Below are 57,671 nucleotides of genomic sequence, written 5' to 3' on the forward strand. Positions count from 1 at the left end.
CATATCCAGCCCGATGACGAGACCGAGCTGATCGAGGCCGACGGCTGCTACGTGATGCCGGGAGGGATCGACGTCCACACCCACTTCAACATCGATGTGGGCATGGCTCGCAGTTGCGATGACTTCTTCAGCGGTACCCGTGCCGCCGCCTGTGGTGGCACCACCACCATCATCGATCACATGGGATTTGGCCCGGCGGGGTGCAACCTGCATCACCAGCTGGCCCGCTATCACGATTATGCCGCCGATCAGGCGGTGATCGACTACGGTTTTCACGGCGTCATCCAGCATGTGGATGACGACATTCTCCACGAGATGGCCGCCATGGTGCAGGAGGAGGGGATCAGCAGCTTCAAGCTCTATCTCACCTACCGCTACAAGCTGGGAGACAGCGATGTGCTGCGCGCCCTGGCCCGCCTCAAGGAGGTGGGGGCGCTTGCCACCGTTCACCCCGAGAACGATGCCGCCATTGCGGCGCGCCGGGCTGTCTTGCTGGCTGCCGGCCACTGTGAGCCCTGGTATCACCCGCAAAGCCGCCCGCTGGAGTGTGAAGCCGAGGCGGTGGCCCGGATGATCAATCTGGCGGGGCTTGCTGGCAATGCGCCCCTTTATATCGTTCACCTCTCCAATGGCCTGGGGCTTGAATATCTCAAGCTGGCGCGCCGTCAGGGCCAGCCGGTCTGGGTGGAGACTTGCCCGCAATATCTGCTGCTCGATGATTCCTGCTACTACAAGGAGAACGGGGTCGACTACCTGCTAAGCCCGCCGCTGCGTGGGCGTTGCGAGCAGGACAAGCTGTGGGTCGGGTTGGCGGCCGGGGATATCGATACGGTGGCCACCGATCACTGCAACTTCTCCCACGCCCAGCGCATGACCCTCTCGGGAGGGGATTTCAGCCTCTGCCCCAACGGCCTGCCCGGGGCAGAGAACCGCATGCTGCTGCTGTTTGCCCACGGGGTACTGGGCGGGCGCATCACGCCGTCGCGCTTTGTGGCCTTAACCAGCGCCAACCCGGCGCGCCTGTTTGGCCTCTGGCCACGCAAGGGCAATCTGCAACCGGGGGCCGACGCCGATCTGGTAGTGATGGATCCCTGCGGTGAAACCCTGATTTCCCATCAACAGCTACATGACAACGGTGACTACAGCCCCTACGAGGGGATGCGCTGCCAGGGCCGGATCAGGCTGACCCTGAGCCGCGGCGAGATAGTGGCCCGCGACGGCGAGTTTCTGGGGCGGCGCGGCCATGGCCGTTTTCTGGCCCGCGCCCCCTTTGCCCCCGAGCTCAATTCGCTCCTGTATCCGGCGCCACACTAGCATTTTGAGAACACCGCCTAGGGGCGCCTGCCCGTGGGGCGAGAGCCCCACATGTTGGCAGAACAGTTTTTTATAGAGAGATAGATGAACACAAAGGGAGCCGACCGCGCGCCGGCTTCTCCCATCACTGGAGAGCACAAGATGAAACAGCGAATCGTATTGGCCCTTGGCGGCAACGCGCTTGGCAACAACCTGCCCGAACAGATGCAGGCGGTGCAGGGCACGGCGCGCACCATCGCCGACCTGATTGCGAAGGGGCATGAAGTAGTGGTGACCCACGGCAACGGCCCGCAGGTGGGGATGATCCAGCAGGCGTTCGAGGTGGCGGCCCGCCACGACGAAAAGGCGCCCCATCTACCCATGTCAGTCTGCGTGGCCCTGAGCCAGGGGTACATCGGCTATGACCTGCAAAACGCCTTGCGCGAGGCGCTGCTCGAGCGCGGTATCCACAAACCGGTTGCTACCCTGGTGACGCAAGTTGAGGTGGATAAAAACGACCCCGCCTTCCTCGACCCCAGCAAACCCATTGGCGGTTTTTTCAGCAAGGAGGAGGCCGAGGCGCTGATGGCCAGGGGGGAACGTCTTAAAGAGGATGCCGGTCGCGGCTATCGCCGGGTGGTGGCGTCCCCCAAACCCGTCGACATCATCGAGAAGGAGACGGTCTCGGCCATGCTGGCAGCGGGGCAGGTGGTGATCACGGTCGGTGGTGGTGGCATCCCGGTACTGCGCGAGGGGAATCATTTGCGCGGTGCCAGCGCGGTGATCGACAAGGATTGGGCCAGTGCCAGGCTGGCGGAGCTGATTGATGCCGACATGCTGATCATCCTCACTGCGGTGGAAAAAGTCGCCATCAACTTCGGCAAGCCCGACGTGCAGTGGCTCGACACCCTGAGCGTGGCGGATGCCCGGGGCTTTATCGAGCAGGGGCAGTTTGCGAAGGGCTCCATGCTGCCCAAGGTGGAGGCGGCGCTTTCGTTTGCGAGTTCCATGCCGGGGCGCAAATCCCTCATCACCCTGCTGGAGAAGGCGGCCGAGGGGATCGCCGGCAAGACCGGCACTCTGATAAGTCAGTAGGCTCGATCTTGTCAGCACAAACAGGGGGCCATCGGCCCCCTTTCTGTTGGCTGGCGCAAGGGATTGGCAGACGGGAAGAATAAGCCGACAAGTTGTGATCCGCGATGGGCAGGGTGATGGGAGAGGCGTAAGATGGCTCCCCCAAAATAGGTCTGATTGGCGATAGAAGAGGCAGCAAGACAAGCAATGAGTAGCAAGATCAACATGGCGGCGCTGGGGGGGTTGGTTCTGCTCACTGCCATCTGGAGTTACAGCTGGATCGTGATGAAGCAGGTGATGCTCTACGCGGGGGCCTTCGAGTTCACCGCCCTGCGCTGCCTGTGCGGCTCTTTGGTGTTGCTGCTGGTGCAATGCCTGCGTGGCCGCAAATACCTTAAACCCACTCCGTTTCGCTACACCCTGGCCATCGGGTTGTTCCAGACCTGCGGCATGGTGGGGCTGGCCCAGTGGGCCCTGATCAGCGGCGGGGCGGGCAAGGTGGCGATCCTGAGCTACACCATGCCGTTCTGGGTGGTGATCTTCGCGGCGCTCTTTTTGGGGGAGCGGATGCGCCGACTCCACTACGTGGCGGTCGGGGTGGCCGCCTGCGGTCTGCTGCTGGTGATCGAGCCCTGGCAACTGCACCTGGATTCCATGAAGAGCGCGCTGCTCGGGATCGCTTCCGGCATCTGCTGGGGGATCAGCGCCATTATCGCCAAACGGATGTATGCCCGTCATCCCACAGTGGATCTCATGTCCCTCACCACCTGGCAGATGATCTACGCCACCCTGGTGATGGCGCTGGTGGCAGCCTTGGTGCCGGAGCGACCCATCGACTGGCAGCCCTATGTGTTTGGCGCGCTCGCCTACAGTGCTATCTTTGCCACGGCGCTGGCCTGGAGTCTCTGGCTGTTTGTGCTGAAAAAACTGCCGGCGGGGATTGCCGGGCTCAGCACCCTGGCGGTGCCGGTGAGCGGCGTGCTGCTCTCCTGGTGGCTGCTCGGTGAAAACCCGGGGCCGGTGGAGGGGAGCGGCATCGCCCTTATCGTGCTGGCGCTTGTCGTCATCAGCCGCAAGGGCAAGCGCTCCGTGGTGTCGGTGGCGGGGGAGACCCGGGTCAAGCACTCCTGAGACGGGCACTCACTTGTATGGGAATATGGCCCTTGGGCGTGCCCCGTTACCGGTTTCAAGCTGTGCTCAAAGGGGGCTGTAAAACAAGGAGCAAAGGCGGAGAAAAGTGTGGCAATATGGGGCCTGCTACACCTGCATGGTAATGCAGGTATCTGATAGATAATGATTATCTCGCTTTTTTGCCGACAAGGATGGATCGCTATGATGACGTTGATATGGCTGGCCGTGGGCCTGGTGTGTCTGGTGGTGGGGGCGGAGTCCCTGGTGCGGGGAGCCTCACGCCTTGCCACCATGATGGGGATCTCTCCTCTGGTGGTCGGGCTCACCATAGTGGCCTTCGGCACCAGTGCCCCCGAGCTGGCGGTGAGCATCCAGTCCGGGCTGGAGGGGCAGGCAGGTATTGCGGTGGGCAATGTGGTCGGCAGCAATATCTTCAACGTCCTGTTTATCCTCGGTATCTCTGCGCTGATCGTGCCGCTGGTGGTCTCCCAGCAGCTGGTGCGCCTCGATGTGCCCCTGATGATCGCCATTTCCGTGCTGGTGCTGATCCTGGGTTGGGATGGCCGCATCTCTGCGCTGGAAGGGGGTCTGCTGTTTGCCGGTATCATCGCCTACACCCTGTTTCTCTTTATCCAGAGCCGACGCGAAAGCAAGGCGGTGCAGGCGGAATACGAACAGGAGTTTGGCACCCGCGAGCCCGGCACGGCGGGCAGCTGGTTGCGCAACCTGCTCTTTATCGCGGCGGGGTTGGGCCTGCTCATTCTCGGATCCCGCTTGCTGGTTGGCAGTGCGGTCGAAATTGCCCACTACTTCGGCGTCAGCGATCTCATCATCGGCCTGACCATAGTGGCTGCCGGCACCTCCTTGCCCGAGGTGGTCACCTCCATCGTCGCCGCCCTGCGTGGGGAGCGGGATATCGCGGTGGGCAACGTGGTGGGCAGCAACATCTTCAATATTCTCTGCGTACTGGGGCTCACCTCCATCGTGACCCCCGGCGGGCTTGAGGTTTCTGACGCAGCGCTGACGTTTGACATCCCCGTGATGATCGCCGTGGCGCTCGCCTGCCTGCCCATCTTCTTTACCGGTTACACCATCGCCCGCTGGGAGGGAGCCCTGTTTCTGGCCTACTACATCGCCTACACCGTCTGGCTGGTGCTGCACGCCACAGCCAGCCCGATGCAGGGCTCCTTTATGGAGGCCATGATCGGTTTTGTGCTGCCCCTGACCGCCGTGACCCTGGCAGTGCTGGCCGCTCGCGCCTGGCGGACGGGTCGCGCCGGAGCATGATGATTCATCGCCGTTCGATAGACTGCATCAATAACAAGGCCCCGTCAGGGGCCTTGTGCTAACTATCGGTATCAGGTAACCGAGGGTTATCAGCGCTGGGCCAGGTGCATCATGGCTTCCAGCACGGCGCCGCCAATAGCGCGGGCCTTGTCCGACACCGTAGTGGCATCGGCCCGCTCGCCCCTGGGGTCGATATCCCCGATCTTGAAGCCTGCCGGTACCTCGATGCCGTCACTCAGCAGCCCCCGCACCATGCCTGACAGCGGCGCGATTATGGGGGCGTCCCCTACGTGGGCGATCACGTCCCCCTCCTGCACCAGATCGCCGAGCTTGATCAGGCTCTTCATTACCCCGGGGGCGGGGGCACGCACCACCCGGCGGGCGGAGTGCCCCTCGATGACCCCGGGAATGCCGGTATTGGGCTGGGCGGGGCCCTGATAGATGACCCGGCCCAGATGGTGGCCGCGGTTGGTCTCGATCACCGCATCGCAGTCGCGCCCCGCCTCAAAGCCCGGGCCGAGGGCCACCGTGATGGGGGCCATCTCCCTGTGGGTGCCGAGATTTTGCTTGGCGAGGATGGCATCTACCAGATAGCGGGGCTTGAGTTCGGCGAGAGTCGCGCAGTCTGGGTCCACCAGCAGGGGGATGATCTCCTGCTCCAGCAGCGCAAAGGCCTGCTCGACACTCTCGGCCCGCTTGGCGCGCACTCCCTCGACGCAGGTCTCGCCGTCAAACATCGCCTGGGCGAAGGCGACGGTGCGGCGGATCACCGTGGGTTTGTCGAGATCCAGCATCACCATCTTGAAGCCTGCATTGTGCAGGCGCAGCGCCACCCCGGTGGCGATATCGCCTGAGCCGCGCATCACTACCAGCCGATCCTGTTTGAGGCGCACATCGTCCTGCATCAGGCCACCCGCCTTGCCGTTTTTCACCTGCAACAGCTCGGCGAGGATGCTGATGGCGATCTCCTCCGGGGTCTCGGCCCCTATGTTGTAGCCGATGGGAGCGTGCAGCTGCTGCAGCTGCTCCTGACTCACCCCTTGCTGGCGCAGGGCCTGGGTAAAGGTCTGCACCTTGCGCTTGCTGGCGAGCAGCCCCAGGTAGGCGAGGGGACGGGTGATGAGCCGATCCAGCGCCTCCTTGTCCTGATGGTTGGTGGCGATAATGACGAAGTTGGCGGGCTCGATGGCCAGCGCCTCGATGACGGCGCTGATGGTGTCGGCCTGCTGAAGATGAGTGCCGGCGGGGAAGAGTTCGGGATTGAGGCTCCCTTCAAAACAGTCGCCGACATGGATATCAAAGCCCAAGGGGGCTGCGGCATGGGCCAGCGCCCGGTTGACGTGACCGGCGCCGATGAGTACCAGCCGGGGACGCAGGCCGTAGACATCGATATAGACCGACATGGCGCCGCCGCAATCCGAGCCCACCGCATGTTCGCCGTTGCGGGCCATCCGACCGTGGAAGATGCGCGGCTTGCGCTCGGCAATGGCGGCGATCGCCTCCTCGATCACCCGTCGCTCTATCATGCCACCGCCGATGGTGCCGTGGATCCGGCCATCTCCCTCAATCAGCATCTGGGCCTGATGGCGCGGGGTGGAGCCGCGGCTCTCGATGATCCTGGCCATGGCGAACGGGGTGTTGGCTTGTTCCAGCCGGGCGGCGTGTGCAAACAGATTCATAAGGTACCTCTTGTTATCCTTAACCAAATCGGGACCTGGTGGCTAAACCGGCTCCCCGGGTATGAGCGCGATGGTGTGGCGGATGGCTTGCGGTTCGCGCACCGCCCCCTGCCAGATGGCGTGAAGTTCGGGGTGACGGGCCAACAGGTTTATCAATGGCGGCTGCCATGACGCCTCATTTTGATAATCACCGTTGATAAACCAGATCCGTCGCGCCCTTGCAGGGGTGCCCTTGAACACCCCGTCGGGGTGGGAGAGCAGCCTATCGAACAGCGGCCAATCCAGCGGTTCACCTGGCGCAATCCCGCATAAAGCCTGAAGCTCGGCCCAACGGTGGATCTGCGCCGGGTCGGCCTTTGCCCCCACCATGGCGCCGCCCACTAGGGCTATCACCCAATCACTGCTTCCTGGAATGCAAGGTTCGTGCAAAGCCGGCACTTTCAATAACTTGTGATGGGCACCGTCCGCCTCGACCAGGATGATGTCGAAGCGCTGCTGCCCCTTGATGAGATCCAGCTGCTGGGGCGTGGGGCCTGCTACCTTGCCGCTGGCCTGCTCGATATGGCTGAACAGGGCGACCAGGGCCGGGCCATCGGGCAGTTGCTGGCAACGGGTCAGCTGGCGGACCGGATCCGCTTCGATGATCAATTCCCGATAGTGGGACGGAGAGGGCAGAAACATCCGGGTGGTGGTGGTGATCAGCACCTTCTTGCCCTGTTGATGGAAATAGTCGGCCAGCCAGAACAGGGTGCTGGTTTTACCGCCTGCCCCGCACAGACTAATTAATGTGGTATGGCTATCACTATTTTTTATGAGCTGGCCTAATAATGAAGAAATATCCGGAAAGGGGATTGATACAGGAGCAGGTAATGACATGGTGATGTCCGAATTAAATAAAGAAGGAAGCGAGAAACAGTCTGCCAATAGAAAAGAATCGTGCGACTGCGTAATGACTGCGGCGGGATTGTCCTCCCGAATGGGTAGCTGGAAAATGATGCTACCTTACGGTTCGGGGACAATACTTGATGCAAGTCTCAAAAATGCCCTGGCTTGTTGTGAGCGGGTCATTCTGGTGGTGGGATATCGCGGCGACGAGCTGGTGGCCCGTTATGGCGGGCGGCGCGATATTCAGATCGTGAATAATCCCGACTATGAACAGGGGCTGGGCAGTTCCATCCGCTGCGCCCTGGCGGCGAGTGAGGCGGACTACCTCTTTATCAGCCACGGAGATCTCCCCTGCATTCCTCCCTCCGTGTTCCAGACGCTCTGGCAGGCGCGGGGAGAATATGCGCTTTTTCCGACCTGGCAGGGGGAGGCGGGTCACCCGGTATTGTTGCCAAAATCCCTTGCCAGGGCGCTGGCGGCGGCCCCGGCGCAAGGTTCGGTGCGGCGCTGGCTGCAGCTGCACCATCATCGTCTGGTGCCGGTCGACAGCCCCGCCATCCTGTTCGATGTGGATACGCCAGACCGTTATCAGGCTCTGCTGGCGCAGGCGCCGACAGCAGGTGCTGAGATGCCCGCATCCACTCTTTAAGCAAGCCAGCCTGACAAGGTAGCCGCAGCTCATCTCTTGCTTTTCCTTTATTCCGGCAGCATCCGTGCATCTATATATGGCGGCCGACAGGGGCGCCATTATCGTGATAAAGGCGATAATTTTGGCCGTATCAAAGTGATATGGACACCTGCCTGATTTGATAGCCCTCATTTTTTATCACGGTATGCCTGAATATATTTTCGGGTGAGTGATAACCACTCTCATTTAATATGGCGGGCCAATTGCCTGTCACTTTCATTAATTGGAGCTGCCTCACGCTTTTATCGCAAAAAAATCATTTGCAGCCGCGCTGGCCTGATAGTTGCTCTTCTCCTTTACAAGGGGCGATCCCGCAGGAAAACCCCAGTTATTCACCATGTCAATGAGCAGAGCCGCTGCAAGGAGATCATCATGGGCGATATTATGCGACCCGTTCCCTTCAAGAACCTTCTGACCCGAATTTTTGCGGAATATAAAGAGAGCCAGTCCATCTTCGGCATTCCCGCCGCGCAATTCTATCGCAAGCAGGACGAGCGCAAGATCAAGGTATTCGGTGAAACCTGCGAGACCCCCATCGGCCCGGCGGCCGGCCCCCATACCCAACTGGCCCAGAACATCGTCACCTCCTGGCTGACCGGCGGGCGCTTTATCGAGCTCAAGACGGTGCAGATCCTGGACCGTCTCGAACTGGCAAAGCCCTGCATCGATGCCGAGGACGAGTGCTTCAACACCGAGTGGTCCACCGAGTTCACCCTGACCAAGGCATTTGACGAGTACCTGAAGGCCTGGTTCGCCCTCTATCTGCTGGAGGAGATCTTCGATCCGCGCCTCGACGGGGAAGCCAAGTCCTTTATCTTCAACATGAGCGTGGGCTACAACCTTGATGGCATCAAACAGCCCCCCATGCAGCAGTTTATCCACGGCCTGATGGATGCAAGCCAACGCCCGGCATTTGCCGAGTATCAGCAGAAGCTGCGCGAGTTCGTGGCCGACGAGCAGTTTATCGCCGCACTGGGGCTGGAGGCGCGCCGGGATCGCCTGCAGCAGCTGGCGGACTGCATTCCGGCCACCCTGGTGCACGGGGTGACCCTCTCCACCATGCACGGCTGTCCACCCAACGAAATCGAGGCCATCTGCCGCTACATGCTGGAAGAGAAGGGGCTCAACACCTTCGTCAAACTCAACCCGACCCTGCTGGGCTACCCGCGGGTGCGCGAGATCCTCGATGGCTGCGGCTTTGATTACATTGGTCTTAGCGAAGAGTCGTTTGAATACGATCTCAAGCTGGATCAGGCCAAGGGGATGCTGACCCGTCTGATGGCGCTGGGGGCCGAGAAGGGGCTCACCTTCGGGGTGAAACTCACCAACACCCTCGGAACTATCAACCGCAAGGGGGCGCTGCCGGGGGATGAGATGTACATGTCCGGCCGCGCGCTGTTCCCGCTCTCCATCAACGTGGCCGCCGTATTGTCGCGCGCCTTCGATGGCAAGTTGCCCATCTCCTACTCGGGCGGTGCCAGCAAGTTCAATATCTGCGAGATCTTCGAAACCGGCATCCGCCCCATCACCATGGCCACCGATCTGCTCAAACCGGGTGGCTACCTGCGCCAGCTGGAGTGTCTCAAGGAGATAGATGCGTCCGACAGCTGGGCCATGACCCGGGTGGATGTCGCCAAGCTGGAGGCCCTGGCCGCCAAGGCCCTCACCATGGATTACACCCAGAAAGAGTGGAAGTCCGAGGATCGCATCGAGGTAGGTGGCGGCCTGCCCCTGACCGATTGTTACGTGGCGCCCTGCGTCACCGCCTGCGCCGTGCATCAGGATATCCCCGAGTACATTCGCCTGATGGGCGAGGGGGAGTATGTGGCGGCCCTTGAGCTGATTTACCAGCGCAACGCCCTGCCGGCAATCACCGGCCATATCTGCGATCACCAGTGTCAGTACAACTGCACCCGTCTGGACTACGACAGCCCCCTCAATATTCGCGAGCTGAAAAAAGTGGCCCTCGAGCGCGGCTGGGAAGGGTACAAGGCGCGCTGGCACAAGCCGGCCGGTAGCGGTGACAAGCACCCGGTCGCGGTAATTGGCGCAGGCCCGGCGGGTCTGTCCGCCGGTTACTTCCTGGCCCGGGCCGGTCATCCGGTCACCATCTTCGAGCGCGAGGACGACGCCGGCGGCGTAGTCAAACACATCATTCCCGAGTTCCGCATTCCGGCCGAACTTATCCAGCACGACATCGACTTTGTCGCCGCCCACGGGGTCAAGTTCGAGTTTGGTTGCGACCCGGCGCTCACCGTCGACAAGCTGCAGGAGCAGGGCTTTACCTATGTCTTCGTCGGGATCGGGGCCGACAAGAACGGCGGCATGCGTCTGGAAGGGGATCACGAGCGCATCTACAAATCCTTCCACTTCCTGCGCAGCTTCAATCAGGGCAAGCCGCTGCCGCTGGGCCGCCATGTGGCGGTGATCGGCGCCGGCAACACTGCCATGGACTGTGCCCGCGCCGCCCTCAAGGTGCCGGGAGTGAGCGATGTGACCGTCATCTACCGCCGCAGCGAAAAAGAGATGCCCGCCTATCGCGAGGAGTATCTGGAAGCGGTGGAGGATGGGGTGCGTTTTTGCTTCCTCACCAATCCGGAGCGCTTTGATAAAGATGGCAAGCTTACCGTGCGAATGATGTCCCTCGGGGATCCTGACGAGCAGGGGCGCCGTCGCCCTGTGCCCACCGAACAGACCGAGGTGATGCAGATGGATGCCTTGATCACCGCCATCGGCGAGCAGCCCGATTGCGAGGTGTTGCAGCGCATGGGCATTCCCCTTGGCAGCGATGGCTGGCCCGAGGTGGATGCCCGGAGTGGCGAGACCCGCCGTCGCAACGTCTTCCTCATCGGCGACGTGCAAAGCGGCTCCTCTTCCATCGTGGCTGCCATCGGTGGTGCCCGCCGCGCCGCGGATCTGGTATTGGCCCGCGAGCACATTGCTGGCAAGCCGTGCGATGTGACCAGCCAGCCGTCTGACAAGGAGGAGATCTACCGCCGCAAGGGCAATATCGCCGTCACCCTGGTGGACAAGGGAGAGCGGGATGCCTTCGTGGCCCAGGAGGCGCACCGTTGCCTCGAGTGCAACTACCTGTGCAGCAAGTGCGTGGATGTCTGCCCCAACCGGGCCAACGTCGCCATCGCGGTGCCGGGCTTCAAAGACGCGTTTCAGACCCTGCATCTGGATGCCTACTGCAACGAGTGCGGCAACTGTGCCCAGTTCTGCCCCTGGCAGGGCAAGCCCTATCAGGACAAGGTCACCATCTTCAGCCTGCCCGAGGACTTCGACAACAGCCGCAACCCCGGTTTCTATCTGGCCGAGGGCCATGACGGGGGCGGTGAGCTGCGGGTACGCCAGGGCGGCGAGACCTATCGCCTGACCATAGATGCCCAGAGCCGGATCCCAAATGTGCCCGAGGCCCTTGGTGACATGTGCCGCATCATCAGCCATGTCCATGCCCATCACCACTACCTGCTGGGGGCCGTCGCGGCCTGAGCGAATAACGAATAAGCGAAGGAGCAAACCATGTTTATTCTGAAAAACGTCACCGCCGTCCAGCTGGAGCCGACCCGGGTGTTGGAGGGGGTGGATATCGCCATCGAAGGTTCCCTTATCAAGGCGGTAGGCCCTAATCTGCGGGCCCTCTACCCGGAGGCCAACTATCGGGAGATGGGGGGCAAGCTGGTGATGCCGGGCATTGTCTGTGCCCACAACCACTTCTACTCCGGCCTGTCGCGGGGGATCATGGCCAACATCGCCCCCTGTCCGGACTTTATCTCCACCCTGAAAAACCTCTGGTGGCGGCTCGATCGGGCACTCGATGAAGAGTCCCTCTACTACAGCGGTCTCATCTGCTCGCTGGAAGCGATCAAGAATGGCTGCAGCGCGGTGATCGACCACCACGCTTCGCCCAACTTCATCAAGGGCTCCCTGAACGTGCTGCGCAAAGGGTTTATGGAGGCGGGGCTGCGCGGCATGACCTGCTTCGAGACCACGGATCGCAACGGCGGCCTCGCCGAGCTGCAGGCCGGGGTGGAGGAGAACATCCTGTTTGCGCAGGCCATTGATGCCGCCAAGGCCAAGGGGAGCGAACCCTATCTGGTTGAAGCGCACATCGGCGCCCACGCTCCCTTCACCGTGCCCGACGAGGGGCTGGCCATGCTGCGCGAAGCGCTGCAGGCCACCGGTCGCGGGCTGCATATCCATGTGGCGGAAGACAGATACGACATGGCCCACGGCCACCACCACCATGGCAAGGAGCCCATCGCCCGGCTGGACGAGTTTGGCCTTGTCGACAGCAAGACCCTGATCGCCCACGGCATCTACCTGAGCCCGGCCGACATCGAGCTGCTCAACAGCCGCGATGCCTTCCTGGTGCACAACGCCCGCTCCAACATGAACAACCACGTGGGCTACAACCTGCACCTGCCACAGTTTCGCAACCTGGCGCTCGGCACCGACGGCATCGGCTCCGACATGCTCGAAGAGCTCAAGTTTGCCTACTTCAAGCACAAGGATGCCGGCGGCGCGCTCTGGCCAGACAGCTTTGCCCGCTTCCTCTGGAACGGCAACCGCCTGCTGGAGCGCAACTTCGGCGCCAAATTTGGCCGCCTGGAGCCAGGTTACAAAGCCGACCTCACCATTTGCGACTACGCCGCACCGACCCCGCTGGCGCCGCGCAACCTGGGCGGCCATCTCGCCTTCGGCATGGGCTCATCTTCGGTCAACAGCGTGATGGTGGAGGGGCGCATGGTCTATCAGGATCGCGAGTTCGCCTTTGACGTCGAGCCCCTTTATGAGCAGGCCAGCAAGGTGGCGAGCCGCCTGTGGCAACGAATGGACGCGCTGGCCTGAGGCCGCCCTCCGCACGTTTGGACTGGATTGCCCGCCCTGTGGATTCTCCCGGCGGCGGGCAGCAAGAGTAAGGACGACACATGATTGAGCAATTCTTCCGACCCGAGCAACTGGGTCAGGCTTTGGAACTCAAGGCCCGCTTTGGCAACGACGCCGTCTACATGGGGGGCGGCAGCAAGCTCAACGCCGCGCCGACCCGCACCGACAAGAAGGTCGCCATCTCGCTGGCCAAGCTCGGACTTGGCCAGATTGAGCAGCAGCACGGCCAGCTTCACATCGGCGCCACCGTCACCCTGCAAGCCCTGAAAGATGACCCCCGTACCCCGGCCGCCCTGTGCGAGGCGCTGGGGTTTGTCTACTCCCGCCATCTGCGCAATCAGGCCACCCTCGGCGGTGAGCTTGCCTGCCAGCAGCAGGACTCCCCGCTGCTGCCGGTGCTGCTGGTGCTCGAAGCCGTGGTGGTGCTGGAGAACAACCAGCTGCAACCCATCGATGCCTATCTGGCGGGCCAGCGCAAGGAGCTGGTGTTGGGGGTGGTGCTGCCGGAGCCCGACCTGCGCTGTGCGACCCGTCGCATCAGTCGTAATGCTGATGGCCTGGCCGTGATGACGGCGGCTGTGGCCCTGGATGCCCTTGGCGAGATGCGGGTCGCCCTGGCCGGCGTGACGCCTCAGCCGATGCGCCTGCGTGATGTGGAGCGGCGCGATCTGCACGATGCGGCGCTGGAGGCGGCGGTGAGCGAACTGGTCACTCCGCGCGCGGATCTCGGCGGCAGCGTGGCCTACAAGCGCTATATCAGCGGCGTGGTGGTGGCGGATCTGCTGGTGGAGTGCCAGCAGCAGGAGGGTCAGGCATGATGGAACTCAACTTCACCCTGAACGGTGCCCTGCGCACCGTCATTTGCCCCGCCGGCGAGAATGCCCAGCGGGTGCTGTTCAACCAGTGCCGGATGCATTCGGTGCGCAACAGTGACGACGGCTTCGGCTTTGCCGGCTCCGACGCCATCCTCTTCAATGGCAAGGTGGTCAACGCCTCCCTGCTGATCGCCGCGCAACTGGAAGGGGCCGAGGTGCGCACCGCCGAGTCGCTGGGCAGCTGGAACCAGCTCAGCCTGGTGCAGCAGGCCATGGTGGATGTGGGGGTCGTGCAATCCGGTTACAACGATCCGGCCGCCTCCCTGATCGTGACCGACCTGCTTGATCGCCACCCGAACCCCACCCGTGATCAAATCGACGATGCGCTCTCTGGGCTGTTTCACCGTGACGGCGGCTACCAGCAGTTCTACCAGGCCATCGAGCTCGCCTGCTCGCGGATGAAGGATCCCGATTATCTCTGCCAGATCGCCCCCGAGTTTCGGGGCGACTTGCGCCACATCGGAAAGAGCTGCCCGAAGGTGGACGCCGCCAAGATGGTGCAGGCCAAGCCCTGCTACGTGGAGGATAGGGTCACCGAGGATGCGCTGGTGATCAAGATGCTGCGAAGCCCCCATCCCCATGCCCTCATCACCCGACTCGACGTGAGCCGCGCCGAAGCCATGCCGGGGGTGGTGCACGTCATCACCTACCGCAACTGCCCGGATGTCTACTACACCCCGGGTGGCCAGAGCGCCCCCGAGCCGTCACCGCTCGATCGCCGCATGTTTGGTCGCAAGCTGCGCCACGTGGGGGACAGGGTGGCCGCCGTGGTGGCCGAGAGCGAAGCCATTGCGCTGGCGGCCCTCAAACTCATTGAGGTCGAGTATCAGGTGCTGCCGGCAGTCATGAACATAGACGAGGCGATGGCCCCCAATGCGCCGTTGGTGCACGACGAGCCCATCGTCTACATGGCCGGCGCCCCGGCGGATCTGGAGGCCCAGAACGCCAACGCCGTCTATCGCGATGACGAGCACATGATCATCAATTTCCCCATCGGGGCTCGCCCCCATGAGAACCTGGCCGCCAGCGTCCATGGCCAGATTGGCGATGTGGCCAAGGGCTTTGCCGAGGCGGATGTGGTGCTGGAGCGCACCTATGAATCCACCCAGGCCCAACAGTGCCCGACCGAGCCGCACATCTGCTTCACCTACATGGATGGGGAGCGCCTCATCATTCACGCCTCCACCCAGGTGCCCTGGCACGTGCGCCGTCAGGTGGCGCGCATCGTTGGCATGAAGCAGCATCAGGTGCACGTCATCAAGGAGCGGGTAGGGGGCGGCTTTGGCTCCAAGCAGGACATCCTGCTGGAGGAGGTGTGTGCCTGGGCCACGAAAGTGACTGGCCGTCCGGTCACCTTCCGTTACACCCGTGAAGAGGAGTTCATCAGCAACACCTCCCGCCACGTAGCCAAGGTGACGGTGAAGATAGGGGCCAAAAAAGATGGCACCCTCACCGCCATCGACATGGATTTTCGCGCCAACACCGGCCCTTACGGCAACCACTCATTGACGGTGCCAAGCAACGGCCCGGCGCTCTCCCTGCCGCTCTATCCGTGCGACAACGTGCGTTTCACTGTCAACACCTACTACAGCAACATCTGCCCGACCGGGGCCTATCAGGGCTACGGCGCGCCCAAGGGCAACTTCGCCCTGACCATGGCCATCGCCGAGCTGGCGGAGCAACTGGGCATCGATCAGCTCGACATGGTGGAGCACAACCGGGTGCACGAAGGAGACATCCTCAAGGTGCTGGGGGCCATCGGCGAGGGCAAGATGCCCACCTCGGTGCCCCATGCAGCCAGCTGTGCCCTCGAGCCCATCCTGAAACAGGGGCGCGAGCTCATCGCCTGGGACAGCCCCAAATCCGCGGATGGGGATTGGCGCATCGGCCGTGGCGTCGCCATCATCATGCAAAAATCGGGGATCCCTGACATCGATCAGGCCAACTGCATGGTCAAGCTGGAGTCTGACGGTACCTTTATCGTCCACTCCGGTGGCGCCGATATCGGCACCGGCCTCGATACCGTGGTGGCCAAGCTGACCGCCGAGGTGCTGGGTTGCCCGCTTGGCGATGTGCATGTGATTTCCGGCGACACCGACCACGCCCTTTTCGACAAGGGGGCCTATGCCTCATCCGGCACCTGCTTCTCCGGCAACGCGGCCAAGAAGGCGGCCGAGAACCTCAGGGAGAAGATCCTGTTCCATGGCGCCGCCATGCTGGGCGAACCGGTGACGGATGTCGAGCTGGTATACCCCGGGGTGGTGCGCGGCAAGCTGGGAGAGGTCTCCCTTGGCCAGATCGCCCACAAGGCCGAGACCGGCACCGGCTTTGGCATCCTGGTGGGTACCGCCAGCTACATCACCTCGGAGCTGGCCTTCCCTTACGGGGCCAACTTTGCCGAGGTGGCGGTCAACGTGCGCACCGGCGAGATCCGCCTCGACAAGTTCTACGCCCTGCTCGACTGCGGCACCCCCATCAACCCCGAGCTGGCCCTCGGCCAGATCTACGGCGCCACCATGCGGGCCATCGGCCACTCCTTGACCGAGGAGATCTGCTACGACGGCAAGGGGATCCCGCTCACCCGGGATCTCAAGAGCTATGGCGCGCCCAAGATTGGCGACATCCCGCGCGACTTCAGGGCCTTCCTGGTACCGAGTGACGACAAGGTCGGTCCTTACGGCGCCAAGTCCATCTCGGAGATCGGGGTCAACGGCGCCGCGCCCGCCATCGCCACCGCCATTCACGACGCCTGCGGGATCTGGCTGCGCAAATGGCACTTCACGCCGGAGCAGATCCTGCGTGAGCTCGGCAAGCTGGAGCAACAAACGGTGGCATGACAAGAGAAAAGGTGAGGGGCGGGCGCAGGCTCGCCCCGACACCTGACAGCGGAATGAGTACTCCGCCCATATTCTGTGTGATGGGACAATCAAGATGTCTAAAACAACACGCAAGCACTCGGACCTGATTTACGAGCTGGAAGACCAGCCCCCCTTTTCGCAAACCCTGATGGGCGCAGTGACCCATCTGCTGGCCATTTTTGTGCCCATGGTGACCCCGGCTCTCATCGTCGGCGGGGCCCTCGGCCTCTCCACCGAGACCACCGCCTATCTGGTCTCCATGGCGATGATCGCCTCCGGCATCGGCACCTGGTTGCAGGTGAACCGCTACGGCCCCATCGGCTCGGGCCTGCTCTCCATCCAGTCGGTCAACTTCTCCTTCGTTACCGTGATGATTGCGCTCGGCAGCGCCATGAAAAAAGATGGCCTGCACGAGGAGCTGATCGTCTCGACCCTGCTCGGGGTCTCCTTTGTCGGCGCCTTCCTGGTGATGGGCTCCTCCTTCGTACTGCCTTACCTCAAGCGGGTGATCACCCCGACCGTGAGCGGGGTGGTGGTGTTGATGATTGGCCTTAGCCTCATCAAGGTGGGGATCATCGACTTTGGCGGCGGCTTCTCCGCCATGAGTAGCGGTACCTTCGGCAAGTACGAAAACATCGGCCTGGGGCTATTGGTGCTCTGCGTCATCGTCGCCTTCAACTGCAGCAAGAGTCCGCTGCTTCGCATGAGTGGCATCGCCATCGGTTTGCTGGTGGGCTATGTGGTGGCCCTGATGCTTGGCATGGTGGATTTCTCCCCGTTAAATGATCTGCCCCTGGTCACCATTCCGGTGCCGTTCAAATACGGCTTTACCTTTGATGCCCACGCCTTCCTCTTGGCGGGTACCATTTATCTGTTGAGCGTGCTGGAGGCTGTGGGGGACATCACCGCCACCGCCATGGTCTCGCGCCAGGAGATCCGCGGCCCCGAGTTTCAAAAACGGCTTTCCGGCGGCGTATTGGCGGACGGCCTGGTGTCGGTGATCGCCTCGGCCCTCGGCTCCCTGCCGCTCACCACCTTTGCCCAGAACAACGGCGTCATCCAGATGACCGGGGTGGCCTCGCGCCACGTGGGCAAGTTTATCGCCGTCATCCTGGTGCTGCTGGGACTCTTCCCCGTGGTGGGGCGCTTCTTTACCACCATACCGTCCCCGGTGATGGGGGGCGCCATGACCATCATGTTCTCCATGATCGCCATCGCCGGTGGCCGCATCATCATCAGCCACGGCTTCGATCGCCGCGAGACCCTGATCGTCGCCACCTCGCTGGGGCTGGGGCTCGGCGTCTCCTACGACCCTAACGTCTTCAAGGTGTTGCCCGCCGGCATCTACATGCTGGTGGAGAACCCCATCTGCGCCGGCGGCATCACCGCCATCATCCTGAATCTGGTGCTGCCCCCGAGCCGCAAGCGCAAGGTGCTCAAGGGCGCCGAGGGGGTGGAAGTGATCCAACTCAGCGACAAGCCGGACAGCGCCTTTCAGACCGCCCCCGCCAGCCGCGAAGCAGTACCCCGGGTAGAGGAAGCAGGGGGGAGTGAACCCGGGACAGAGCGGGTCTGAATCTCATTACAGAACGATAAAAACAGGGACAAGGTTATGAACTACGACAACTCAGTCAAAGCCATCCGTGGCAGCTTTTTTGACATCACCCGGGTGGTGGATCACCCCGAGGAGATAGAGGCTCACGCCCGCCTCGTCGAGGATGGGCTCCTGATCATCCGCAACGGCTGCATCGACTGGTTCGGTCAGTGGGAGGAGGGCAAGGGGCGAATCCCGACCGAGGTGCGGGTGCGTGATTATCGCGGCAAGCTCATCGTGCCGGGCTTTGTCGACACCCACATTCATTATCCCCAGAGCGAGATGGTGGGGGCCTATGGCGAGCAGCTGCTGGAGTGGCTCAACCAGCACACCTTCCCGGCCGAGCGGCGCTACAACGATCGCGAGTATGCCCGCGAGATGTCCACCTTCTTTATCAAGCAGCTGCTGCGAAACGGCACCACCACGGCGCTGGTGTTCGGCACCGTTCACCCCGAGTCGGTGGATGCCCTGTTCGAGGCGGCCAGTCGCATCAATATGCGGATGATCGCGGGCAAGGTGATGATGGATCGCAACGCGCCAGATTATCTGCTGGATACTGCGCAGAGCAGTTATGAGCAGAGCAAGGCGCTTATCGAGCGCTGGCATGGCAACGGCCGCCTGCTTTATGCCATCACACCACGATTTGCCCCCACCTCGACACCCGAGCAGCTGGCGATGGCAAAACGACTGCGTGAGGAGTACCCCACCACCTATCTGCACACCCACCTGTGCGAAAACAAGGAGGAGATCGCCTGGGTGAAATCCCTCTTTCCCGAGCATCAGGGTTACCTCGACGTCTATCACCAGCACGGTCTCACCGGCCATAACTGCGTGTTTGCCCACTGCATCCACCTGGAAGAGCAGGAGTGGGATTGCCTCAAGGAGAGCGACTCCACCATCGCGTTTTGCCCCACTTCGAACCTGTATCTTGGTAGCGGCCTCTTCAAGCTGCACAAGGCGTGGCACAAGCAGGTGAAGGTGGGGATAGGCACCGACATCGGTGCCGGCACCACCTTCAACATGCTGCAGACGCTGAACGAGGCCTACAAGGTGATGCAACTGCAAAGCGAGCGCCTCTCGGCCTATCAGGCCTTCTATCTCGCCACCCTGGGGGGCGCCCATTCGCTGGGGCTGGACGAGAAGATCGGCAGCTTCGCGGTGGGCAAGGAGGCGGACTTCGTGGTGCTCGACCCGGTCGCCACTCCGTTGCAGCAGCTGCGTTACGACAACTCCACCACCCTGCGGGACAAGCTCTTTGTGCTGTTGACCCTGGGGGATGACAGATCCATCTACCGCACCTATGTGGATGGCCAGCTGGTGCACGAGCGAGGGTAGGGAAGGCAACGGGGCGGCGTGAAGTTGCCCCCAGAGAACACGAAGGCTGGCAAACCCGCAAGGGGCGCCGGCATCGCAAACACCGGGGCCAGCCCCCGGGACACAAGGGGAAATGGCCCGGTTTTGTTGACCAGCAAGGCAAACGTTTGAATCTGCCTGTTATCTGGTCTTGGCGCTGCGACAGGCCCGCAGGAGAGACCCGCAGTGAGTACCGCCATTTCGTCACGACACGCATGTTGTTACGACACATTCAGGTGTTTTCGAAAGGAGTTGGGTATGACCCAGGCAAACAGCAGGATACGCAGTGTGCAAGAGCAGGCCGGGCAGGACGTTGGCGAGGCCGGATCAGGACAAACACCCATGGGGGCGCTCGATCGCTTCTTCATGATCAGCGAGCGGGGCAGCAACGTGCGCCAGGAGGTGCTGGCCGGGCTCACCACCTTCCTTGCCATGGTCTATTCGGTGATCGTGGTGCCCAGCATGCTCGGCAAGGCGGGCTTTCCCCCCGGCGCCGTCTTTGTGGCTACCTGTCTGGTGGCGGGCTTTGGTTCGCTTTTGATGGGGCTTTGGGCCAAGCTGCCCATGGCCATCGGCTGCGCCATCTCGCTCACCGCCTTTACCGCCTTCAGCCTGGTGCTGGGGCAGCAGATCTCCATCCCGGTGGCGCTCGGCGCCGTCTTTTTGATGGGGGTACTCTTTACCGCCATCTCGGTGACCGGAGTGCGCAGCTGGATCCTGGATAACCTGCCGATGGGGATCGCCCACGGCACCGGCATCGGCATCGGCCTCTTCCTCTTGCTGATTGCCGCCAACGGGGTGGGGCTGGTGATCAAGAACCCGCTGGAAGGCTTGCCGGTGGCGCTCGGGGCCTTTACCTCCATGCCGGTCATCATGTCTCTCATCGGCCTTGCGGTGATCTTCGGCCTTGAAAAACTGCGGGTACCGGGCGGGATCCTGCTGGTGATCATCGCCATCTCCATCTTCGGTCTCATCTTCGATCCGGCGGTGACCTATCAGGGGCTGTTCGCCATGCCGAGCCTGGCGGATGCGCAGGGCAACTCCCTTATCTTCAGCCTCGACATCATGGGGGCCCTCTCGCCCCTGGTGCTGCCCAGCGTGCTGGCGCTGGTGATGACGGCGGTGTTCGACGCCACCGGCACCATACGGGCGGTGGCGGGCCAGGCCAATTTGCTGGACAAGGATGGCCACATCATCAACAGCGGCAAGGCGCTCAGTGCCGACTCGGTCAGCAGCATCTTCTCCGGCCTGGTGGGGGCGGCGCCGGCCGCCGTCTATATCGAGTCGGCGGCGGGCACGGCAGCGGGCGGCAAGACGGGGCTCACCGCCACCGTGGTGGGGTGCCTCTTCCTGCTGATGCTGTTCCTCTCGCCGCTCTCCTACCTGGTGCCGGCCTATGCCACCGCGCCGGCCCTGATGTACGTGGGGCTCCTGATGCTGAGCAATGTCACCAAGCTTGATTTCAGTGACTCCGTCGGGGCCATGTCCGGCCTGGTGTGCGCCGTCTTCATCGTGCTCACCTGCAATATCGTCACCGGCATCATGCTGGGCTTCAGCGCCCTGGTGATCGGGCGCGTCTGCTCCAACGAGTGGCGCAAGCTCAACCCGGGGACCGTCATCATCGCCCTGGCCCTGGTGATTTTCTACGCTGGGGGGTGGGCCATCTAGGGATGCCTACCCGTTTCGGGGCCGCCGTCAGGCGGCCCCGTTTTTTTGTGGGGAGAGGGGAATGTTTGGCAACAGTGGTTGGCTTCTCTTGCCGGTGTGGCAAGAGAGCGGGCGCCTCTTTTTGCTATGTGAAAAGAGAGTCAGAGCCCCTTTGGCTGCAAAGATCTGGTCGCTACCATTTTGATAAAGCCGGCTACCAGATTGATACGCCCGCTCTTTCTGCTCTCCTTGTTTGCCACCCCGCTTGCCTGCCAACAACCGCGTCGGGGGCGAGAAATTCAGGCAGATGGGATCCCCTTCACACTTCTTGCCATCCTCCCGCTCCCATGGGGAAACGGGCGCATATCTTGCTGTTTTTCATCTGGTTCTGGAATTTTCCCATCTGAAAAAGGACTGGATCATGTCCATAGGATTACCCCTCAAGCGGGTGGATGCCGAGGCCAAGGTGACCGGCAGCGCCCGCTACACCGATGACAACATCATGCTCGGCATGCGCCACGCCAAGTACGTGCGAAGCAATATCGCCCACGGCAAGGTGCTCGCCATCGACGCCAGCGAAGCGCTGGCCCTGCACGGGGTCGAAGCCGTGTTCACCCACGAGGATGTGCCCGCCACCTGCTATCGCACCGCCGGTCACGCCTGGTCTCTCGATGAGGCCAAGCGGGATGTCAAAGACCGACGCCTGCTCACCGACCATGTGCGCCACTTCGGCGATGGCGTCGCCATCGTGGTGGCCCGCGATCCCCTGGTCGCCGAGAAGGCTGCCGCCCTGGTCAAGGTGACCTACGAGCCGCTGCCGGTGATGACGGATGCCCGGAGCGCCCTGGCTGACGATGCCCATCCCATCCACCCCGGCGGCAACCTGCTGCGGCAAAGCCAAATTCGCGCGGGTGAGCCGGAGCTGGCCATCGCCGCCGCTGACGTTCAGTTCAAGGGCCACTATCAGACCCCTGTGGTGCAGCACTGCCATCTGGAGACGGTGACCTGTTACGCCTACATGGATCAGCCGGATCATATCGTGGTGGTCTCCAGCACCCAGATCCCCCAGATAGTGCGCAGCCGGGTGGCCAAGTCCCTCGGTTTGCCCTGGTCTAGCGTGCGGGTCATCAAGCCCTACATGGGGGGCGGTTTTGGCAACAAGCAGGATGTGCTGGAAGAGCCGATGGCGGCGTTTCTGAGCTACAAGCTCGGCGGCGTGCCGGTCAAGGTGACCTTGAGCCGGGAAGAGTGTTTCTTTGCCTCGCGCACCCGCCACGGCTTTGCCATCGACGGCACCCTGGGCATCAGCCGGGATGGTACCCTCAAGGGGTATCAGCTGGACGTGCTCTCCAACACCGGCGGCTATGCCTCCCACGGCCACTCCATCGCCAGCGCCGGCGCCAACAAGATCAGCTACCTCTATCCACGCAGCGCCTTTGGCTACGATGCCAAAACCTTCTACAGCAACCTGCCCACCGCCGGTGCCATGCGCGGTTACGGCGCGCCGCAGGTGGTGTTTGCCCTCGAGTGCATGCTGGATGATGCTTGCGCAGAGCTTGGGCTCGACCCGCTCGCCGTGCGTATCGCCAACGTGGCCCGCGAGGGGGACGTCAATCAGGTCAACCAGAAGACCATCTACAGCGCAGGGCTCCCCGAGTGCCTGCGTCGGGGGGGCGAGCAGTTCGAATGGGCGCGCCTGCGGGCCGAGTGTCTGGCGCAGGATCCGGCGAGCCGGGTACGGCGCGGGGTGGGGGTGGCCTGCTTCAGCTACGGTTCCAACACCTATCCGGTGGGGGTGGAGATCGCCGGCGCCCGCATGCTGCTCAACCAGGATGGCACCGTCAATCTGCAGATCGGCGCCACCGAGATAGGGCAGGGGTCGGACACCGTCTTTGCCCAGATGGCGGCCCAGACGTTGGGCATTCCGTTTGAGCAGATCCGGGTCATCTCGACCCAGGATACCGACATCACCGCCTATGACCCGGGCTCGTTCGCCTCGCGCCAGAGCTATGTGGCGGCCCCCGCCATCCATCAGGCGGCGCTCCAGCTGCGGGCGCGCATCCTCTCGCTGGCGGCCCAGCTCTGCCATCAGGATGTGGGCTCGCTTACCCTGGTGGATGGTTATGTGGTGCTGGCCGGTGCACCGGACAAGGTGCTCATTAGCGTGGCCGAGGTGTCGGTCAATGCCTATTACCACCTCACCATCGGCGGCCAGATCACTTCGGAAGTCTCCCACAAGACCACCACCAACCCGCCGAGCTTTGGCTGCACCTTCGTCGATCTCAGTGTCGATATCGATCTCTGCAAGGTGACCATCAACCGTATTCTCAACCTGCACGATGCGGGCAAGATCCTCAATCCGCAGCTGGCCGAAGGGCAGGTGCACGGCGGGATGGGGATGGGGATCGGCTGGTCCCTGTTTGAGGAGATGATCATCGATGCCAGGACTGGCGCGGTGCGCAACCCCAACCTGCTGGACTACAAGTTCCCCACCATGCTGGACTTGCCGAAGCTTGAGTGCGACTTCGTGCAGACCCATGAGCCCCAGTCGGTCTATGGCCACAAATCCCTGGGCGAGCCGCCCATCATCTCCCCCGGCCCGGCCATTCGCAACGCCATCAGGATGGCGACCGGCGTCGCCATCAACGAGCTGCCCATCACCCCCAAGACCCTGTTTCGGGAGTTTGTCGCGGCGGGTTTGATCACCGAGGGCACAAGGGAGGAGCAACCCCATGTTTGATATTGCCCGTTACTATAAGGCTCGCAGTGTGGCCGAGGCCGTCGCCCTGCGTCAGGCCGATCCCGAGGCGCGTCTGCTGGCCGGTGGCACCGATGTGATGATCCAGCTTCATCACCTCAACCCAGCCTATCGCCATATCGTCGATATTCACGACTTGCCCGAGCTCAAAGGGGTGTGCGAGTTGGCCGACGGATCGATCCGGATCGGCTCTGGCACCACCTTTACCGAGCTGATTGAAAACGAACTGGTGCAGCGCCGCCTGCCGATGCTGGCCGAGGCCGCCGCCACCATCGCCGGCCCGCAGATCCGCAACGTTGCCACCTATGGCGGCAACATCTGCAACGGCGCCACCAGCGCCGACTCGGCGGCGCCCACCGTGGCGCTGGAAGCCGAGCTGGAGATTGCCGGCCCGGGCGGCACGCGCCGCATCCCCATCGCCGGTTTTCACACCGGCCCCGGCAAGGTGGCGCTGCAACCGGCGGACATCCTGGTGGCATTTCACTTTGCCCCTGACTCGCACCCCCATGCGGGATCCCACTACTTCAAGTATGCCATGCGGGGTGCCATGGATATCGCCACCATCGGCTGCGCAGCCTACTGCCAGATTGAGGATGGCCACTTCAAACGTCTGCGGCTGGCCTACGGGGTTGCGGCACCGACGCCGGTGCGCACGCCCCACGCGGAAGCGGCGGCCGAGGGGCAACCCCTGACCCGGGCAACGCTCGCGGCCATCGCCGAGGCGGTGGTAGCCGACGTGGCGCCGCGCTCCTCCTGGCGGGCGGAGAAAGAGTTCCGCCTGCACCTTATCAAAACCCTGGCGCAGCGGGTGGTCACCTGCGCCGTCGAACGGGCCGGAGGCCAGATCCTATGATGCAACCGCAAAGCTGTCCCGCCGTGGAGATCCAGTGCGAGATCAACGGCAAACCCTACTCCTACGCGGTCTCGCCCAGTGTGTCGCTGCTTCACTTCCTGCGCGGGCTGGGGCTTATCAGCGTGAAAGAGGGGTGCAGCGTCGGCGAGTGCGGCGCCTGTACCGTGCGGGTCGATGGCGTGGCCCTCGACAGTTGCCTCTATCTGGCGGTATGGGCCGATGGCAAGTCCATCCGCACCGTGGAGGGGGAACGTAAAGGGAGCGAGCTCTCCGATGTGCAGCAGGCCTTTATCGACGAGGGGGCGGTGCAGTGCGGCTTTTGCACCCCGGGATTGGTCATGGCGAGCGCCGCCCTGCTCGACAAGACCAAGCGTCGCCCACTGACCGAGGCGGAGATCCGCCGCGGGCTGTCGGGGAATCTGTGCCGTTGCACCGGCTATCAGAACGTGGTGCGGGCGGTGAAAAAGTGCTGCAGGAGTGAATGACCAGGCGCTGTACCTGCAAGCCGGATAGCAAAAGGCCCGCTTTTATCAGGCGGGCCTTTTTATGGGGGATGGCAGGGGGATCACCCTTTTTGCTGGTCGATCACCAGTTTGCCATCCTTGACCGGGATGGTGGCCCCCGGCGCCTTGTCCATCCGGATCACCCCTTCCTGCCCCGCAAGGCGGTAGGTGACGTCATAGCCCAGAGTGCGGGTGCTGCTCTCCTGCACGGTTTTGCAGCGCTGCTCCGTGGTGGTGTAGGTATCCCCCGCCTGCATGTTGCCCTGCACCTGGTTGCCGGTATAGCCACCCGCGACTGCACCGGCGGCGGTTGCCACCTTCTTGCCGCTGCCGCCACCAAACTGGTGGCCGAGCACACCGCCCAGCGCCGCCCCCACCACTGTGCCCAGCACCTTGTGTTCATCCTGCACCGGTTTGCGGTGGGTGACGGTGACGTTGCGACACTCCTGACGGGGCGTCTTGATGGTTTCGGTCACCGGCTTGCTGGCGATCACCTCGGCGAAGGTGGGCTCGGGGGTGAAGAAACCACCGCTGGCCGCAGCCGACAACGCCAGTGCCGATGTAATACCGATCCCGATCCCCGCCATCATGGACTTGTTCATCTTCTCTTCTCCTGCAATCTCAATCTGGGTGCTTGGCTAGCCTGTATTCATCTTGTCAATAGCGCCCTGGTCGGACAAGGCGAACCGGGGCTGGCTGCGACAGCCGCTGACAAGGTCAAAAAAACGCCACTTCAAAAAGTGTCTGGCTTTGGCGACAACGGCGAAAAAAACGCCGCGAAATGGCGATGTTGAGGGAACAAGAGGGGACATGGGCCTATTGTGAGTCGCATTTTGCAATCATCTGGCATGTTGATGGTCTCGATCAAGGCCCGCTGGGGGTTCGAAAGCCTAGGGCGCGGGGATTGGGGGCAAGGTGTCAATCCGGCAAGGCTTTTGCAACGTGTGGCAAGAAGCGCATAGGCGTCAGGGGAGATGGATGGCGCGTTGACGCAGAGCCACAGCCAATCCGGGACCTGATACTGAAAGAGTGAGAAGGGGGACTTATGTCACTGTTACCCAGCTGGATCACCCCGGCCATCCAGGCCAATGTCATCACAATGCAGCAAGCCGAACGATTGCTCGCCTCCCTCTATCGGCCGCTGACGGCAGACGGGGAAGAGCTGCCTGCCGACCTCGCCGACATCAGCCTCAAACTCTACTGTTTTCGCCAGCAGGGGCGGGTGCGTCACTAACGCCGGCATAAAAAACACGCCGCCCTGCGGCGGCGTGTCACGGCATTGGCCGATCAGGCCAGCATCACCTGGAGCACCAGCATCAGGGCGCCAAAGCCCAGCACGAAGCCCACCATGGGCAGCACGAACTTGACCCACTTGTTGAACTGGATGCCGAGCATCTGCAGGGTGACCAGCACCAGGCCGGTGGGGGCCAGGAACAGCATGGCATATTGTCCCCAGTTGTAGGCCGACACCACTATGTAGCGCGGGATCATCACGGTATCCGCCAGCGGCGCCATGATGGGCATGGAGAGCACCGCGAGCCCCGAGGAGGAGGGCACCACCAGTCCCAGCAAGGTGAAGACCAGCATCTGGCTCACCGCGAACACGGCGCCGTGCATGCCGGAGACCAGATCGGAGGCATAGGCCAGTATGGTGTCCGAGATCATCCCCTGATCCAGCACCAGGTTGACCCCCCGCGCCAGCCCTATGATGAGGGAGACGGCCACCAGCTCGGAGGCTCCCTGGGTGAAGGCTTCGACCGCCTCTTTCTCCTTCAGCCCCGAGATGAAAATGATGATGATGGCGATGGTGAGGAAGGAGGCGGCCATCTGCGGGAACCACCAGCCGGCCATGGAGACGCCCCACACCATCAGCGGGAAGGCGAGGATGAACAGGGTCAGGATGATCTTGCGGCGCAGGGTGAAGGGCACGCTCTCATCCATGGAGCCCTCTTTCAGGAAGCGGGCCCGGAAGCTGTCTCTGTCCTCATAGGTGTAGGAGAAGGCCGGATTGGCCTTGAGCTTCTTGCAGTACCAGTAGAGATAGGCGATCACCACCAGGGTGCCCACCAGGCAGCCGACCGCACGGAAGATGAGCCCCTCGGTGAAGGGAATGCCGGCGGCATTGGAGGCGATCACCACGGAGAAGGGGTTGATGGTGGAGAAGGTGGTGCCCATGGAGGCAGCGAGGAAGATGGCTCCTACGCAGACGATGGAGTCATACCCGAGCGCCAGGAAAATGGGCACCAGGATGGGATAGAAGGCAACCGCCTCCTCTTCCAGCCCGCAGGTGGTACCCCCCAGCGCCATCACCAGACAGACCAGGGCCACGAACAGGAACTCGTTGCCTCGTGTCTTGCGCGACAGTGCCACCAGGCCCGCACTGAAGGCTCCCGTCTTGTTGATGACGCCGATAAGCCCGCCAAGTACCAGGATGAAGACGATGATGTCGGCCCCCTCTATGGTGCCCTTGACCATGCTGACCGCTACGTCACCAAGCCCCTTGGGGGCCTGCTCCAGTCGCTCATAGGTGCCGGGAATGGCGATGGGCTTGCGAATAGTGCCGTTGATGAACTGGGCAACGTCGATATTGATATTCAATTTTTCAAGCTCGGCCTGGGTGGCGGGCACCCGACTGGTTTCCCCCTGCGGTGTGTTGACCATCAAGGTAGCGCTGGCGGGATTATAGGAGAGCTTGGCATAGGCCCCCGCCGGAATAATCCAGGTGAGGGCAATAGCCAGCAACATGATCAGAAACAGAATGGTAAACGCAGTGGGGAATTGTCTCCGGGTCTTGGTATTCGGCTCGGCACACATAAAATGCTCCTCGATAAAGCAGGTTAAGGTTCGGCGGAATATCGGGTCGATAGGGTTCCTTCGTCATGACAGAGAAGTGCGCAGTTTGACTGCCAGCTGCGCACTCGTTGGCGAGAAATCTGGCCTGATATTGAACATCCGGTGGATTGTTTCAGGATGTAACCATAACGTGCTGGAAAAAGGATGAACATGGTACTCACTCGGCTTTATGGGCTGGTTCACAGAATATATTTCCGGCGAACGAAAACGTTAATTTCATGTTATTTTGTACGTCGCAATACTTATTTCATAATTATTCCTGACGTCGCCTTTGAATTTATTGTCGGGTGATGACTGGATGAAAATAAATATATCTGGAGTGCGTATTCGGCTTGCTCCGAACCGCTCGCGCTATATCAATATTCAGCACAAGGAACAGGCTTGGGGGTTGCCCGAATGAGAGCTTGAAAAAAGCCCCGCTCAAGATGCCGCACTCACGCTTTTCAAGCCTCATACGGATTCCAATACGACGTTTTGCTAATGGTTGCCACCCCCCCTCCCTGATACCCTGCCATTTTCGCAAGAGACCCACCCGAAGCATGATGCCCGGGGGCGGTGCCCGGTCTGTACCCGGACCGGATGAGCTCCCGCTTTGTGCCATATGTGAGGAAGGAACCCGATGACAAAGCAGAACATCTATGAAATGGGCCTTGAGCAGACATCCGCCAATTTCGATCCCCTGACCCCCATCAGCTTTCTGGCGCGGGCGGCCCGCGTCTATCCCGACTATCCGGCGGTGATCCACGGCCCCTTGCGCCAAACCTGGGCCCAGACCGAACGGCGCTGCCGTCAGCTGGCCTCGGCCCTCGGCTTGCACGGCATCGGCGAGGGGGATACGGTATCCATCGTGGCCCCCAATACGCCAGCCATGTTCGAAGCCCATTTCGGGGTGCCCATGAGTGGCGCCGTGCTTAACACCATCAACACCCGGCTCGACGCCGATGCCATGGCGTTCATCTTCCAGCATGCCCAGAGCAAGGTGGTGCTGGTGGACCGGGAGTTTGGCGCCGTGGTGCAAAAGGCGTTGGCACTTATCGAGAGCAAGCCGCTGCTGGTCGCCATTGATGATCCCCTCTATCAACAGGGGGAGATGATAAGCGAGCTCACCTATGAGGCTTTTGTCGCCATGGGGGATGGTGAAGCGCCCGGCTGGCTGCCAAAGGATGAGTGGCAGGCGATTTCCCTGAACTACACCTCGGGCACCACCGGCAATCCCAAGGGGGTGGTCTATCACCATCGCGGCGCCCACCTCAATGCAGTCAACAACGTGCTCTCCTGGGAGCTGCCCAAGCATCCTGTCTACCTCTGGACCTTGCCGATGTTCCATTGCAACGGCTGGTGCTTCCCCTGGACGCTGGCCGCGACCGCCGGGGTGAGCGTCTGTCTGCGCCATGTGCAGGCGGCGGCCATCTATGAGGCACTGCACGAACACAAGGTGAGTCACTTCTGCGCGGCGCCCATCGTGCTCAACATGCTCAACAATGCCGATCCGGCCCTCAAGCAGGGACTGGATCACCCCATCAAGGTGATGACGGCAGGGGCGGCGCCTCCTGCCACCGTGATCGCCGGCATGGAGGCGATGGGGATCGCTGTGACTCATGTCTATGGTCTGACCGAAACCTATGGCCCCTGCGTGCTGTGTGAACCGCAGCGAAGCTGGCAAGGGCAGGATGCCACTTCGCTCTCTCGCCTCAAGGCACGCCAGGGGGTGGCATCGCCGCTGCAGGGAGAGATGCGGGTCATCAATCCGGTCAGTGGCGAGGTGGTCCCCAAAGATGGCAAGACCATGGGGGAAATAGTGCTGCGCGGCAACGTGGTGATGAAAGGCTATCTCAAGAACCCGGCGGCCAGCGCAGAGGCGATGGCGGAGGGGTGGTTCAGGAGCGGCGATCTGGCGGTGTGGCACCCGGACGGTTACGTGGAGATCAAGGACAGATCCAAGGACATCATCATCTCGGGCGGGGAGAACATCTCCAGTCTGGAGGTGGAAGATGTGCTCTACCGTCATCCCGATGTGGACGAGGTGGCGGTGATCGCCATGCCGGACGAGAAGTGGGGAGAGGTGCCTTGCGCCTTCGTCAAGCTCAAGGACGGGCGTGAGGCGAGCCAGGCCGAGCTTATCGCGTTTTGTCGCGAGCAGATGGCCCACTTCAAGGCGCCCAAGCGGATCATCTTCACCCCGCTGCCCAAGACTTCCACCGGCAAGGTGCAAAAATTCATGCTGCGCCAGCAGCTGTAAGAAAAGTGACGGGGTGGGGGGCTTTCCCTCACCCCCGCTTATTGCTCAGCAGGCGATGCAATTGCGGCCAATCTGTTTGGCCCGATAGAGCATCTGATCGGCGCGGGCATAGAAGCTCTCCATCTGCTCCCCATGCTCGTTTTGTACCAGACCCGCGCTGATAGTGATGACGAGGCTGCTGCCATCGGGCAGTGTCAGCGGTTTGTTCATGACAGTATGCCGTAACCGCTCCGCCAGGGAGGCGGCGGCCGTCAGGTGGGTCTCGGGTAGCAGGATGGCAAATTCGTCCCCCCCGATCCGGGCCAGCACATCTTCACTGCGCAGCACGGGTTGCATCACCTGACTCAGATGGATTAAAGCCCTGTCCCCCAGCGGGTGGCCGAAGCGATCATTGATGGTCTTGAACTGATCCACGTCCATCAGGATCAGCACCGAGTGACTGTGATGGCGGGTGTTGAAGTTCAGCTGTTTGTCGCACAGCTCGAAGAAAAACCGGCGGTTGTAGAGCTCGGTGAGGCTGTCGCGCACCGACTGGGCGTGCAACTGCTCCTTGAGATGGTGCAACTCCGTGATGTCGGATGAAAAACCGATCAGGGTAGGGGTGCCATTGGCCAGGACAAAGGGCACTTTCACCGACCAGTAGTAGTGCATCTTGCCCTGTTCGTCGAACAGGCACTCCTCACCAGCCTGGGTTTCACCGGTCGCAAATACTTTCCCATCCATCTGCTGCAACTGGGCGGCGATCTCCGTCGGCAACAGATCATCGTCACGCATGTTGACCATCTGCTCGGGGGGCATGCCAAACAGCTCAGAGGTCTTCTGGTTGACGTAGAGGTAACGATGCTGGGTGTCCTTCATGTAGATGTAGGCATCGACGTGGGCGAGGATGATCTCGAGCAGTTGGTGCTGCTCAGCCAGCTTGGCCTCGATGGCCTTGCGCTCCGTGATGTCGGTGGCGATGCCGCACAGGCCGATCAGGCGCGCCTCCTCGTCGTACATCGGCTTCTTGACGCTCAGATAAATGCGCGGCTCACCGGTCGCCTTGATGTAGTTGATCTCCTCGTCGGCGACGGTGATCTGCTGCTCCAGCACCTGGCGATCGTTGCGCCGCAGGGCGTCCGAGTCATTCAGGTTGAAAAAGCGACTGTCATCCTGCCCCTGCAACTGGGCCAGAGTACAGCCAAACAGATCCAGCACCGCCTGGTTGGCATAGGTGTAACGTCCGGCCAGATCCTTGGTGAAGATATAGGCGCCAATCTCGTTGAAGATGGCTTTGAGCTGCTGCAGCTCTTGCTGGAGCTGGATGAGTGAAGCGGGAGGTTCCTGCATGAGTCTATGACCATCCTTGGAAGACACGATGGGATGGGTGGAAAGGTGCCCACACCAACGCGCATCAATACTGCTAAATTAAGCTCCACTATCGGAAAAAATAGTGAATTTTCCGCGCCTTATGAGCTATGTCACAATGTTGTCAGTAGTTGAAACAAAAAAGACATCATATGAGTCTTTGTTTGTGCTGCCGAAAGAGACGATTGTCGGCGCGTCCGTTTCCGCCGCCATTCATGTAGGCACACTCATGTTATGGATATTGGTGTCTGTGGTGTGAAATCGCCACTTAAGGGGCGAAAAACGGGCTGAACGGAAAGGAGGTTTGACGGTGAGCCGAGGGGGCCGGAATCCTGCTTAGGTCTGTCATGGCTAATGCAAGCAGCATCACGGGAGGCAAACATGGCGCAATAAAAAAGGATGGCGCCGAAGCAGCCACCCTTTCTGTGGTGTCAGCCCGGCATCATGGTTGCCGGGGGACATACTGTATGCCGGAATCAGGCCTTTTTCAGGTAGGCGGCAACCAGCACGATCTGCACGCCGTTGACCTTGCCTTCGATGTGCAGGGGGTTGTTGGTCAGGCGGATGCCTTTGACCAGGGTGCCGCGCTTGGCGGTGAAGCCGGCGCCTTTCACGTCCAGATCCTTGATCAGGGTGACGGAGTCGCCCTCTTGCAGCACGGCGCCGTTGGAATCGACGGTCGGTACGCTGTCGTCATCCTCATCGGCCATACCCGCTTCGGCCCAGGCCTTGGTCTCGTCTTCCATGTACATCATGTCCAGCAGATCCTGGGCCCACACTTCGCCCTTACCGGACAGGGCCTTCAGCTGGCGCCATGCCATCACCTGTACCGCCGGCACCTGGCTCCACATGCTGTCACCCAGGCAACGCCAGTGGTTGACCACCAGGGTGTCCGGTTGTTCCAGCTGACCACGGCAGGTGTCACAGAGGGCAACGCTGTGATCATCGTCGCTGGCGGGGGAGTGAGGTACCACGAAGGCAGTCAGCTCCTGCTCGGCGCTGCACAGTTCACACTTGGCGCCCGCGCGCGCCTGCAGAATGGCGTTGATGGTCATGTTTTTGGTCCCATTGCTATTGGTAAAACGGCCCGCACCAGGCTTGCCGCGTAAAAGAGGGGGCGGAATATAGCATAAAACCCTGTACTTTGTCAGGTTGAGCCTGGACGTTGCGGTGAGGGTGATGATTTTTTGTCTGTAAAAAGCGCCATTGACGCCGTGGCGGGAGTGCATTTTGAAAGGGGATCGCTAGAATGAGCCTCCTTTTTGCTGCTGGATAAAGGCTCCCGTGCTGGCTCAACGTTTTCAACAACTGGATCGACTGCTCACCCGGCACAGGCGCTGGTGGCAATATCAACCCTACCACCACCTGACGATGCCCTTTACAGAGGAGGCCCCCGAGCTGGTGGCGCAGCTCAATGAGCTGGCCTGCGAAGAACTCGAGGCGCTCGATGGGAACATGGATGCGCTGGCCCGCCTGCTCGCACCCTGGATTGCGGAGGGCCCGGAACTGCAACAACTCAGTCGGCTTGAGCCCTTCACGCCCGAGCCCATTACTTGCAGCAAGAGCATGGCGAGCCACATGCCTGGGCGCAAGCAGGCCCAGATAGAGGCCTTCACCGCCTGCTTGCCCCTCCATCAGGGGCCTTATCTGGAGTGGTGTGCGGGCAAGGGGCACCTTGGTCGGCTGGTATCGCTCCATCGCAAGGCCCGGGTGTCGAGCCTGGAGCTGCAGCCGCAGCTATGCGAAGAGGGGCGTCAACTGGCCGAGCGCGACGGGGCGACCATGACCTTCACCTGCGCCGATGCCTTTTCCCCGGGCTCCGCCCTGCTGCTGGCCCCGGAGCACCACGCCATGGCCCTGCATGCCTGCGGCGAGCTGCATACCCATCTGCTGGAACGGGTTGCCGAGCGCGGGGCGCGCGGGGTGACCATCTCCCCTTGCTGTTATCACCTGATCCGCAGTGCCGACTATCGGCCGCTGTCGGCGCTGGCCCGGGCAAGTGTACTGCGCCTGAGCAAAGCGGATCTCAAGCTGCCGCTGCAGGAGACGGTGACCGGTGGCGCCCGCATCACCCGTCTGCGTGAGCAGGAGGTGGTGTGGCGACTGGCGTTCGACAGCCTGCAGCGCCAGGTACGCGGGGTAAACGCATATCTGCCGGTTCCCAATATGCAAAAAAGCCTGCTCACCGGCTCTTTCGAGGCATTTTGCCAATGGGCAGCTGTACGCAAGGGAATGGTATTGCCTGAGGACCTCGATTATCCCGCCTTTGTAGCGCAGGGGGAGCGCCGTTTCGGCGATGTGGCCCGTATGGAGTTGGTACGCCACCTGTTTCGCCGCCCCCTCGAGATCTGGTTGGCCCTCGATCGGGCGCTCTTCTTGCAAGAGCAGGGCTATCGGGTCGAGGTGGGAGAGTTTTGTGCCAAGCCCATGACCCCGCGCAACATTCTGATCCGAGCCTGGCGTCCCTGATGGTGTGATGAGAAGGGCTTAAAGCCTCTCTGCGCTATGAAGACACAAATAGGCATTGGCGTACATCTTCTCTGACAGGGGCATCAGGCTCAGCGTGTCGCCTCTTTTTCAGCATGCGATGTGCTCTCTTCTGGCTGCTTGGCGGCACATTTTCAGGGAACTGCACCTTATCTGACGATCCTTTTGACGAAAATGGGCTCAAAGTGAATCCGCTCACACTTCTGATTAATTCTTAATTTTCATCGTGAATTTAGTCGCCCGAGTCCCTATGCTCGGGGGGCCATTCATTGAGGGACAAAGGAGTGTAGTGATGCTAAGACGCAGATATTGCGCCTGCTTGGTCGCAGCCATGTTTGCCGCGCCCGGTTATGCCGCCATGAATATCCAGCCCGATCCGCAAAATCCGGGGGGCTACCTTATCTCGGCGGCGGACGTGAAGGCGGTAGAGCAACAAAAGACCGCCAATCCCATGTACGCCATCTGGTCCAAGGCGCTGGCAACTCGCCCCAATACAGTGGTGGATGCCATTGAGCCTGGCCTTGCCAGCAACCCGGAGAACGTCAAACGGGTGGAACGGGTCTTTCCACAGGCCGAGTGGGATTTTCTGACCCAGATGGCTGCGCCTGAATACACCTATGTCCGTTTCTTGCGGGCCATCGGCAAGTTCCCGGCGTTCTGTGGTGATTACACCGACGGTCGCAATGCCGACGAGATCTGCAAAAAATCCATTGTGACCGCCTTCGCCCACTTCGCCCAGGAGACGGGTGGCCACATCGCCAAAGACAACATCTCCGACAACCCGCTGGCACTGGAAGAGTGGCAGCAGGCATTGGTACACGTGCGGGAGATGGGCTGGTCGGAAGGGCAAACCGGCTATACCACGGGGTGTGGCCAGAACGACTGGCAAAACAAGAAATGGCCTTGTGCCACCGGACAGGGCTACTTTGGCCGCGGGGCGAAGCAACTTTCCTACCATTTCAACTATGGCGCCTTCTCGGAAGCCATGTTTGACGGCGATGCCAGCGTGCTGCTCAACAACCCGGGCCTGGTTGCCGACTCCTGGCTCAACCTGGCCTCGGCAATCTGGTTCTTCCTGACCCCTCAGGCCCCCAAACCGGCCATGCTGCACGTGATCGATCGTACCTGGGTGCCCTCGACGCGAGAGACCAATGCCGGGATTGGTTATGGGTTTGGTACCACCATCAACGTCATCAACGGCGGCATCGAGTGTGGCGAGCAGAACAAGGACAAGGGTCAGCCGGTTAACCGGATCCGCTACTGGGAAGGGCTCTCCGCTCACTACCAGATCCCCCTCAAGAGTGACGAGAAAAACACCTGTTGGCAGCAGACGCCCTATGGCAGCCTCAATCTCAATGGCGCCACCGACGTGCTCTACACCAACTGGGATGGCAACTGGAAATACTACCCGGATCGCCCGGGGGGTTACTCCTTCGAGTGCGAGCTGGTGGGCTTCCAGACTGCCTATTCGGCTCTGGTGCCCGGAGACTACGAGAAGTGTGTGACCAACCTCTATGGCTCCCACGCCAGCTGGCCCAAGGTGCGGATCGTGGAGACATTGCCTGTACCGCCAGTTGATCCGGGTGAGCTACCTGTGGACGGTATCCCGGCCTGGGATGCTGGCAAGGTCTACCAGGGGGGGGACAAGGTGAGCCATAAAGGCGTCGTCTATCAGGCCAAGTGGTGGACGCAAGGGGACGATCCCGTCAAGGGGGGCCCCTGGGCGCCAGTCAGCCAGTGATGAGCGATGAATATTACTCGCGAGCGTCAGTTTGGTGCTGACTAAATGAAATTAATTGAGCATCAGTAAGTCAAGAGGGAGGCCTGGTGCCTCCCTCCCTATTTATGCCGCCGGTTTGCCAGATACGAGATATCTCGCCATAGCCAAACCAGATCGACATAGATAAGAGATAACAAGTGGTGGAATAGTGGGAGGTTCTTTATCTTCGGTACTTTTATCCTCAATACACTGAACATTTTGAGACTGCTGTAGCCGGTGTGATCATCATCAAATCGTTTGTGCAGGGTGCGTATAAAACTGTCGCATGCGCAATAAACACTCATGTAACTGACCACTGGGGTGTAAATGCACTATATCGGCGGTCTGCCACCAGATAATCGCGCAACACATCTTAAACTCACCTTCAATCTCATCAGCGAGATGAGATTAGTGTCACATATTATCCGGATACAACATGTTATGCATACCAAATATACCTTGGGTTCAAGCTAGTTAATCATATTAACAATAAAGAATAGCGAACGATGAACAATGCTACCCAACCTCATGAGATTAAATGGCTGGAGGGTGATGATAAGACAATGATGGTTCAGATATAGCAGTATTTTTTTCTCGTTATTGATGACAATGTGAGTTGTCGTCGAGTGAATATAAACGATGTATATGGTTGAGTGACAAAATGACGGAGGGTGGAATGGTAAGACATTTCATAAATGATTCAATCTCATAGAGATATCAATCCTTTCAGGGAGGTTAGACGGTTATCATGGCTAAAACTAAAACAGTTTATTACTCGTTGGCAGTTTCAATAGCATTGATTGTTGTTCTACTGGTGCTTGCAGGATGCAATAATGACTCCTCTGATACTAGCAAGCCTGTTACTCCAGAAGTTCCAGTTGTCTCGGTTATTCCAGCACCGGTAAAGCTTGAGCAAACGGAAGGTGGCTGGTCGGTAGATAATACTGTGAATATTGTCTATGAACAAAATACGGAGTTAAAGGATGAGGCTACTTATCTTGCTGATAAGCTTAAGCAGAATAATAATTTAAGCCTCAATGTAAAGGAGGCTCCGGTTGATGACTCAACCAAGACTGAAAAATCTATCATTCTCTCTGTTGAAGCGTCAGCCACCGTATCCGAAGAGGGTTATAAACTGAATGTTGTTGATGGGCAGGCAAACATTATTGGTAATACAGAGACGGGTGTGCTGTACGGCATTCAAACATTATTGCAACTCTTGGCATATGAAAAAAATACGTTGCCAATTGTCAGCATCATCGACTATCCAAAATTTAGCTGGCGTGGTATGCATCTTGATGTGGCACGAAACTTCTTCAGTGTTGATAATATCAAGAAATTCATAGACCAGCTGTCATATCATAAACTTAATAAATTTCATTGGCACCTGACGGATGATCAAGGGTGGCGGATCGAGATCCGTAACTGGCCGAAATTGACTGAAGTAGGTGGGTGCCGGGCATCAACACCGCCTTATGGGGACAAAACAGGATCCGATGGCCAACCAACCTGTGGCTATTACACACAAGAAGAGATAAAAGAAGTCGTTGCGTACGCCAAGAGCCGGCATGTGGAAGTGATCCCCGAGATCGATATGCCAGGCCATATGGCGGCGGCCGTGGCAGCCTACCCTGAATTGGGCGTGACGGATACCACGGAACCCTTTAAGCCAGAAGTCAAAACAACATGGGGTGTACACCCTTATTTGCTGAATACAGATGTGGCGACATTTAGGTGGATTGACCAAATATTCACCCAGATAGCCGAGCTGTTTCCCAATTCTCGCTATGTCCATTTGGGGGGGGATGAGGCGACTAAAGAGCAATGGAAAACATCCAAGTCAGAACAAGACAGAATTAAAGAACTAAAACTCTCTGATGAGAATGGTCTGCAGCGTTGGTTTGTACGGGAAGTAGAAAAAACTATCAACAGCAAAAGATTCACCGCTGTTGGTTGGGATGAGGTTATGGAAGGTCGTGGAGTGGAAGGGGATGACATATCGAAGAATATGGTTGTGATGGCTTGGCGAGATAAAGATAAAGGCAGACTGGCAGCAGAAAGAGGGAACCCGGTTGTGATGGCTTCAGGGCTGTATTTTGATCATTATCAAGCACCAGAGAAGCAGGAGTTGGCGAAGGGGGTTGAATATGAGGCAATTTGTTGCCTGACAACATTACAGGATGTCTACAACTATGATCCTATTCCTCCCAAATTGGCTATTGAGTACAGGGGTAATATTCTTGGAGCACAGGGTCAGCTCTGGTCTGAGTATATGCATAGTTGGGACAAGGTTGAGTATCAAGCGTTTCCAAGGATGGCAGCACTATCCGAAATGTTATGGACACCGAAAGAAAGGCAAAACTATGAGGACTTTAGAGGACGCTTGAACAGCATGCTGGCTTATTATGAACGTGAAAATATTCGCTATGGCGAGATTTACGATGGCCTCAAACAGTAACAATATGTTGGTTATTGTTTGATAAATTGGAAGGGCTGTAAAAGTGGTGCAATGACTCTGTACTCTCTCGGTACAGAGTCATTGAAAAACCCAAAAGCCATCAAAGCTTTCATTTTTAATGCTGTTGCAGATGAATTTAAAATAACAACTAAAAGTGCTCATTTTTGTTGTTGCAGTGTACCGATGTGGCACAACTGAGAGAGACACGACATGACTGAACTCATAGCAGTATTAAAAGATGGGGCATGGCCGATAACTATTTTTATAGCATGGTATATGGGCGAGTTGGCGCAGCGCTGGACAAAATTGCCACGTATTAGTGTGTATGCAGTGGTGGGTTTCATTCTGGCTTCATCACAAAGCGGTTTTTTGCCGCCAACAAACTCGAGCACCACATTGCTGGCAAATATTGCATTCGGGTTGCTGCTGTTCGAATGTGGTTACCGGATTAATTTACATTGGCTTCGTACTAATCCCTGGATTGTGGTAACCAGTGTCACGGAAAGCATGTTCATTTTTATCACTGTGTATGCCGTGATGATCTGGTTTGCGCAATCGCAAATGATTGCATTGTTGCTGGCGGCGTTATCAACGGCATCCTCGCCGGCAACAATCATACGAGTCATCCTTGAACAAAGAAGTTCCGGCCAGGTGACCGAACGGGCGTTGCATCTCTCGGTGTTGAATTCAATGTTGGCCGTGTTGGTGTTCAAAATGATACTTGGCCTGGTTGTGTTCAATACGTCTGGCAATGTATGGGATGCGATACATATCAGCCTGATGGTGTTGTTCGCTTCTGCGGGTGTCGGCGCTGTGATGGGAATGATGATTCCGACCCTGTTAAGGCCGACAGACCGAACCACCCATGATAATACCCTGGCATTCACGATCACCGTTATTGGGCTTGTTGCACTGACACATAGCCTCAAGCTCTCTCCCATCTTTGCTGTGCTGATATTTGGGATCGTGGCGCGCCATCGTCGGGTCGTGTTGACGTCATCACAACGTGGTTTTGGTTCATTGGGTGAACTTGTCTCCATATTTTTATTTGTCTTTATTGCGGCCAAGCTGGCATGGGGACAGGTATATGCCGGTATCTGGCTTGGTCTCTTTATTCTGGTCGTGCGACAGTTGGTTAAAGCGGTTGTGATAAGCATTTTCGCAAAACTGAGTGGTATCTCCTGGCATAAGGGATGGCTTGTCGGCCTGGCAACGGCTCCCATGTCGGTCTCCATTATCTTGATGCTTGAACAGGCCCGCTACCGTGGGGTTGATCTAGTCGATCAACTGTCACCACTTATCGCGATAGCCCTGATGCTGGAGATATTGGGACCTGTCTTGAGTCAGCTGGCATTGCGTTGGGCTCATGAAGTGGCTGAGCCACATAAGGAGGTTTGATATGCCACTTGAACCATTCAAGTCGTCACAGGCTCTGACGCTGGGGGTTGAACTGGAGTTGCAGCTGGTCAGCTTTAGCGATTTTGACCTGGCTGCTGCCAGCCCCGATATGCTCGAATTATTGGAGCGTGATATTTTCCCGGGATTTGTCGTGCCAGAAGTGACCGAGAGCATGCTGGAAGTCATGACGGATGTGCACGCTGAATACACCACGCTACTGTCTCAATTGATAAAAATCAGCACGGCTCTGGTACAGGCAGGTGATCGCCTTAATATCGGCGTCTGTGGGGGAGGGACCCATCCTTTTCAACTGTGGCCTGAGCGTCGTATTTTTAACAAGACAAGGTTCAAGGAGGTGTCGCTGTTATATGGGTATTTGACAAAACAGTTTACTATTTTTGGTCAACATGTTCATGTTGGTTGTATTGACGCCAATGAGGCACTCTTCCTTTTACATGCCTTGAGCCGTTATGTTCCCCATTTTATTGCGTTGTCAGCCTCGTCACCTTTTGTGCAGGGATATGATACCTGGTTTAATTCTGCCCGTCTTAATTCAGTATTTGCATTTCCTCTGAGTGGCCGGGCGCCATTTTATCTGTGCTGGGAAGAATTTGTTCACAAGTTTTTCTCGAAAATGGAAAATACGGGCATTGTCACCAGCATGAAGGATTTTTATTGGGATATCAGGCCGAAGCCGGAATATGGCACAATTGAATTGCGAGTGTGTGATACGCCATTATCGGTAACTCGTGCTGCGGCAATAGCCGGATATTTACAGACGCTCTGCAAATATCTGTTGGAACGCAGTGAACCCGATCCGGTAGAGGATGACTACCTGGTCTACAACTACAATCGCTTTCAGGCGTGTCGTTTTGGCATGGAAGGGATACTGGTACATCCCAAGTCTCATGAAAAGATGTCATTACATGATGATATTTTGGCCACCGTTGATCGCATTCAGCCCCATGCCGATGCCCTGCATTGTTCAGCCGCCCTCGAACATGTCTTGCAGATCGTTCGGGAAGGGAATGATGCACACTATTTGCGACGAGAGTATGAGTTGAACGGGAGCGTCGAAGGCATGGTCGATTTTGCCCTGCAGCGGTTTCGCGCGTCTGTCCAGAACTAGTCAACCGCAGACGACCGGGTGCCTCGCGGATCAAGTGCATCAAAATGGAGAGTGGCTTTTTCGGACATATTGAATGAGCAAGCCTCAGACACGGGCTTTGCCAATGCGTTGTGTCTCATGCAAGGGGTGAGTCGGGCAGATTACTTCATTACCTCCTGCTGGCAGCAGTTGCGCCCCTGCTTTTTGGCCAGGTAGAGAGCGGTATCGGCCCTGTGCACCAGTTGTTCGACCGTATCCTGGGCACCCTGGCTGGTGCTGATGCCAATGCTGACGGTGAGTGGGACTTCGATGCCGCTATTGAGCTCATGAAGCCCTGATTCGATGATCGAGCGGATCCGCTCCGCGCTGCCCCAGGCTTGTTCCTGCGAGGTTTCCGGCAGTAGCAGGACAAATTCCTCGCCCCCCCAGCGTCCCAGCATGTCCACTTCCCGAAGCTGTCTGGCGATGCGCTTGACCAGGCTGAGGATGGCCCGATCCCCTTGCTGATGGCCATAGGTGTCATTGATCTGCTTGAAGTGATCGATGTCGATAAGCAGCAGACTCATGGTATGGCTGAAGCGTTGGCTGCGTTGCATCTCGAGATGCAGCATTTCGTCGATGCGGCGGCGGTTGGCGATCCCGGTCAGGGGATCCGTGGTGGCGGCCACCTTCAGCTCCTCCACCAGACGAGCCCGCTCCGAAATATCCCGCAAGATGGCGGTCATCTCGGTGGTTTGCCCCAGATTGATCTTGGCAATGGTCACCTCCAGCGGAAATTCGCTGCCATCACGCCGCAATCCCATCACGGCGGAGCGGGCGTGCATGGGGCGAGAGTTGATGGGTGAGTTGCTGAAAGACTTGAAATAACCCTCATGATGGGCGCGAAAGCGTTGGGGCAACAGGGTTTCCAGGCGCTTGCCAATATAGCTCTCGTCGATCCCGAACATTTCGCAGGCGGCGGTATTGATGAGTTCGATGCGCGACTCGCTGTTGACGCTGATGATGCCGTCATAGGCGGAGTTGACCACGGCCTCGAAGCGCTTGCGGCTCATCTTGAGCGCCTCTTCCAGCTGTTTCTTGGTGGTGATGTCGATGGCGGTGACCATGATCCGGCTGATGCGGGAGTGCTCCGACATGATGGGGGAGATCACAAAACGCCACCAGCTGGTGCGTGACAGGGTGTCGATGGGCAGTTCGCTCTCCAGCCCCGTCTGCTGGGTGACGCACTCGTTCATCGGCGGCTCTATGCAACCAGTGATGTAACGGGGGAACATTTCGCCCAACCGCTTGCCGATACTGCCGACGACATCCAGCTCGAATGCCTGGGCAAAGGTGTCATTGGCCGACACCAAAATAAAGCGGTCATCCTCATCAAGCTCAAACATGGCCACAGCGGCACCGATGGCATTGAGTGATGATTTGATATCGGCGTGGGTTCCCTGTGTAAACATGTAACCTCCATTGCGAATAACTCATTGATAATCAGTATAGAGCTGCTTTATTGAGCGTTATGTTTGTGTCGGGCATCGGGGCCGTTTGTACCAACAGTTTCATCCTGTATTGCCTGCATCAGATTTGGCAACTATTCCTTTGCGGCTGGTGGTGAATAAAGAGGTGAGCTTTACTCTGTGGACTCGTGGATCGACGTCATGCATCTTCGCAAGGTATGAATGGCAGCAGTGAGGGAGCGGCTCGATCGGGAATTTACCTTGGTACAAATCGGGAGAGGGTGATGAAGATCAGCGTCGAGACGCGTGTCGAACAAGAGATAGAAGCGGTGTGGTGGGCCTGGAATGATCCGGATTGTGTGGCCAGATGGAATGCGGCTAGCGATGACTGGCACACGACCGGCAGTCGGGTCGATCTGGTGGTTGGGGGGCGTTTTTGTCATCACATGGCGGCCAGGGATGGCAGTGCCGGTTTTGATTTTACTGGCACCTTCACCCGCATCGAGGCTCCCAACCTGCTCTGTTATGTGATGGATGACGGGCGAGAGGTAGAGGTTCGTTTCACCGAAGAGGCGGACATGACGCACGTTCATGAACTCTTCGATGCCGAGACCGAGCACAGTGCGGCCGCACAGCAGGCCGGTTGGCAGAGCATCCTGGATAACTTCAAGCGTTATGTGGAGGCCGCCGGATAGTGATCCATCAGCGCCGATAAAAAACCACCGCAAGACGCCGGTGGTTTTTTTATTGCGCCTTGATTGCGCGATGCGCTGGTGTGGCGCTGCCCGTGGGTCGCCGCGAGGGCGTTACTCTTCTATATCCAGCAGTACCAGGATGGCGCTGTCACCGCCCCATTCACGGGGGGCTTGGTGGAAGGCGCGCACATTGGGGTGCTGGGCCAGCCAGCTCGGGATACGCTGCTTGAGGATGTGTTTGCCGATGCCGTGCATCACGGAGGCGACGTGAATGTTCTCTTTTTGGCACAGGGTGAGCAGGGCGGCCAGCTCCTGCTTGGCCTGTTGCTGGGTCATGCCGTGCAGATCCAGATAAATCTCCGGCGGGTAGCTGCCGCGCTTGAGCTTTTTCAGCTCGAATTTCGACACGTCTTCACGCACGTAACGGGTCGGTCCATCCTCTTCCAGATGGGGCTGGTACTCATCGCTGAAATAGTGGTCAATCCCAAGCTTTTCGCGGCTTTCGCGCAGTTCGCGTTTCTGCTTGACCGGGCGCAACTCGGCCCTTATGGTATCTTGCTTGATTTTCCGGGTACCTTTTATCGCATCGCGGAACAGCTGGGTTTCCTCGTCTGTCGGTGAGGGCGTTTTTTTCATCAGGTACTCGTCTTGCTCGCTTTGTAAAATTCTCGGGCCGGATATTACTCGACTTGGAGGTGGATTTGGACAAGATATTTATCGATGAGGTGGTTGCCGAGATGCACACCATCCAGGACATGTTGCGCTGGGCCATGAGTCGTTTCAACGACGCCGGTATCTTCTACGGACATGGGACCGACAACGCCTGGGATGAGGCTGTGCAACTGGTACTGCCCGCGTTGCATCTGCCGCCGGACGTTGATCCCGCCATGCGCCACTCCCGCCTGACCAGCAGCGAACGTCACCGTATCGCCGAACTCATCATTCGCCGCGTGCAGGAGCGGGTGCCGGCACCTTATCTCACCAACAAGGCCTGGTATGCCGGTTGGGAGTTCTATGTGGACGAACGGGTGCTGATCCCGCGCTCTCCCATCGCCGAGATGGTGGCCAACCGCTTCGCGCCCTTCCTCAAGCATGAACCGACCCGGATCATGGATCTCTGCACCGGTTCCGGCTGCATCGCCATCATCATGGCCCACGAGTTCCCCGAGGCGGAAGTGGATGCCATCGACATCAGCGTCGATGCCCTCAACGTGGCCGAGCGCAACATCAATGATCACGGGCTCGAGCAGCAGGTCATTCCGATCCGCTCCGATCTGTTCCGCGATCTGCCGGCCGGGGACAAGTACGATCTCATCGTCTCCAACCCGCCCTACGTGGACTCCGAAGACATGTCGGATCTGCCGGACGAGTTTCGCCACGAGCCCGAGCTGGCGCTGGCATCGGGTTCCGATGGCCTCAAGCTCACCAAGCGCTTGCTGGCCCATGCCGCCGATTTCCTCAAAGAAGATGGCGTGCTGGTGGTCGAGGTGGGCAACAGCATGATCCACCTGGAGGCCCAGTTCCCCGAGATCCCCTTTACCTGGGTGGAGTTCGAGAACGGCGGCCACGGTGTGTTCGTGATGACCCGTGACGAGCTGGTGCAGTATCAGGATCATTTCGCCATCTACAAGAACTAAGCAGGAGCAAGCATGGCAGGGAACAGTTTTGGCCAACTCTTTCGGGTCACCACCTTTGGCGAGAGTCACGGCCTGGCGCTGGGCGCCGTGGTCGATGGCTGCCCGCCCGGGCTCGAGATCAGCGAAGCGGATCTGCAGGGGGATCTGGACCGGCGCAAGCCCGGCACCTCCCGCTATACCACGCAACGCCGCGAGCCGGACGAGGTAAAGATCCTCTCCGGGGTGTTCGAAGGAAAGACCACCGGGACTTCCATCGGGCTGCTCATCGAAAACACCGATCAGCGCTCCAAGGATTACTCCGATATCAAGGACTTGTTCCGCCCTGGCCATGCCGATTACACCTACCACCAGAAGTATGGCCAGCGTGACTATCGCGGCGGTGGCCGCTCCTCTGCCCGAGAGACCGCGATGCGGGTGGCGGCGGGGGCTATCGCCAAGAAGTACCTGAAACAGGTGCACGGCATCGAGATCATCGGTTTTCTCTCCCAGCTCGGTCCCATCAAGGCCGAGGCATTCGATGGGGCGCAGATTGAGCAAAATCCCTTCTTCTTTCCCGATGCGGGCAAGCTGGAGGAGCTCGATCAATTCATGCGCGATCTGAAGAAAGAGGGCAACAGTATCGGTGCCAAGGTGCAGGTAGTGGCCCGCAACGTGCCGGTTGGCCTGGGCGAGCCGGTGTTTGACCGCCTTGATGCCGACATCGCCCACGCCATGATGGGCATCAATGCGGTGAAAGGGGTGGAGATCGGTGACGGGTTTGCGGTAGTGGAGCAAAAAGGCTCCGAGCACCGTGACGAGATGACCCCGACCGGCTTTGCCAGCAACCATGCAGGCGGCATCCTGGGCGGTATCTCCTCCGGCCAAGATATCGTGGTGAGCATGGCGCTCAAGCCCACCTCCAGCATCACAGTGCCGGGTAAGACCATCACCACGGAAGGGGAGGCGACCGAGATGATCACCAAGGGTCGCCACGATCCTTGCGTCGGCATCCGCGCCGTGCCCATCGCCGAGGCCATGCTGGCCCTGGTGTTGATGGATCACCTGTTGCGCCACCGCGCCCAGAATCAGGGCGTGATGACTCATACCCCACAGCTGCGCTAAAGGGTGTTATGCGCTCGTGGCCGAGGCCATGATCAACCAGGCGACCTCGAGGTCGCCTTTTTATTGCCGCGCGTCATTTTTGCCAGAAAAGCCCCAGGGCTGGCATCAGTCAGTGGTTTTCCTTCCGTGCTGGGAGGAATGTCACATTTTTCTCGTCTATCCGAAGCAACTCCGCTAGACTGCGCCTCTATTCTTTCCCCTTTGCTCTGCTCCCCGGGGAAATCGTTGTTTTCTCAAGGCCCGGATCCTGCGAGATGGCATCGGCTCAGCAGAGGAGCCCCATGGCAGATCCCCGGCGCCCCTATCCCTAGCAGGTAACTATGAGCTTTACTTCCCTCGGTCTGGCCGAACCCTTGTTGCGTGCCGTTGCCGAACAAGGTTACGACACCCCGTCTCCCATCCAGCAACAAGCGATCCCCGCCGTCCTGGCTGGTCGCGATCTGATGGCAGCGGCCCAGACCGGGACCGGCAAGACCGCAGGCTTCACCCTGCCGATGCTGCAGCGCCTGACCGAGAGCAAGCGCAAGGTCTCCCCGAACCGCATTCGTGCCTTGGTGCTGACCCCGACCCGCGAGCTGGCCGCCCAGGTGGGCGAGAGCGTGCGCAACTACGGCAAGCACCTGCCCATTCGCAGCCACGTGGTCTTTGGCGGCGTGAGCATCAACCCGCAGATGATGGCGACTCGCCGTGGTCTGGACGTGCTGGTGGCCTGCCCGGGCCGTCTGCTCGATCTCTACAACCAGAATGCCGTCAAGTTTGACGAGGTGGAGATCCTGGTGCTGGACGAAGCGGATCGCATGCTCGACATGGGCTTTATCCGCGACATTCGCCGCATCCTGACCCTGCTGCCGAAAAAGCGCCAGAACCTGCTCTTCTCCGCCACCTTCGCCGACGAGATCCGCGAGCTGGCCACCGGTTTGCTGGACAACCCGGCGGTGATCGAAGTGGCCCCGCGCAACAGCACTGCCGAGCGTATCGAGCAGCTGGTGCACCCGTGCGACAAGGCCAACAAGATTGCCCTGTTGAGCCACCTCATTTCCAGCAACAACTGGCAGCAGGTCTTGGTGTTTACCCGCACCAAGCACATCGCCAACCGGGTTGCCGAGAAGCTTGAAAAAGACGGCATCAGCGCCGCCGCCATCCACGGCAACAAGAGCCAGGGGGCCCGCACCCGCGCCCTGTCCGGCTTCAAGGATGGCAGCGTGCGCGTCATGGTGGCGACCGACATCGCGGCCCGTGGTCTGGATATCGACAAGTTGCCGCAGGTGGTCAACTTCGAGCTGCCAAACGTGGCGGAAGATTACGTGCACCGTATCGGTCGTACCGGCCGTGCCGGCGCTGCCGGTCACGCCATCTCCTTGGTGGCGGCGGATGAGGGCAAGCTTATCAAGGCCATCGAGCGTCTGACCAAGCAGAGCATCCCCTGCGAGCAGGTACCGGGCTTTGAAGCTTCCCGCGAGACCCTGGACAACATCGCCCGTGGCATCGGTGCGCCGCTGCGCAAAGAGCCGCGCGAGCCGGGTGAACAGCGCCGTGCTCCTCGTCCGCAAGGTCAGGGTCAGGGTCAGCGTCAGGGAGCCGGTCGCTCCGGTAATTGCGCGGGCACCGCAGGCCGTGGTGGCAACGGCGGCAAGCCCAAGCCTCAGGGTGGCCAGCGTCCGGCCGAAGGCGCCGGCAAACCGGCCCAGGCCCGTCGTCCGCGCCGTTCCAGTCACAACCAGTAATCCATTAATCGAATAGGGAGCGACGCTCCCTATTCGTTATATGGCTCTAAAGGCCCTGCCCATCTGGCAGGGCTTTTTTGTGCCCACGATTTGGATTCTTCCCTCCGTTTTGGGGCTATGGCTGGATGCAAAACGGGATAGAAAAAGCCCCGCCAAGTTTATTGGCGGGGCTTTTGAACTTCTGTCGCGCGGGAGGCGGGTTTTTACAGGGCTGGCAGCAGACCCATACTGACGCTCACCTGTACTCCGACGATCAGCACGCCCATGGCACCGGCAAGTCCCAAGGCCAGCACGCCGCCCGGGGCGCGGTAGTGGTGAGTTTCGGCCTGCTTGCGGCTCTGCCACACCAGGGCCACCGGCAGCAGCACCGCCAGTATCGCCAGCGCAATGGCGGCGTAGCCGAGTGCCATGATGAAGCCCTGCGGGAAGTAGAGGGCAAACAGCAGGGGCGGCACGAAGGTGATGAGGCCGGTCTGGGTGCGGCCCTGCCAGTTGTCCTTGCGACGGGTCACCTTGGCCATGAAGTCAAACAGCCCCAGGGTCACCCCGAGGAAAGAGGTGGCCAGCGCCAGATCGGCAAACAGGTGCATGGCCTGGTTGAAGGCGGGCCAGCTGACCAGCTTGCCGACGTTGGCCAGCAGGGTGTCCAGCGCGCCACCGCTCTGGAGCAGGGCCTGTTGACCGAGCAGACCCAGGATGGCGACCTGCCACAGCACGTAGAGAATGAGCGGCAGGGCGGATCCCCACACGAAGACCCGGCGCAGCTGCTTGGGGCAGTCCCCTAAGTAGATCATCACGCTCGGGATGGAGCCGTGAAAGCCGAACGAGGTGAAGATGACTGGCAGACCCGCCAGCAACAGCCCCTGGCCCAGCGGCAGGGAGAGCAGGTGCTGCCCTTCGGTGCGCGGCAACAGCAGCGCCAGCACCGCCACCATGATCACCAGCTTCACGGTGAACATCAGCCGGTTGAGGTAATCCACCTGCTTGGTGCCGATGCAGACCATGCCGCCAAACAGCAGGGTAAAGGCCCAGGCCGCCTGCTCCTGACTGAGGGGGAGGCCGGCATCGGCAAGCGCCTGAGCCAGCAGGCTGCTGCCGCCACTGATGTAGGCGGAGGCCAGCGAGTAGAACAGCATCAGAATGCAGAAGGAGGCGATGCGCTTGCCCCAGGGGCCGAGCAGGTGATCCGCCAGCTGGTGCAGGTACCACTTGCCGGTGGTGAGGCTCGCTTCCACCTGCAGCATGGCGGTGAAGGCCATCAGGGCCCACAGGCCGATCATCAGCACCAGTGTCGCGGGGCCGCCGAGGGAAGAGGAGGCCAGCGGCAGGGCCAGCATGCCGGCGCCTATGGTGGTGCCGGCGATCAACAGGGTACAACCCAGAGTCTTGGTATTCATGGAATCCATCCGAAATCGAGCGTGAAAGTGTAAACAATACGTGCCATTGGCGGTGTCGGGACGCCTCCGGGAGGAAGACCGGAGGCTAGCAATATCGGAGTGAACCCATCGTTACGAAAAATCCATTGTCTGTAAAAGATGGTTGCCAAGTTAACGGATCAAAATATCGGAAACAACCCCTCCAAGGCAGATTTTGTACTGTAGTCCTGAGATAGGTGGAAATAAATGATGACAAGGAGGCTGATTCGGTGAAAAAACGCGCTATGGCAATGCCATTGCCATCAGCGCGTCAACTTAATGTGCCAGCAGGAAGGGGCGAGGAGGGGGTCAGCGTCGGCGCTTGAGGGTGCGGCTCACATAGTGCAGGCCGCACTGATAGTCACCGTTGACCGCCTTGATGGCGAGCGCCAGCGCCTGGTTGGCGAGGGCATCGTGCTGCTGGGGCAGGGAGTTGATGCCAAAGGGGAGGAAGTCGAGCAGCCGATCGTCGCCGAAGGTGGCCATGGCGAGCCGGCTCATGTCGGCCTCCTGCTCTATCAGGTAGTCGAGCACCCCCTCCATCAGAATGTAGGAGGTGGTGATCAGCGCCTCGGGTAGCTGGCCAAGTTGCTGGTGCAACGTCTTGATCAGTCGATAGCCCTCGGTACGGGAGAAGTGGGCCCCCTCGCACAAGTGGCGTTCGGCGCTGTGGCTGGCGACGGCCTGCTCGAAGCCGGCGCGGCGCTCCTGGCTGATCGTGAGATGCGGCAGGGCGGTGATCAGGGCGATGTGGTGGATAGCCGGGGTGAGCAGGGAGGCGGTGAGATCAAAGCTCGCCTTTTCGTTTTCGCTGGCGACGGTCACGAACTTGTCGGCGGTCATGGCCCGGTCGATGGCCAGCACCTGGATGCCGCGTGCCTGTAGACCCGGATAGAAGGGATCGTCCGGCGGCAGGCAGCTGGCCACCAGCAGGGCATCCACGTGGCGGCTGGCCAGCATCTGGGCCAGTTCCTTCTCGGTGGCGGGATCATCTTCCGAGCAGACGATCAGCAGCTGATAGCCGTGGGGTCGGCTGCCCTGCTCGAGGCGTTTGGCCAGCTTGGCGTAACTGGCGTTCTCGAGGTCGGGCAGGATGAAGCCGAAGGTTTTGGTCTGGCCACCGCGCAGGGAGGCGGCACGGCTGTCCGGCTGGTAGTTGTGGGCGGTCACCACCGCCATCACCTTGTCACGGGTCGCCTGGCTGATGCGGTATTGATCAGCCTTGCCGTTGATCACATAGCTGGCCGTGGTGCGCGAGACACCGGCGAGGGCGGCGATTTCATCCAGTTTCATCATATCGACTCTGTTCGAGTTGCAAGGCCCACGGGCACTGTGCCGGGTGAGGGCGGCGAAAAGTGTGCGCGGGATCATATCATTGAAAAGCACTCTTTGTGGGTACTTGATCAATTCGCTGAAACGATTCAGTCTGAGTGTAAGTGAAACGATTCAGCTTGTCAGCAGACAATCGATGGACGGGGGTGAAAACCCGATAGGCCCGCGAAGGGATGCAATCCGGTCTATTGTCAGCTGATAAATGACCCGCATTGTCAATTGTGACGAGCCGGCGTCCCTCGGGCGCCAGGATCGGATGGAGGATCCCTATGTTGAAGTTGGAGCAACGGCAGATTTTGCTGGGGCAGTCGGTAGCGACCAAGGCTGACGCCATCGCATTGCTGGCAGAGAAGCTGACCGAAGCCGGTCTGGTGGAGGCGGGCTACGTGGAAGGGATGCTGGCCCGCGAGGCGCAGCACGCCACCTATCTTGGCAGCGGCATCGCCATTCCCCACGGCACCACGGACACCCGCCATCTGGTGAAGAGTACCGGCGTCATGGTGGCCCAATTCCCGCAGGGGATTGAGTGGGACGAGGGGCAGATCGCCTATGTCGCCATCGGCATCGCCGCCAAGTCTGACGAGCACCTGGGCATCTTGCGCCAGCTTACCCACGTGCTGGGTGACGAGCAGGCAGCCGCTCAATTGAAAGAGGCTACCGATGCCGACACCATCATCAATATCCTGACCGGCGCGACGGCAGCAAAAGAGGTGCAGTTTCTGACCCTGGCTGACTTCCCGGCCGATGATCGCGACCAGCTGCTGCTGGGCGCCGCCGCCCGCGCCAAATCCGCCGGCTGGGGGGACGCCGCCATGGTGAGCGCGCTGCTGGCAAGCGAACCTGCTTATCTTGGTGAGGGGATCTGGTTGGCCCGCGCGCAAGCCGCCCAGACCGGCTGGTTGCTGGCGACCCCAAGCAGTGTATTGACGGCGGGCGATCTGCCGGTAAATGCCATGTTGCTGCTGTGCGCGGCCGATGCGGGCCACCTGCCACAACTGGATAACCTGGCCAAACTGGCAGCAGCAGGTCAGCTCGGGACGCTTGCGGGCAGCGAGGGGCTTGCCATGCTGCAGGCGGGGCCGGCGAGCGGTCTCTCAGACACTTTCACCATCATCAACCCCCACGGTTTGCATGCCCGTCCGGGCGCCATGCTGGTCAAGGTGGCCAAGGAGTATGAATCGGACATTCGGGTGGCGAATCTGGATGGCAGCGGCGAGGCGGTCTCCGCCAAGAGCCTGATGAAGGTGATCGGCCTTGGTGTCAAGTGCGGCCACCGTCTGGCGTTTCGCGCCGAGGGGCCGGATGCCGAAGCCGCCCTCAAGGGGATCGGCGCGGCCATCGCCGCGGGTCTGGGCGAGGGAGCGCATTGATGGAGATCGTCACCATTACCCTCAATCCGGCGCTCGATCTCACCACCCGCCTCGACGCCATGCAGCTTGGTGAGGTGAACCTGGTGAGCGAGGCCAACTTGCGTGCCGCCGGCAAGGGGATCAACGTCGCCATGGTGTTGAAAGATCTGGGCCGTGACGTGGGGCTGACCGGCTGGCTTGGTGAAGGCAACCTGCAGAGCTTTGTCTCCCTGTTTGCCGAGCGGGGCCTGACCGACCGCTTCGTGCGCGTGGCGGGCAGCACCCGTATCAACGTCAAGATCTCCGAGCAATCCGGTCGGGTCACCGATCTCAACCTGCCGGGGCTTACCGTTCACGAAGAAGAAGTACAGGCGCTGGAGGCTGTCATCGATGAGCTGGCCCCGCACACTGACTGGTTCGTGCTGGCGGGCAGCCTGCCCAAAGGGGTGGCACCTGACTACTGCGCGCGCCTGATCAGCCTGCTCAAGGCCAAGGGCAAACAGGTGATCTTCGATTGCAGCGGCGCTGCCTTAAGCGAAGGGATCAAGGCGGCGCCGACTCTGGTCAAACCCAATCTGGAGGAGCTCGGCCAGTGGGCGGGGCACCCCGTCAAAACCCTCGCCGAGCAGGCCGAGTGTGCCCGCGCGCTGCAGGCAAGCGGGATCCCCCACGTGGTGATCTCCAACGGCGCCGATGGCCTCATCTGGTTTGGCCCGGATGCCACCTGGCAGGCCACTCCGCCGCGCATGCAGGTGGTCAGCACGGTGGGTGCTGGCGATTCCCTGGTGGCCGGGCTGGCTCATGGTCTGAGCCTTGGTTGGGCGCCGGAGCAGACCCTGCGCCTAGCCACCGCCGTCTCTGCGCTGGCGGTCAGCCAGGTAGCGGTCGGTTTTAGCGATATCAAGGTATTGAACCCCTTACTCGAGCAGGTGCGCCTCACCCGTCTGGATGAGCTGGCACAGGCTCACAGCACCACTCCCTCAATGGAAAACTCAGGAGATGCCCAATGAAAGCAATCTTGGTTACGGCTTGCCCGGCGGGCATTGCCACCAGCTTTCTCGCTGCAAAACGGATAGAACAGCAGGCCAAACTGGCAGGCTGGGAGCTCACCCTCGACGTCGGCTCCAGCGTGCAGCCCCGTCAGATACCGGGCAAGGAGCAGATTGCCGCAGCCGACCTGGTGCTTGTTGTTGCCAGTGCTCCGGTGGATCTCGCCGCCTATGACGGTAAGCGGGTCTATCAGGGGAGCATGGATCTTGCTCTGCAGGATCCGGCTGCGCTCCTGGACGCAGCCGCCAGTGGCGCCAGCGTCTATCGCCATCAGGCTGCCCCGGTCACAGCCAAACCGGCAACCACAGGAGCCAAGCGCATCGTGGCGGTAACGGCTTGTCCCACCGGCGTGGCCCACACCTTTATGTCGGCAGAAGCGCTGGAGACCATGGCCAAACAGCTGGGCCATCAGATCCGTGTCGAGACCCAGGGCTCGGTCGGTGCCCAGAATGCCCTGACAGCGGACGAGATTGCATCCGCCGATCTGGTGTTCCTCGCCACCGACATTGAAGTGGACATGGCCCGCTTCGATGGCAAGCCTGTCTATCGCACCAGCACCGGCGCGGCGCTCAAGAAGACCCGTGCCGAGCTGGATAAAGCCTGGACCGAGGCCAAGGTGTATCGTCACAGCGGCGCCGCCTCGCCGAAGAAAGAGGAAAAGGCAGGTCCTTACAAGCACCTGTTGACCGGCGTCTCTTTTATGCTGCCCATGGTGGTAGCAGGTGGCCTCATCATCGCCATCTCCTTCATCTTCGGCATCGAGGCATTCAAGCAGGAAGGTACCCTGGCCGCGGCCCTGATGCAGATCGGTGGCGGTTCGGCCTTTGCCCTGATGATCCCTGTGCTGGCAGGCTACATCGCCTATTCGATAGCTGATCGCCCGGGTCTTGCTCCGGGTATGATCGGCGGCATGCTGGCAAGCTCCCTGGGCGCTGGTTTCCTCGGTGGCATCGTTGGCGGTTTCCTTGCCGGTTACAGCGCCAAGTTCTTGAGCGACAAGGTGCGCCTGCCGGTGACCCTGGAAGCACTGAAACCCATCCTCATCATTCCGCTCTTTGCCAGCCTGTTCACCGGCCTGGTGATGATCTACGTGGTGGGCGGGCCGGTCGCCGGCATCATGAGTGCCATGACCGAGTTCCTCAACAACATGGGCTCGGCCAACGCTGTGCTGCTCGGGATCATCATCGGCGCCATGATGTGCTTCGACATGGGTGGTCCGGTCAACAAGGCGGCTTATGCCTTCGGGGTGGGCCTGCTTGCCTCCAAGACCTATGCACCCATGGCGGCTGTGATGGCTGCCGGCATGGTGCCGGCACTGGGGATGGGTATCGCCACCTTCCTCGCCAGCAAGAAGTTCATCAAGGCGGAGCAGGAAGCGGGCAAGGCCTCTTTCGTGCTGGGTCTGTGCTTCATCTCCGAGGGGGCCATTCCGTTTGCCGCCAAGGATCCGATGCGCGTCATCCCGGCCTGTATGGTGGGCGGCGCCCTGACCGGTGCGCTTTCCATGCTGTTTGGCTGCGAGCTGGTGGCGCCTCACGGTGGCCTGTTCGTGCTCTTTATTCCTAATGCCATCAGCCACGTCATGATGTATATCGTGGCGATTGCGGCGGGGTCGCTGGTGACCGGCGTCACTTACGCCATGCTCAAGCGTGCCGAGCAACCGGCAGCCAAGCTGGCGGCGGCCTGACAACAGCAACGACATTCACCAGGCGGCCTGCGGGCCGCCTTTTTTATGTTGGATAGAGAGGAATGATTGAGAAAGAAGGGAGGGGAGGGAGGCTAGAAATCCCAGCCGGGTTGCGGCATCTGCTCGGGCTCTGCCCCTTCTCTGGCCTTGCGCCGCGCCGCCTCGACCCGGCGCTTGCGATCCCGGCACAGGCGCATCACCTCCTGCTGCTGGGCCTGGGTCATCTTCTGCCAGTTGAAACGCTCCTCGCGGCTGCGCAGGCATCCCTTGCAGTAGCCCTTGTTGTTCACTTCGCAGACCCCGATACAGGGGCTCTGCAGCGGGAAGATCTCGAGCTGTTCCATCCATGGCCTCTCACACCTTGTTACCTTGTTATAACCCAGAAGATCCCCTTTGGAGAAATCCTGCGTCGTGGTGGGGAAGTCGTTTGCTTTCCCCCTGCAAATTTGGCATCTTCCCCGCCGAGCATGGCTCTTGGTGTTATATGAGGACATATGAACAAACACGCGTACTGGCTGACCGCCGCTGTGCTGGGGCTGGCCGGTTGTGCAGGCAACTCCGAGCAAGCGGAGGCGCCCAAAACACAGGCCGACAACAGATGTTTTCTCAACTGCGAGGTGCCGGAGAATCTGGGCAAGCAGTATCTGGACGGCTTCCTGCCGGATGATCTGGTGCGGGTGGAGCGGGTCAACAGCCAGGCCCCCGCTGATTACAGCGGGTTCGCTCAGCAGAGCAGGCAGGTGCTGGATCGCTCCGGCCGCATGGCGAGCCGCTATGGCGAGCTTTATCACCAGCTCTCCCGCTGGGTCGCCAATGGCGGCCATCCCGCCGACATCACCCGTTACGGCATCAGCCTGGCCCAGCTGGGCGGTGCCGATCGCATGGGCAACGTGCTCTTCACCGGCTATTACTCGCCGGTGCTGGAGGTGCGCCACCGTCCGGATGCCAACTACAAGTATCCTATCTACGCCATGCCCAACTGCGGCAGCCGTTGCCCGACCCGGGCCCAGATCCATCGTGGGGCGCTGGCCAACCGGGGGCTGGAGCTGGGGTACAGTAAATCCCTTATCGACAACTTCCTGATGGACGTGCAGGGCTCGGGCTTTGTCCACTACGGGGACAACGATCAACTGCAATATCTGGGCTACAGCGGCAAGAATGGTCACGGCTATGTGAGCATCGGTCGGGTGCTGATCGATCGGGGTGAGGTGCCCAAGGAGCAGATGTCCATGAAGGCCATCAAGGAGTGGGCCAACCGCCAGCCGGAGGAGAGCGTCAAGGAGCTGGTGGAGCAGAACCCCTCCTATGTCTTCTTCGAACGCCGTCCCACCAATGACGTGGTCGGCGCCGCCGGCATTCCGCTCTTGCCCATGTCGGCAGTGGCGGCCGACAAGACATTGCTGCCCATGGGCACCCCTATACTCGCGGAAGTGCCACTGCTCGACAAGGCGGGCAACTGGACCGGCAAGCATCAGCTGCGGCTGTTGATTGCGCTCGATGTGGGTGGGGCGGTGAAGAAGGGTCACCTCGATCTCTACCACGGTATGGGCGAGAAGGCCGGGGTTGCGGCCGGTCACTACAAGCACTTTGGCCGGGTCTGGAAGCTGGGCCTGCACCACGGGCCGACCGCCGCGCCTTGGTTGTAAATCGGTGCTTTAGAGTAGATAAGAGAGGCAGAGCAGGTAAGAGGACCGTCTGATACAGGCCTGTGGTTTCCTCTTGCCATTGTTCGTACCGGGCAGAAAACACCATAAAAAAACCGCCGGAGCAATCCGGCGGTTTTTTTGTTTGGGCTATGTGTCGAGCACTTCACGAATGCAGATCGAGGTCACTCTTTCTGGCTATCGAGGGTCTGGATATCGAGACGGATGGCACCCACCGGCTTGCAGCAGCAGGGCAGGCACTCGCCCTGGGAGACAAAGGCCAGCGGCACGCTGGGGTAGTGCACCTTGCCGGCCAACAGTTGCGTGCGACAGGCGCCGCAATAACCGCTGCGACACTGGAACTCGACGTTGTGGCCGTGGCGCTCCAGGGTCTCCAGTACGCTCTCGCCCGGATGGGCGTGCAGCACGGTCCCATCCCGGGTATGAACCCGGGGAGAGGCTGCTTCGGCCTGGGTCGGAGCCGGTGACGTGTCCAGAGTGCCGACGGCGTCACTCACAGCTCGAAGTCACCCAGATCGTCGGCATTCACTTCGCTGTCGATCTGGCCCACCAGATAGGAGCTCACCTCGACTTCCTGGGGGGCGACCTGCACGTTGTCGGAGGAGAGCCAGGTGTTGATCCAGGGGATGGGGTTCTGCTTGGTGCCGGAGAAGGCCGGCTGCAGGCCCACTGCGGCCATCCGCAGGTTGGTGATGTACTCCACGTACTGGCAGAGGATGTCCTTGTTCAGGCCGATCATGGAGCCGTCCTGGAACAGGTACTCCGCCCACTCTTTTTCCTGAATGGCGGCCTCTTTGAACAGATCGAAGCAGGCCTGCTCGCACTCGATGGCGATCTCTGCCATCTCGGGATCGTCCTGGCCGCTGCGCATCAGGTTCAGCATGTGCTGGGTGCCGGTCAGGTGCAGCGCTTCGTCGCGGGCGATCATCTTGATGATCTTGGCGTTGCCCTCCATCAGTTCGCGCTCGGCGAAGGCAAAGGAGCAGGCAAAGCTCACGTAGAAGCGGATCGCCTCCAGAGCGTTGACGCTCATCAGGCACAGATAGAGCTTCTTCTTGAGCTCGCGCAGGGTGATGGTCACCTCGCGGCCCGCCACCAGATGAGTGCCTTCACCATGCAGGTTGTAGAGGGCGGTCGCCTCGATCAGGTCGTCGTAGAAGTGGCTGATGGAGCCGGCGCGCTTCAGGATCTGTTCGTTGGTGACGATGTCATCGAACACCTGGGCGGGGGTGTTGACGATGTTGCGGATGATGTGGGTGTAGGAGCGCGAGTGGATGGTCTCCGAGAAGGCCCAGGTTTCAATCCAGGTTTCCAGCTCCGGGATGGAGACCAGCGGCAGCAGTGCCACGTTGGGGCTGCGGCCCTGGATGGAGTCCAGCAGGGTCTGGTACTTCAGGTTGGAGATAAAGATGTGTTGCTCGTGGGGAGGTAGGGCCTGGTAGTCGATGCGATCCCGCGAGACGTCCACCTCTTCCGGGCGCCAGAAGAAGGAGAGCTGCTTCTCGATCAGGCGCTCGAACACCTCGTGTTTTTGTTGATCATAACGGGC

General features: G+C 60.2%; 43 protein-coding genes (2 of these 43 only partly in view). 30 read left to right on the forward strand and 13 right to left on the reverse strand.

Translation table 11 applies throughout. The features are described 5' to 3' along the window. From hydA to BN1123_RS07115, 4 genes are all read left to right on the forward strand, one after another. Nucleotides 1-1,314, forward strand: the 3' portion of a protein-coding gene (gene hydA, locus BN1123_RS07100) for a dihydropyrimidinase (RefSeq protein ID WP_042026096.1). The gene continues 99 nt to the left of window position 1, outside the view; the window shows 1,314 of its 1,413 coding nt (coding positions 100-1,413); the start codon falls outside the window, past its left edge; its stop codon occupies nt 1,312-1,314. A gap of 141 nt (nt 1,315-1,455) precedes the next feature. Further along, complete coding sequence (gene arcC, locus BN1123_RS07105) at nt 1,456-2,388, forward strand: carbamate kinase (RefSeq protein ID WP_042026097.1); 933 nt, start codon at nt 1,456-1,458, stop codon at nt 2,386-2,388. A 186-nt stretch (nt 2,389-2,574) separates the two neighbouring features. Next, nucleotides 2,575-3,498 (forward strand): DMT family transporter, encoded by a 924-nt coding sequence (locus BN1123_RS07110; protein WP_042026098.1) that lies wholly within the window; start codon nt 2,575-2,577, stop codon nt 3,496-3,498. A 201-nt stretch (nt 3,499-3,699) separates the two neighbouring features. Continuing rightward, nucleotides 3,700-4,785, forward strand: coding sequence for a calcium/sodium antiporter (locus BN1123_RS07115; RefSeq protein ID WP_197064475.1), 1,086 nt, complete (start codon nt 3,700-3,702; stop codon nt 4,783-4,785). An 89-nt stretch (nt 4,786-4,874) separates the two neighbouring features. On the opposite strand, the gene yqeB is transcribed toward BN1123_RS07115, so the two are convergent. Both yqeB and yqeC read right to left on the reverse strand, forming a co-directional pair. Then, complete coding sequence (gene yqeB / locus BN1123_RS07120; RefSeq protein ID WP_042026099.1) at nt 4,875-6,464, reverse strand: selenium-dependent molybdenum cofactor biosynthesis protein YqeB; 1,590 nt, start codon at nt 6,462-6,464, stop codon at nt 4,875-4,877. Nucleotides 6,465-6,506: 42 nt separating this feature from the next. Then, nucleotides 6,507-7,340 carry a selenium cofactor biosynthesis protein YqeC gene (yqeC, locus tag BN1123_RS07125; protein ID WP_042026100.1) on the reverse strand — a complete coding sequence of 278 codons (834 nt, stop codon included), beginning with the start codon at nt 7,338-7,340 and terminating at the stop codon, nt 6,507-6,509. Nucleotides 7,341-7,413: 73 nt separating this feature from the next. On the opposite strand from yqeC, the gene mocA reads away from it, so the two are divergent. From mocA to xdhC, 11 genes are all read left to right on the forward strand, one after another. Continuing rightward, nucleotides 7,414-7,998 carry a molybdenum cofactor cytidylyltransferase gene (gene mocA / locus BN1123_RS07130; protein ID WP_224212414.1) on the forward strand — a complete coding sequence of 195 codons (585 nt, stop codon included), beginning with the start codon at nt 7,414-7,416 and terminating at the stop codon, nt 7,996-7,998. Between the two features lie 411 nt (nt 7,999-8,409). Next, entirely contained in the window at nt 8,410-11,532 is a 3,123-nt protein-coding gene (gene ygfK, locus BN1123_RS07135) for a putative selenate reductase subunit YgfK (RefSeq protein ID WP_042026103.1), read from the forward strand. 30 nt (nt 11,533-11,562) lie between these two features. Then, nucleotides 11,563-12,891, forward strand: a complete 1,329-nt coding sequence (gene ssnA, locus BN1123_RS07140; protein ID WP_042026104.1) for a putative aminohydrolase SsnA — start codon at nt 11,563-11,565, stop codon at nt 12,889-12,891. 80 nt (nt 12,892-12,971) lie between these two features. Then, nucleotides 12,972-13,748 (forward strand): molybdopterin-dependent oxidoreductase FAD-binding subunit, encoded by a 777-nt coding sequence (gene ygfM / locus BN1123_RS07145; RefSeq protein ID WP_042026106.1) that lies wholly within the window; start codon nt 12,972-12,974, stop codon nt 13,746-13,748. Beyond that, entirely contained in the window at nt 13,745-16,642 is a 2,898-nt protein-coding gene (locus tag BN1123_RS07150) for a molybdopterin-dependent oxidoreductase Mo/Fe-S-binding subunit (protein WP_224212373.1), read from the forward strand. Before ygfM ends, BN1123_RS07150 begins: the two co-directional genes overlap by 4 nt. 94 nt (nt 16,643-16,736) lie before the next feature. Further along, on the forward strand, nt 16,737-18,239 hold the full coding sequence (locus BN1123_RS07155) for a nucleobase:cation symporter-2 family protein (RefSeq protein ID WP_042026108.1): 1,503 nt from the start codon (nt 16,737-16,739) through the stop codon (nt 18,237-18,239). 36 nt (nt 18,240-18,275) lie between these two features. Then, on the forward strand, nt 18,276-19,592 hold the full coding sequence (gene guaD, locus BN1123_RS07160; protein WP_042026110.1) for a guanine deaminase: 1,317 nt from the start codon (nt 18,276-18,278) through the stop codon (nt 19,590-19,592). Nucleotides 19,593-19,952: 360 nt separating this feature from the next. Beyond that, nucleotides 19,953-21,278: an NCS2 family permease gene (locus BN1123_RS07165; protein ID WP_042026467.1), complete on the forward strand. Its 1,326-nt coding sequence runs from the start codon at nt 19,953-19,955 to the stop codon at nt 21,276-21,278. Nucleotides 21,279-21,678: 400 nt separating this feature from the next. Beyond that, nucleotides 21,679-23,997 (forward strand): xanthine dehydrogenase molybdenum-binding subunit XdhA, encoded by a 2,319-nt coding sequence (gene xdhA / locus BN1123_RS07170; RefSeq protein WP_042026111.1) that lies wholly within the window; start codon nt 21,679-21,681, stop codon nt 23,995-23,997. Then, nucleotides 23,990-24,868, forward strand: coding sequence for a xanthine dehydrogenase FAD-binding subunit XdhB (gene xdhB, locus BN1123_RS07175; RefSeq protein ID WP_042026113.1), 879 nt, complete (start codon nt 23,990-23,992; stop codon nt 24,866-24,868). Before xdhA ends, xdhB begins: the two co-directional genes overlap by 8 nt. Continuing rightward, nucleotides 24,865-25,353 carry a xanthine dehydrogenase iron sulfur-binding subunit XdhC gene (xdhC, locus tag BN1123_RS07180; protein ID WP_042026115.1) on the forward strand — a complete coding sequence of 163 codons (489 nt, stop codon included), beginning with the start codon at nt 24,865-24,867 and terminating at the stop codon, nt 25,351-25,353. Before xdhB ends, xdhC begins: the two co-directional genes overlap by 4 nt. Before the next feature lie 80 nt (nt 25,354-25,433). Here xdhC and BN1123_RS07185 read toward each other — a convergent pair whose 3' ends face one another. Then, on the reverse strand, nt 25,434-25,973 hold the full coding sequence (locus BN1123_RS07185; protein WP_042026117.1) for a glycine zipper 2TM domain-containing protein: 540 nt from the start codon (nt 25,971-25,973) through the stop codon (nt 25,434-25,436). Between the two features lie 443 nt (nt 25,974-26,416). Here BN1123_RS07185 and BN1123_RS07190 point away from each other — a divergent pair, with 443 nt between their 5' ends. After that, nucleotides 26,417-26,605, forward strand: coding sequence for a hypothetical protein (locus BN1123_RS07190; RefSeq protein ID WP_042026119.1), 189 nt, complete (start codon nt 26,417-26,419; stop codon nt 26,603-26,605). Between the two features lie 53 nt (nt 26,606-26,658). Here BN1123_RS07190 and BN1123_RS07195 read toward each other — a convergent pair whose 3' ends face one another. Further along, a complete protein-coding gene (locus BN1123_RS07195; protein WP_042026120.1) occupies nt 26,659-28,185 on the reverse strand; it encodes a YfcC family protein in 1,527 nt (508 codons plus the stop codon). A gap of 658 nt (nt 28,186-28,843) precedes the next feature. Between BN1123_RS07195 and BN1123_RS07200 the strand changes: the two genes are divergently transcribed. After that, nucleotides 28,844-30,463 (forward strand): acyl-CoA synthetase, encoded by a 1,620-nt coding sequence (locus tag BN1123_RS07200; protein ID WP_042026121.1) that lies wholly within the window; start codon nt 28,844-28,846, stop codon nt 30,461-30,463. Between the two features lie 45 nt (nt 30,464-30,508). Here the strand turns inward: BN1123_RS07200 and BN1123_RS07205 are convergent, their stop codons facing one another. Both BN1123_RS07205 and BN1123_RS07210 read right to left on the reverse strand, forming a co-directional pair. Beyond that, on the reverse strand, nt 30,509-31,792 hold the full coding sequence (locus tag BN1123_RS07205) for a sensor domain-containing diguanylate cyclase (protein ID WP_042026122.1): 1,284 nt from the start codon (nt 31,790-31,792) through the stop codon (nt 30,509-30,511). Between the two features lie 494 nt (nt 31,793-32,286). Continuing rightward, on the reverse strand, nt 32,287-32,865 hold the full coding sequence (locus tag BN1123_RS07210) for a PhnA domain-containing protein (protein WP_042026123.1): 579 nt from the start codon (nt 32,863-32,865) through the stop codon (nt 32,287-32,289). 229 nt (nt 32,866-33,094) lie between these two features. On the opposite strand from BN1123_RS07210, the gene BN1123_RS07215 reads away from it, so the two are divergent. The 5 genes from BN1123_RS07215 (at nt 33,095) to BN1123_RS07235 (ending at nt 41,041) form a co-directional block, all read left to right on the forward strand. Then, nucleotides 33,095-34,279 (forward strand): methyltransferase, encoded by a 1,185-nt coding sequence (locus BN1123_RS07215; RefSeq protein ID WP_197064476.1) that lies wholly within the window; start codon nt 33,095-33,097, stop codon nt 34,277-34,279. 310 nt (nt 34,280-34,589) lie between these two features. Beyond that, nucleotides 34,590-36,038 carry a chitinase gene (locus tag BN1123_RS07220; protein WP_082037487.1) on the forward strand — a complete coding sequence of 483 codons (1,449 nt, stop codon included), beginning with the start codon at nt 34,590-34,592 and terminating at the stop codon, nt 36,036-36,038. Between the two features lie 766 nt (nt 36,039-36,804). Beyond that, complete coding sequence (locus BN1123_RS07225) at nt 36,805-38,514, forward strand: beta-N-acetylhexosaminidase (protein ID WP_082037488.1); 1,710 nt, start codon at nt 36,805-36,807, stop codon at nt 38,512-38,514. A gap of 210 nt (nt 38,515-38,724) precedes the next feature. Then, nucleotides 38,725-39,912, forward strand: coding sequence for a cation:proton antiporter (locus BN1123_RS07230; protein WP_042026127.1), 1,188 nt, complete (start codon nt 38,725-38,727; stop codon nt 39,910-39,912). Nucleotide 39,913: 1 nt separating this feature from the next. Next, entirely contained in the window at nt 39,914-41,041 is a 1,128-nt protein-coding gene (locus BN1123_RS07235) for a YbdK family carboxylate-amine ligase (RefSeq protein ID WP_042026128.1), read from the forward strand. 140 nt (nt 41,042-41,181) lie between these two features. Here BN1123_RS07235 and BN1123_RS07240 read toward each other — a convergent pair whose 3' ends face one another. Continuing rightward, entirely contained in the window at nt 41,182-42,471 is a 1,290-nt protein-coding gene (locus tag BN1123_RS07240) for a sensor domain-containing diguanylate cyclase (RefSeq protein WP_026457123.1), read from the reverse strand. 281 nt (nt 42,472-42,752) lie between these two features. Between BN1123_RS07240 and BN1123_RS07245 the strand changes: the two genes are divergently transcribed. Continuing rightward, nucleotides 42,753-43,163 carry an SRPBCC domain-containing protein gene (locus BN1123_RS07245; RefSeq protein WP_042026129.1) on the forward strand — a complete coding sequence of 137 codons (411 nt, stop codon included), beginning with the start codon at nt 42,753-42,755 and terminating at the stop codon, nt 43,161-43,163. Nucleotides 43,164-43,274: 111 nt separating this feature from the next. Here the strand turns inward: BN1123_RS07245 and smrB are convergent, their stop codons facing one another. Continuing rightward, a complete protein-coding gene (smrB, locus tag BN1123_RS07250) occupies nt 43,275-43,799 on the reverse strand; it encodes an endonuclease SmrB (protein WP_042026131.1) in 525 nt (174 codons plus the stop codon). 65 nt (nt 43,800-43,864) lie between these two features. On the opposite strand from smrB, the gene prmB reads away from it, so the two are divergent. From prmB to BN1123_RS07265, 3 genes are all read left to right on the forward strand, one after another. Beyond that, entirely contained in the window at nt 43,865-44,800 is a 936-nt protein-coding gene (prmB, locus tag BN1123_RS07255) for a 50S ribosomal protein L3 N(5)-glutamine methyltransferase (protein ID WP_026457121.1), read from the forward strand. Between the two features lie 12 nt (nt 44,801-44,812). Continuing rightward, nucleotides 44,813-45,901 carry a chorismate synthase gene (aroC, locus tag BN1123_RS07260; RefSeq protein ID WP_042026132.1) on the forward strand — a complete coding sequence of 363 codons (1,089 nt, stop codon included), beginning with the start codon at nt 44,813-44,815 and terminating at the stop codon, nt 45,899-45,901. 320 nt (nt 45,902-46,221) lie between these two features. Beyond that, nucleotides 46,222-47,625, forward strand: a complete 1,404-nt coding sequence (locus tag BN1123_RS07265; RefSeq protein ID WP_042026134.1) for a DEAD/DEAH box helicase — start codon at nt 46,222-46,224, stop codon at nt 47,623-47,625. Between the two features lie 203 nt (nt 47,626-47,828). Here BN1123_RS07265 and BN1123_RS07270 read toward each other — a convergent pair whose 3' ends face one another. Beyond that, entirely contained in the window at nt 47,829-49,022 is a 1,194-nt protein-coding gene (locus tag BN1123_RS07270) for an aromatic amino acid transport family protein (RefSeq protein WP_042026135.1), read from the reverse strand. A 327-nt stretch (nt 49,023-49,349) separates the two neighbouring features. Continuing rightward, nucleotides 49,350-50,336 carry a catabolite repressor/activator gene (cra, locus tag BN1123_RS07275; protein WP_042026136.1) on the reverse strand — a complete coding sequence of 329 codons (987 nt, stop codon included), beginning with the start codon at nt 50,334-50,336 and terminating at the stop codon, nt 49,350-49,352. Between the two features lie 305 nt (nt 50,337-50,641). Here cra and fruB point away from each other — a divergent pair, with 305 nt between their 5' ends. The 3 genes from fruB to fruA are packed head-to-tail and all read left to right on the forward strand — an operon-like array spanning nt 50,642 to nt 54,458. Further along, nucleotides 50,642-51,742 carry a fused PTS fructose transporter subunit IIA/HPr protein gene (gene fruB, locus BN1123_RS07280; protein WP_042026138.1) on the forward strand — a complete coding sequence of 367 codons (1,101 nt, stop codon included), beginning with the start codon at nt 50,642-50,644 and terminating at the stop codon, nt 51,740-51,742. Beyond that, nucleotides 51,742-52,731 (forward strand): 1-phosphofructokinase, encoded by a 990-nt coding sequence (gene pfkB, locus BN1123_RS07285; protein ID WP_042026140.1) that lies wholly within the window; start codon nt 51,742-51,744, stop codon nt 52,729-52,731. Before fruB ends, pfkB begins: the two co-directional genes overlap by 1 nt. Further along, nucleotides 52,728-54,458 (forward strand): PTS fructose transporter subunit IIBC, encoded by a 1,731-nt coding sequence (gene fruA / locus BN1123_RS07290; RefSeq protein WP_042026142.1) that lies wholly within the window; start codon nt 52,728-52,730, stop codon nt 54,456-54,458. Before pfkB ends, fruA begins: the two co-directional genes overlap by 4 nt. 92 nt (nt 54,459-54,550) lie before the next feature. Here fruA and BN1123_RS07295 read toward each other — a convergent pair whose 3' ends face one another. Then, the gene (locus BN1123_RS07295) at nt 54,551-54,802 is read right to left on the reverse strand and encodes a DUF1289 domain-containing protein (RefSeq protein WP_026458027.1); all 252 of its coding nucleotides are present in this window, start codon (nt 54,800-54,802) and stop codon (nt 54,551-54,553) included. A gap of 150 nt (nt 54,803-54,952) precedes the next feature. On the opposite strand from BN1123_RS07295, the gene mltA reads away from it, so the two are divergent. Further along, nucleotides 54,953-56,104, forward strand: coding sequence for a murein transglycosylase A (gene mltA / locus BN1123_RS07300; RefSeq protein ID WP_042026144.1), 1,152 nt, complete (start codon nt 54,953-54,955; stop codon nt 56,102-56,104). A gap of 182 nt (nt 56,105-56,286) precedes the next feature. Here the strand turns inward: mltA and yfaE are convergent, their stop codons facing one another. Both yfaE and nrdB read right to left on the reverse strand, forming a co-directional pair. Further along, nucleotides 56,287-56,619: a class I ribonucleotide reductase maintenance protein YfaE gene (gene yfaE, locus BN1123_RS07305; protein ID WP_042026146.1), complete on the reverse strand. Its 333-nt coding sequence runs from the start codon at nt 56,617-56,619 to the stop codon at nt 56,287-56,289. After that, nucleotides 56,616-57,671, reverse strand: the 3' portion of a protein-coding gene (gene nrdB / locus BN1123_RS07310; protein WP_026457495.1) for a class Ia ribonucleoside-diphosphate reductase subunit beta. The gene runs 78 nt beyond the window's last position; the window shows 1,056 of its 1,134 coding nt (coding positions 79-1,134); its start codon lies beyond the right edge, outside the window — the gene reads right to left on this strand; its stop codon occupies nt 56,616-56,618. The genes yfaE and nrdB overlap by 4 nt, the downstream gene beginning before the upstream one ends.

The sequence above is a fragment of the Aeromonas enteropelogenes genome (assembly GCF_000819845.1).
Taxonomy (GTDB): Bacteria; Pseudomonadota; Gammaproteobacteria; order Enterobacterales; family Aeromonadaceae; genus Aeromonas; species Aeromonas enteropelogenes.

Coding starts and splice junctions, on each gene's coding strand:
- BN1123_RS07210 (WP_042026123.1), bottom strand. CDS start 32,865: ATGACCATCAACGCCATTCTGCAGGCGCGCGCGGGCGCCAAGTGTGAA.
- pfkB (WP_042026140.1), top strand. CDS start 51,742: ATGGAGATCGTCACCATTACCCTCAATCCGGCGCTCGATCTCACCACC.
- xdhC (WP_042026115.1), top strand. CDS start 24,865: ATGATGCAACCGCAAAGCTGTCCCGCCGTGGAGATCCAGTGCGAGATC.
- smrB (WP_042026131.1), bottom strand. CDS start 43,799: ATGAAAAAAACGCCCTCACCGACAGACGAGGAAACCCAGCTGTTCCGC.
- xdhB (WP_042026113.1), top strand. CDS start 23,990: ATGTTTGATATTGCCCGTTACTATAAGGCTCGCAGTGTGGCCGAGGCC.
- mocA (WP_224212414.1), top strand. CDS start 7,414: ATGACTGCGGCGGGATTGTCCTCCCGAATGGGTAGCTGGAAAATGATG.
- BN1123_RS07150 (WP_224212373.1), top strand. CDS start 13,745: ATGATGGAACTCAACTTCACCCTGAACGGTGCCCTGCGCACCGTCATT.
- mltA (WP_042026144.1), top strand. CDS start 54,953: ATGAACAAACACGCGTACTGGCTGACCGCCGCTGTGCTGGGGCTGGCC.
- fruB (WP_042026138.1), top strand. CDS start 50,642: ATGTTGAAGTTGGAGCAACGGCAGATTTTGCTGGGGCAGTCGGTAGCG.
- BN1123_RS07245 (WP_042026129.1), top strand. CDS start 42,753: ATGAAGATCAGCGTCGAGACGCGTGTCGAACAAGAGATAGAAGCGGTG.
- BN1123_RS07295 (WP_026458027.1), bottom strand. CDS start 54,802: ATGGAACAGCTCGAGATCTTCCCGCTGCAGAGCCCCTGTATCGGGGTC.
- ygfK (WP_042026103.1), top strand. CDS start 8,410: ATGGGCGATATTATGCGACCCGTTCCCTTCAAGAACCTTCTGACCCGA.
- aroC (WP_042026132.1), top strand. CDS start 44,813: ATGGCAGGGAACAGTTTTGGCCAACTCTTTCGGGTCACCACCTTTGGC.
- BN1123_RS07240 (WP_026457123.1), bottom strand. CDS start 42,471: ATGTTTACACAGGGAACCCACGCCGATATCAAATCATCACTCAATGCC.
- BN1123_RS07110 (WP_042026098.1), top strand. CDS start 2,575: ATGAGTAGCAAGATCAACATGGCGGCGCTGGGGGGGTTGGTTCTGCTC.
- xdhA (WP_042026111.1), top strand. CDS start 21,679: ATGTCCATAGGATTACCCCTCAAGCGGGTGGATGCCGAGGCCAAGGTG.
- BN1123_RS07270 (WP_042026135.1), bottom strand. CDS start 49,022: ATGAATACCAAGACTCTGGGTTGTACCCTGTTGATCGCCGGCACCACC.
- BN1123_RS07195 (WP_042026120.1), bottom strand. CDS start 28,185: ATGTGTGCCGAGCCGAATACCAAGACCCGGAGACAATTCCCCACTGCG.
- BN1123_RS07155 (WP_042026108.1), top strand. CDS start 16,737: ATGTCTAAAACAACACGCAAGCACTCGGACCTGATTTACGAGCTGGAA.
- cra (WP_042026136.1), bottom strand. CDS start 50,336: ATGATGAAACTGGATGAAATCGCCGCCCTCGCCGGTGTCTCGCGCACC.
- BN1123_RS07200 (WP_042026121.1), top strand. CDS start 28,844: ATGACAAAGCAGAACATCTATGAAATGGGCCTTGAGCAGACATCCGCC.
- BN1123_RS07185 (WP_042026117.1), bottom strand. CDS start 25,973: ATGAACAAGTCCATGATGGCGGGGATCGGGATCGGTATTACATCGGCA.
- BN1123_RS07205 (WP_042026122.1), bottom strand. CDS start 31,792: ATGCAGGAACCTCCCGCTTCACTCATCCAGCTCCAGCAAGAGCTGCAG.
- guaD (WP_042026110.1), top strand. CDS start 18,276: ATGAACTACGACAACTCAGTCAAAGCCATCCGTGGCAGCTTTTTTGAC.
- arcC (WP_042026097.1), top strand. CDS start 1,456: ATGAAACAGCGAATCGTATTGGCCCTTGGCGGCAACGCGCTTGGCAAC.
- BN1123_RS07190 (WP_042026119.1), top strand. CDS start 26,417: ATGTCACTGTTACCCAGCTGGATCACCCCGGCCATCCAGGCCAATGTC.
- BN1123_RS07235 (WP_042026128.1), top strand. CDS start 39,914: ATGCCACTTGAACCATTCAAGTCGTCACAGGCTCTGACGCTGGGGGTT.
- BN1123_RS07165 (WP_042026467.1), top strand. CDS start 19,953: ATGGGGGCGCTCGATCGCTTCTTCATGATCAGCGAGCGGGGCAGCAAC.
- yqeC (WP_042026100.1), bottom strand. CDS start 7,340: ATGTCATTACCTGCTCCTGTATCAATCCCCTTTCCGGATATTTCTTCA.
- BN1123_RS07230 (WP_042026127.1), top strand. CDS start 38,725: ATGACTGAACTCATAGCAGTATTAAAAGATGGGGCATGGCCGATAACT.
- ssnA (WP_042026104.1), top strand. CDS start 11,563: ATGTTTATTCTGAAAAACGTCACCGCCGTCCAGCTGGAGCCGACCCGG.
- BN1123_RS07115 (WP_197064475.1), top strand. CDS start 3,700: ATGATGACGTTGATATGGCTGGCCGTGGGCCTGGTGTGTCTGGTGGTG.
- BN1123_RS07225 (WP_082037488.1), top strand. CDS start 36,805: ATGGCTAAAACTAAAACAGTTTATTACTCGTTGGCAGTTTCAATAGCA.
- ygfM (WP_042026106.1), top strand. CDS start 12,972: ATGATTGAGCAATTCTTCCGACCCGAGCAACTGGGTCAGGCTTTGGAA.
- BN1123_RS07220 (WP_082037487.1), top strand. CDS start 34,590: ATGCTAAGACGCAGATATTGCGCCTGCTTGGTCGCAGCCATGTTTGCC.
- yqeB (WP_042026099.1), bottom strand. CDS start 6,464: ATGAATCTGTTTGCACACGCCGCCCGGCTGGAACAAGCCAACACCCCG.
- BN1123_RS07265 (WP_042026134.1), top strand. CDS start 46,222: ATGAGCTTTACTTCCCTCGGTCTGGCCGAACCCTTGTTGCGTGCCGTT.
- fruA (WP_042026142.1), top strand. CDS start 52,728: ATGAAAGCAATCTTGGTTACGGCTTGCCCGGCGGGCATTGCCACCAGC.